The 54,987-nt window shown below is 71.9% G+C and carries 53 protein-coding genes, 1 pseudogene and 1 riboswitch (2 of these 55 running past the window's edge); of the genes and pseudogenes, 30 read left to right on the forward strand and 24 right to left on the reverse strand.

Annotated elements, in window-relative coordinates:
• The 3 genes from ACFWYW_RS06735 to ACFWYW_RS06745 all read left to right on the forward strand — a co-directional run.
• A protein-coding gene (locus ACFWYW_RS06735) for an ATP-binding protein (protein WP_379621453.1) crosses the window boundary here: on the forward strand, positions 1-1,384 show its 3' portion. Its footprint begins 65 nt before the window's first position; the window shows 1,384 of its 1,449 coding nt (coding positions 66-1,449); its start codon lies beyond the left edge, outside the window; the stop codon is at positions 1,382-1,384.
• A gap of 75 nt (positions 1,385-1,459) precedes the next feature.
• Positions 1,460-2,683, forward strand: coding sequence for a hypothetical protein (locus tag ACFWYW_RS06740; RefSeq protein ID WP_379621455.1), 1,224 nt, complete (start codon positions 1,460-1,462; stop codon positions 2,681-2,683).
• 171 nt (positions 2,684-2,854) lie between these two features.
• Positions 2,855-4,453 (forward strand): phospholipase D-like domain-containing protein, encoded by a 1,599-nt coding sequence (locus tag ACFWYW_RS06745; protein WP_379621457.1) that lies wholly within the window; start codon positions 2,855-2,857, stop codon positions 4,451-4,453.
• A gap of 3 nt (positions 4,454-4,456) precedes the next feature.
• Here ACFWYW_RS06745 and ACFWYW_RS06750 read toward each other — a convergent pair.
• Both ACFWYW_RS06750 and ACFWYW_RS06755 read right to left on the reverse strand, forming a co-directional pair.
• Positions 4,457-4,729 (reverse strand): annotated as a pseudogene (locus tag ACFWYW_RS06750) (ABC transporter permease); the annotation flags it as partial.
• A gap of 18 nt (positions 4,730-4,747) precedes the next feature.
• On the reverse strand, positions 4,748-5,143 hold the full coding sequence (locus tag ACFWYW_RS06755) for a hypothetical protein (RefSeq protein WP_379621459.1): 396 nt from the start codon (positions 5,141-5,143) through the stop codon (positions 4,748-4,750).
• Between the two features lie 385 nt (positions 5,144-5,528).
• Here ACFWYW_RS06755 and ACFWYW_RS06760 point away from each other — a divergent pair, with 385 nt between their 5' ends.
• A complete protein-coding gene (locus ACFWYW_RS06760) occupies positions 5,529-5,840 on the forward strand; it encodes a hypothetical protein (RefSeq protein ID WP_379621461.1) in 312 nt (103 codons plus the stop codon).
• A gap of 692 nt (positions 5,841-6,532) precedes the next feature.
• Here ACFWYW_RS06760 and ACFWYW_RS06765 read toward each other — a convergent pair.
• Positions 6,533-7,225, reverse strand: coding sequence for a L,D-transpeptidase family protein (locus ACFWYW_RS06765; RefSeq protein ID WP_379621463.1), 693 nt, complete (start codon positions 7,223-7,225; stop codon positions 6,533-6,535).
• A gap of 244 nt (positions 7,226-7,469) precedes the next feature.
• On the opposite strand from ACFWYW_RS06765, the gene ACFWYW_RS06770 reads away from it, so the two are divergent.
• The 3 genes from ACFWYW_RS06770 to ACFWYW_RS06780 all read left to right on the forward strand — a co-directional run bounded on the left by ACFWYW_RS06770 (position 7,470) and on the right by ACFWYW_RS06780 (position 9,764).
• Positions 7,470-7,946 carry a YbaK/EbsC family protein gene (locus ACFWYW_RS06770; protein WP_379621465.1) on the forward strand — a complete coding sequence of 159 codons (477 nt, stop codon included), beginning with the start codon at positions 7,470-7,472 and terminating at the stop codon, positions 7,944-7,946.
• Positions 7,947-7,956: 10 nt separating this feature from the next.
• Positions 7,957-8,562, forward strand: a complete 606-nt coding sequence (locus ACFWYW_RS06775) for a GNAT family N-acetyltransferase (protein ID WP_379621467.1) — start codon at positions 7,957-7,959, stop codon at positions 8,560-8,562.
• Between the two features lie 86 nt (positions 8,563-8,648).
• Positions 8,649-9,764 carry an aminotransferase class I/II-fold pyridoxal phosphate-dependent enzyme gene (locus tag ACFWYW_RS06780; protein WP_379621469.1) on the forward strand — a complete coding sequence of 372 codons (1,116 nt, stop codon included), beginning with the start codon at positions 8,649-8,651 and terminating at the stop codon, positions 9,762-9,764.
• A 21-nt stretch (positions 9,765-9,785) separates the two neighbouring features.
• Here ACFWYW_RS06780 and metF read toward each other — a convergent pair whose 3' ends face one another.
• A complete protein-coding gene (gene metF / locus ACFWYW_RS06785) occupies positions 9,786-10,706 on the reverse strand; it encodes a methylenetetrahydrofolate reductase [NAD(P)H] (RefSeq protein WP_379621471.1) in 921 nt (306 codons plus the stop codon).
• 70 nt (positions 10,707-10,776) lie between these two features.
• On the opposite strand from metF, the gene ACFWYW_RS06790 reads away from it, so the two are divergent.
• Positions 10,777-11,829, forward strand: coding sequence for a polyprenyl synthetase family protein (locus tag ACFWYW_RS06790; protein ID WP_379621472.1), 1,053 nt, complete (start codon positions 10,777-10,779; stop codon positions 11,827-11,829).
• Between the two features lie 59 nt (positions 11,830-11,888).
• Here the strand turns inward: ACFWYW_RS06790 and thiE are convergent, their stop codons facing one another.
• Genes thiE through ACFWYW_RS06805 form a run of 3 tightly spaced genes read right to left on the reverse strand, consistent with a single transcriptional unit; the run spans position 11,889 to position 14,061 of the window.
• Complete coding sequence (thiE, locus tag ACFWYW_RS06795; protein WP_379621474.1) at positions 11,889-12,524, reverse strand: thiamine phosphate synthase; 636 nt, start codon at positions 12,522-12,524, stop codon at positions 11,889-11,891.
• Complete coding sequence (locus tag ACFWYW_RS06800) at positions 12,502-12,876, reverse strand: Rv2175c family DNA-binding protein (protein ID WP_379621476.1); 375 nt, start codon at positions 12,874-12,876, stop codon at positions 12,502-12,504. The genes thiE and ACFWYW_RS06800 overlap by 23 nt, the downstream gene beginning before the upstream one ends.
• Positions 12,877-12,906: 30 nt before the next feature.
• Entirely contained in the window at positions 12,907-14,061 is a 1,155-nt protein-coding gene (locus ACFWYW_RS06805; protein ID WP_379621478.1) for an NAD(P)/FAD-dependent oxidoreductase, read from the reverse strand.
• 58 nt (positions 14,062-14,119) lie between these two features.
• A riboswitch (TPP riboswitch) is annotated at positions 14,120-14,236 on the forward strand.
• Here ACFWYW_RS06805 and thiO point away from each other — a divergent pair.
• The 5 genes from thiO (at position 14,226) to ACFWYW_RS06830 (ending at position 19,479) form a co-directional block, all read left to right on the forward strand.
• On the forward strand, positions 14,226-15,350 hold the full coding sequence (thiO, locus tag ACFWYW_RS06810; RefSeq protein WP_379621480.1) for a glycine oxidase ThiO: 1,125 nt from the start codon (positions 14,226-14,228) through the stop codon (positions 15,348-15,350). It overlaps the preceding riboswitch by 11 nt.
• A gap of 53 nt (positions 15,351-15,403) precedes the next feature.
• Positions 15,404-15,604, forward strand: a complete 201-nt coding sequence (thiS, locus tag ACFWYW_RS06815; protein WP_379621482.1) for a sulfur carrier protein ThiS — start codon at positions 15,404-15,406, stop codon at positions 15,602-15,604.
• Positions 15,597-16,352, forward strand: a complete 756-nt coding sequence (locus ACFWYW_RS06820) for a thiazole synthase (RefSeq protein WP_379621484.1) — start codon at positions 15,597-15,599, stop codon at positions 16,350-16,352. The genes thiS and ACFWYW_RS06820 overlap by 8 nt, the downstream gene beginning before the upstream one ends.
• Before the next feature lie 81 nt (positions 16,353-16,433).
• Positions 16,434-18,356 carry a Stk1 family PASTA domain-containing Ser/Thr kinase gene (gene pknB, locus ACFWYW_RS06825; protein ID WP_379621486.1) on the forward strand — a complete coding sequence of 641 codons (1,923 nt, stop codon included), beginning with the start codon at positions 16,434-16,436 and terminating at the stop codon, positions 18,354-18,356.
• Positions 18,357-18,387: 31 nt separating this feature from the next.
• Positions 18,388-19,479 carry a hypothetical protein gene (locus ACFWYW_RS06830; RefSeq protein ID WP_379621488.1) on the forward strand — a complete coding sequence of 364 codons (1,092 nt, stop codon included), beginning with the start codon at positions 18,388-18,390 and terminating at the stop codon, positions 19,477-19,479.
• Positions 19,480-19,490: 11 nt separating this feature from the next.
• Here the strand turns inward: ACFWYW_RS06830 and ACFWYW_RS06835 are convergent, their stop codons facing one another.
• On the reverse strand, positions 19,491-20,612 hold the full coding sequence (locus ACFWYW_RS06835; protein WP_379621490.1) for a serine hydrolase domain-containing protein: 1,122 nt from the start codon (positions 20,610-20,612) through the stop codon (positions 19,491-19,493).
• Positions 20,613-20,711: 99 nt separating this feature from the next.
• Positions 20,712-21,863 (reverse strand): winged helix DNA-binding domain-containing protein, encoded by a 1,152-nt coding sequence (locus ACFWYW_RS06840; RefSeq protein ID WP_379621492.1) that lies wholly within the window; start codon positions 21,861-21,863, stop codon positions 20,712-20,714.
• A 227-nt stretch (positions 21,864-22,090) separates the two neighbouring features.
• Between ACFWYW_RS06840 and ACFWYW_RS06845 the strand changes: the two genes are divergently transcribed.
• The 7 genes from ACFWYW_RS06845 (at position 22,091) to alc (ending at position 29,238) form a co-directional block, all read left to right on the forward strand.
• Positions 22,091-22,468 carry a gamma-glutamylcyclotransferase gene (locus ACFWYW_RS06845; protein WP_184960572.1) on the forward strand — a complete coding sequence of 126 codons (378 nt, stop codon included), beginning with the start codon at positions 22,091-22,093 and terminating at the stop codon, positions 22,466-22,468.
• On the forward strand, positions 22,465-23,220 hold the full coding sequence (locus ACFWYW_RS06850; protein WP_379621494.1) for a hydroxypyruvate isomerase family protein: 756 nt from the start codon (positions 22,465-22,467) through the stop codon (positions 23,218-23,220). The genes ACFWYW_RS06845 and ACFWYW_RS06850 overlap by 4 nt, the downstream gene beginning before the upstream one ends.
• Positions 23,220-24,050 (forward strand): NAD(P)-dependent oxidoreductase, encoded by an 831-nt coding sequence (locus ACFWYW_RS06855; protein ID WP_379621496.1) that lies wholly within the window; start codon positions 23,220-23,222, stop codon positions 24,048-24,050. Before ACFWYW_RS06850 ends, ACFWYW_RS06855 begins: the two co-directional genes overlap by 1 nt.
• Before the next feature lie 2 nt (positions 24,051-24,052).
• Complete coding sequence (gene gcl, locus ACFWYW_RS06860; protein ID WP_379621514.1) at positions 24,053-25,753, forward strand: glyoxylate carboligase; 1,701 nt, start codon at positions 24,053-24,055, stop codon at positions 25,751-25,753.
• Between the two features lie 85 nt (positions 25,754-25,838).
• The gene (locus ACFWYW_RS06865) at positions 25,839-26,975 is read left to right on the forward strand and encodes a glycerate kinase (protein WP_379621516.1); all 1,137 of its coding nucleotides are present in this window, start codon (positions 25,839-25,841) and stop codon (positions 26,973-26,975) included.
• A 1-nt stretch (position 26,976) separates the two neighbouring features.
• Complete coding sequence (allB, locus tag ACFWYW_RS06870; protein ID WP_379621498.1) at positions 26,977-28,290, forward strand: allantoinase AllB; 1,314 nt, start codon at positions 26,977-26,979, stop codon at positions 28,288-28,290.
• On the forward strand, positions 28,291-29,238 hold the full coding sequence (gene alc, locus ACFWYW_RS06875; protein ID WP_379621500.1) for an allantoicase: 948 nt from the start codon (positions 28,291-28,293) through the stop codon (positions 29,236-29,238).
• Positions 29,239-29,296: 58 nt separating this feature from the next.
• Here alc and ACFWYW_RS06880 read toward each other — a convergent pair whose 3' ends face one another.
• On the reverse strand, positions 29,297-30,490 hold the full coding sequence (locus ACFWYW_RS06880) for a hypothetical protein (RefSeq protein WP_379621502.1): 1,194 nt from the start codon (positions 30,488-30,490) through the stop codon (positions 29,297-29,299).
• A 45-nt stretch (positions 30,491-30,535) separates the two neighbouring features.
• Between ACFWYW_RS06880 and ACFWYW_RS06885 the strand changes: the two genes are divergently transcribed.
• A complete protein-coding gene (locus ACFWYW_RS06885; RefSeq protein WP_379621504.1) occupies positions 30,536-31,033 on the forward strand; it encodes a CGNR zinc finger domain-containing protein in 498 nt (165 codons plus the stop codon).
• Here ACFWYW_RS06885 and ACFWYW_RS06890 read toward each other — a convergent pair.
• The 9 genes from ACFWYW_RS06890 to uraD all read right to left on the reverse strand — a co-directional run bounded on the left by ACFWYW_RS06890 (position 31,030) and on the right by uraD (position 40,487).
• On the reverse strand, positions 31,030-32,220 hold the full coding sequence (locus ACFWYW_RS06890; protein ID WP_379621506.1) for an XdhC family protein: 1,191 nt from the start codon (positions 32,218-32,220) through the stop codon (positions 31,030-31,032). The genes ACFWYW_RS06885 and ACFWYW_RS06890 overlap by 4 nt on opposite strands.
• A gap of 61 nt (positions 32,221-32,281) precedes the next feature.
• Positions 32,282-33,688, reverse strand: a complete 1,407-nt coding sequence (locus ACFWYW_RS06895) for an NCS2 family permease (protein WP_379621508.1) — start codon at positions 33,686-33,688, stop codon at positions 32,282-32,284.
• 124 nt (positions 33,689-33,812) lie between these two features.
• Positions 33,813-36,110 carry a xanthine dehydrogenase subunit D gene (gene pucD, locus ACFWYW_RS06900; protein WP_379621510.1) on the reverse strand — a complete coding sequence of 766 codons (2,298 nt, stop codon included), beginning with the start codon at positions 36,108-36,110 and terminating at the stop codon, positions 33,813-33,815.
• Positions 36,107-37,486 carry an 8-oxoguanine deaminase gene (locus ACFWYW_RS06905; protein WP_379621512.1) on the reverse strand — a complete coding sequence of 460 codons (1,380 nt, stop codon included), beginning with the start codon at positions 37,484-37,486 and terminating at the stop codon, positions 36,107-36,109. Before ACFWYW_RS06905 ends, pucD begins: the two co-directional genes overlap by 4 nt.
• Complete coding sequence (locus ACFWYW_RS06910; protein ID WP_379631045.1) at positions 37,483-37,956, reverse strand: (2Fe-2S)-binding protein; 474 nt, start codon at positions 37,954-37,956, stop codon at positions 37,483-37,485. Before ACFWYW_RS06910 ends, ACFWYW_RS06905 begins: the two co-directional genes overlap by 4 nt.
• Complete coding sequence (locus ACFWYW_RS06915) at positions 37,956-38,816, reverse strand: FAD binding domain-containing protein (protein ID WP_379611730.1); 861 nt, start codon at positions 38,814-38,816, stop codon at positions 37,956-37,958. Before ACFWYW_RS06915 ends, ACFWYW_RS06910 begins: the two co-directional genes overlap by 1 nt.
• 7 nt (positions 38,817-38,823) lie before the next feature.
• Positions 38,824-39,699, reverse strand: a complete 876-nt coding sequence (gene pucL, locus ACFWYW_RS06920; protein ID WP_379611729.1) for a factor-independent urate hydroxylase — start codon at positions 39,697-39,699, stop codon at positions 38,824-38,826.
• On the reverse strand, positions 39,700-39,993 hold the full coding sequence (gene uraH, locus ACFWYW_RS06925; protein ID WP_379611728.1) for a hydroxyisourate hydrolase: 294 nt from the start codon (positions 39,991-39,993) through the stop codon (positions 39,700-39,702).
• Positions 39,990-40,487, reverse strand: coding sequence for a 2-oxo-4-hydroxy-4-carboxy-5-ureidoimidazoline decarboxylase (gene uraD, locus ACFWYW_RS06930; protein ID WP_379611727.1), 498 nt, complete (start codon positions 40,485-40,487; stop codon positions 39,990-39,992). Before uraD ends, uraH begins: the two co-directional genes overlap by 4 nt.
• Before the next feature lie 131 nt (positions 40,488-40,618).
• On the opposite strand from uraD, the gene ACFWYW_RS06935 reads away from it, so the two are divergent.
• Both ACFWYW_RS06935 and ACFWYW_RS06940 read left to right on the forward strand, forming a co-directional pair.
• Entirely contained in the window at positions 40,619-42,112 is a 1,494-nt protein-coding gene (locus ACFWYW_RS06935; RefSeq protein ID WP_379611726.1) for a PucR family transcriptional regulator, read from the forward strand.
• Between the two features lie 63 nt (positions 42,113-42,175).
• Complete coding sequence (locus tag ACFWYW_RS06940; RefSeq protein ID WP_379611725.1) at positions 42,176-43,021, forward strand: deoxyribonuclease IV; 846 nt, start codon at positions 42,176-42,178, stop codon at positions 43,019-43,021.
• On the opposite strand, the gene ACFWYW_RS06945 is transcribed toward ACFWYW_RS06940, so the two are convergent.
• Positions 43,018-44,067, reverse strand: a complete 1,050-nt coding sequence (locus tag ACFWYW_RS06945) for a LacI family DNA-binding transcriptional regulator (RefSeq protein WP_379611724.1) — start codon at positions 44,065-44,067, stop codon at positions 43,018-43,020. The two genes, ACFWYW_RS06940 and ACFWYW_RS06945, sit on opposite strands and share 4 nt — an antisense overlap.
• A 61-nt stretch (positions 44,068-44,128) precedes the next feature.
• Here ACFWYW_RS06945 and ACFWYW_RS06950 point away from each other — a divergent pair, with 61 nt between their 5' ends.
• Positions 44,129-44,317, forward strand: coding sequence for a hypothetical protein (locus ACFWYW_RS06950; protein ID WP_379611723.1), 189 nt, complete (start codon positions 44,129-44,131; stop codon positions 44,315-44,317).
• Position 44,318: 1 nt separating this feature from the next.
• On the opposite strand, the gene ACFWYW_RS06955 is transcribed toward ACFWYW_RS06950, so the two are convergent.
• Entirely contained in the window at positions 44,319-45,521 is a 1,203-nt protein-coding gene (locus tag ACFWYW_RS06955) for a PucR family transcriptional regulator (RefSeq protein ID WP_379611722.1), read from the reverse strand.
• 89 nt (positions 45,522-45,610) lie between these two features.
• Between ACFWYW_RS06955 and ureA the strand changes: the two genes are divergently transcribed.
• The 4 genes from ureA to ACFWYW_RS06975 are packed head-to-tail and all read left to right on the forward strand — an operon-like array spanning position 45,611 to position 50,773.
• The gene (gene ureA, locus ACFWYW_RS06960; RefSeq protein ID WP_379611721.1) at positions 45,611-46,174 is read left to right on the forward strand and encodes an urease subunit gamma; all 564 of its coding nucleotides are present in this window, start codon (positions 45,611-45,613) and stop codon (positions 46,172-46,174) included.
• Entirely contained in the window at positions 46,171-47,877 is a 1,707-nt protein-coding gene (locus tag ACFWYW_RS06965) for an urease subunit alpha (RefSeq protein ID WP_379611719.1), read from the forward strand. The genes ureA and ACFWYW_RS06965 overlap by 4 nt, the downstream gene beginning before the upstream one ends.
• 11 nt (positions 47,878-47,888) lie before the next feature.
• The gene (locus tag ACFWYW_RS06970; protein ID WP_379611718.1) at positions 47,889-49,166 is read left to right on the forward strand and encodes an MFS transporter; all 1,278 of its coding nucleotides are present in this window, start codon (positions 47,889-47,891) and stop codon (positions 49,164-49,166) included.
• A complete protein-coding gene (locus ACFWYW_RS06975; protein WP_379611717.1) occupies positions 49,166-50,773 on the forward strand; it encodes an amidohydrolase in 1,608 nt (535 codons plus the stop codon). Before ACFWYW_RS06970 ends, ACFWYW_RS06975 begins: the two co-directional genes overlap by 1 nt.
• Before the next feature lie 85 nt (positions 50,774-50,858).
• Here the strand turns inward: ACFWYW_RS06975 and ACFWYW_RS06980 are convergent, their stop codons facing one another.
• Positions 50,859-52,190, reverse strand: a complete 1,332-nt coding sequence (locus ACFWYW_RS06980) for an aminotransferase class I/II-fold pyridoxal phosphate-dependent enzyme (RefSeq protein WP_379611716.1) — start codon at positions 52,188-52,190, stop codon at positions 50,859-50,861.
• Positions 52,191-52,227: 37 nt separating this feature from the next.
• Here ACFWYW_RS06980 and ACFWYW_RS06985 point away from each other — a divergent pair, with 37 nt between their 5' ends.
• Entirely contained in the window at positions 52,228-52,854 is a 627-nt protein-coding gene (locus ACFWYW_RS06985) for an FMN-binding negative transcriptional regulator (RefSeq protein WP_379611715.1), read from the forward strand.
• Between the two features lie 40 nt (positions 52,855-52,894).
• Here the strand turns inward: ACFWYW_RS06985 and ACFWYW_RS06990 are convergent, their stop codons facing one another.
• Positions 52,895-53,410 (reverse strand): hypothetical protein, encoded by a 516-nt coding sequence (locus ACFWYW_RS06990; protein ID WP_379611713.1) that lies wholly within the window; start codon positions 53,408-53,410, stop codon positions 52,895-52,897.
• Positions 53,411-53,547: 137 nt separating this feature from the next.
• Here ACFWYW_RS06990 and ACFWYW_RS06995 point away from each other — a divergent pair, with 137 nt between their 5' ends.
• Positions 53,548-54,213: a sensor domain-containing protein gene (locus ACFWYW_RS06995; RefSeq protein ID WP_379611711.1), complete on the forward strand. Its 666-nt coding sequence runs from the start codon at positions 53,548-53,550 to the stop codon at positions 54,211-54,213.
• 149 nt (positions 54,214-54,362) lie between these two features.
• On the opposite strand, the gene ACFWYW_RS07000 is transcribed toward ACFWYW_RS06995, so the two are convergent.
• Positions 54,363-54,987, reverse strand: the 3' portion of a protein-coding gene (locus ACFWYW_RS07000; protein ID WP_379611710.1) for an AraC family transcriptional regulator. It continues 251 nt past the right edge of the window; 625 of the gene's 876 nt are visible here — the last part of the coding sequence; its start codon lies beyond the right edge, outside the window; its stop codon occupies positions 54,363-54,365.

The following is a 54,987-nucleotide window of genomic DNA, read 5'->3' on the forward strand; positions in this document are numbered from 1 at the left end:
GCAGACGGGTGCGGGGGTCGCCGTGACCCTGCGCGGCCGTCGGCAGGTGGGCAAGTCCAGGCTGGTCCAGGAGTTCTGCGACCGTGCGGGCGTGCCCTATCTGTTCACCACCGCGACCAAGGGGGCCTCTCCCGTGGAGGCCGTCGGGGCCTTCCTCGCGGATCTGCGGGAATCGGAGCTTCCTGAGGATCCCGCTCTGATTCCAACCGCGGTCGGGGGGAACTGGCCTGATGCCTTCCGTGCGCTGACCACGGCTCTGCCGTCGCGGCCCTGCGTGGTCGTCCTGGATGAGGTGCCGTGGCTGTCGGAGCAGGACGGGCTGTTCGAGGGCGCTCTGCAGACGGCATGGGACCGCCTGCTCGCCACCCGGCCCGTGCTGCTGCTTCTCCTCGGCAGCGATCTCCACATGATGGAGCGGCTGACCGCCTACGACCGGCCGTTCTTCGGGCGTGCGGACAACCTGGTCCTCGGTCCGCTCCATCCCGGTGACATCGCCGACGCCCTCGGCCTCGACGCCGACCATGCGATCGACGCCCACCTGATCACCGGAGGCCTGCCCGGGATCATCAGGACCTGGCCTCGTGGTCTGCCCGCGCTGGAGTTTCTGCGCCAGGAGGCCGAGGATCCCGGCGCGGCAGTCTTCAGCGTCCCCGAAGCGGTGCTGATGGCCGGGTTTCCGAATCCAGACGTCTCTCGCAGAGTGCTGGAGGCCATCGGCGCCGGGGACCGTACCCACGCCAACATCGCCGCGACGGCGGGCAGCCGCGACGGGGCGCTGCCGTCCGGTACCTTGTCGCCGCTGCTGCGGAAGCTGACGGCGGAGAAGCGTGTGCTCGCCTTGGACGAGCCGCTGTCGGCCAGGCCGGGGAAACCGGGCCTGTACCGGGTCGCCGACAGCAATCTGCGGCTCTATCTCGGCGTGCTCCGCGCGGTCCAGGAGCAGGCTCGCCGGGGGCGCCCCGAGGCGGGGTTCCGCCTGGTCGAGCGGCGTTGGACCGCCTGGCGGGGCCGGGCCGTCGAACCTCTCGTCAGGCAGTCGCTCGAACTCGCCGCGCTGTCAGGGCGCCTGCCCTGGCCCGAGGTGGAGGCGGTGGGCGGCTGGTGGAATCGCCGGTTCGATCCCGAGGTCGACCTGGTCGGAGCCGACCGCGCGCCCGTCGCCGGTCGTGTTCTCTTCGCCGGGTCGATCAAATGGCTGGCGTCCCCTTTCGACTCCCACGACCTCGCCACGGTACGCCGGTCCGTCGTCCAGGTTCCCGGCTACGACCCGGCGGCCACCACGCTCGTCGTCGCCTCGCTCGCGGGGGCGGCGCCGGATGTCGATCCCCATTCCGTGGACCTCGTGTGGACGCCACGCGACATCATTGATTCCTGGCCCCCCTGAATAGGAACCGCATAGTAGTTTTCTGGCATGCCTAGATCACCAGCATTCCTCCGGCGTAAGCCCGTTGTGTTAGCCGTGGTCGCGGGAGTTGTCGCGCTCGGTTCGCCGCCCGCGTACGCTGCGGATTCACCGCCGAATGCCATCATCGTCTGGGACAGGAACGCCGAAACGGCGATCTGGGAAATCGCCCGGCAGCAGCCGCAGGTCCAGGCCCGTAGTTTCGCCATGGTGCACGGCGCCGTTTACGACGCGGTCAACGCGATCGCCGGCCGGCCGTACCAGCCCTATCTTCGCGCGCCCCGCGCCGACGGAAGTGAATCGACGCAGGCCGCCGTCGCGACCGCGGCTTTCCACGTTCTGCGCTCGCTTTTCCCGGCGCAGCGGGAAAGGCTGCGGACGCAGTACGACGAGTCGCTCGCCACGATTGCCGACAGCACTTCGAAGCGGCGCGGTATCGCCGTCGGCGGGCAGGCGGCCGCCGCGATGATCGCCGCGCGGGAGAACGACGGCGCGTTCGGCGACCAGACCTGGCCCGTCGGCACCGAGCCGGGCCAGTGGCGGCCGACCCCGCCCGTGCCGAGCACGGACGGCGCCTGGGTCGCCTACCTGAAGCCGTTCATGCTGGCGAGGGCGTCGATGTTCCGCACCGCCGGCCCGCCGGCCCTGACCGGCAGCCGGTACGCCCGCGACTTCAACGAGGTCAAGACCGTCGGCTCGGCCACCAGCACGGTCAGGACCCCGGACCAGACCCAGGCCGCCATCTGGTGGCACGACCGGCACCTGGCCGAATGGGAGATCAAGCGCCAGCTCGCCGTCAAGCAGCGCCTGACCCCGCTGCAGACGTCCCGCATGTTCGCGATGGTCGACCTCGCGGAGGCCGACGCCACGACCGCCTGTTACAACGAGAAGGCCGCCTGGAACTTCTGGCGTCCCATCACCGCCATCCGCCTGGCCGGCACCGACGGCAACCCGAGGACCGCCGAGGATCCGGACTGGACCCCGCTCCTGGTCACCCCGCCGCATCCCGACTACACCTCCGGCCACACCTGCTTCACCGGGGCGAGCATGTCGGCGCTCGCGCACTTCTTCGGCCGCGACGACATCTCCTTCAGCGGCTACAGCAACGACTCGGGCACGACCCGCCACTTCCGCAGCTTCTCCCAGGCTCTGGAGGAGGTCACCAATGCCCGCATCTGGGGTGGAATCCACACCCGCACCGCCGACGTCGAAGGCGCCAAGATCGGCAAGCAGGTAACCGCCTATATGGTCAAGCATTACTTCAAACCCAGGAATCACTGACGCCACCCGGCGGCGGAGCTTTTATCGGCCGAATGCGGACACGCGGCAGGCGTAACGGCCACGAGGCCCGGGCTGTGAGCAGGGCGGAGTGGCCGGCGCGCCCTGAACACCCAGAATGGGGGTCCGGCCATGGGCCTGGGCGGTCCGCGAATCCGGTGCGACGATGCGGACATGGAATATCTGAACGCGGTCGAAGCTGAATTGAAGTCCGTCTCGCCCGGCATGGAAGGGAAGCTGTGGAGCCGCACGCCGGGCAACAAATTCGACACGATTGGCGATGACGCCGCTTCCTGGATATTGCAGGTTCCCGACTGCTGGGGATGGACCGCCTCCAAAGGCATCCCGGCAGGCGCCGAAAAACCCGGCATCAAGAAGCTCCTGAACCGGCTGCGGCACAATCTCGCCCAGGCGAGCAGAACCGTGGACATCACCGGTTTCGGGCCGCCGGACATGATAGGTTCCCCCGCCGGGCCATTTCCGGACGGCAATTTCCTCGACGCCATGTTCGACGGAATCAAGGAAGCCGTCGGACGCCGTGACGAAGGCGATGACCGGTTGATCGTGCGGTTCATGACCGGTGTGGTGGGCGTGGACCGCACGGCCGATCCGTGGGTGTTCCGCGAGGCGCTGATCAAGCGGCTCGGCACGCTGGCCCGCGAGGTCGACCTGCGGGTCTGCTCGATGACGACGCGCGGTGTGTCCTCCTACAACCACACCAAGTTCGTGATCGTGGACGGCCGGTCCGTCATTCACGGCGGCATCAACTGGATGACGAACTACTACATCGAGGAAGGCCCGTTGTTCAGCCGGGGATTCGGCGACACGGCGCCGGTGACCGACCTCGACATCGCCCTGCGCGGCCCGGCGGCCCTGTCGGCCGGCAAGTTCCTGGACATGTTGTGGGAGTGGGCCCGCACCCACGCGGGCTGGGTCAAGTCAGGCTGGATCAAGAACCGCAAGCAGTATCCGGCCTGGATCGCCGTGGAAAAGCCCAGTCCACCGGCCGAGGGATGGTCGTTGTACGACGAGGCCGACGAAGAGCCCTATGTCCCGGGCGACCTTCAGGTGATCTCCGTCGGCAGCCTCGGATACGGCATCCTGGACCGCGACAAGGACTCCGGCTACGAACGGCCGTACGCCGAACGAGAAGAGCAGGCCGCGAGCTACCTGAACAACGAGACCAACCTCGACAGCGCTTTCATGACGGTCAATCCCGACGCGAACGCCATCCGGGCTCTGGTCGCCCACGCGAAAACCAGCATCATCCTGTCCCAGCAGGACATCAACGGATTCACCGGCCTGCCGTTGATGCACGCGCTGTTCGACGTCAGGCTGCTGGACGTTCTCGCCAAGAAGATGATGGACGGCGTCAAGGTCCGGATCGTCATCAGCAATCCCGGGAGCCCGGACTACTCCAACATCAGCAGCGTGGACGTGGCCTACAAATCGTTGTACCAGCGGGTCAGGCTCAAGACCACGTATGACGCGGAGGCGCATCGGGTGCTGAGACACGGCCTGCAGCTGGCGCCGTTGCGCGTGTCGAACGAGCAGACCTGGCCGGGCGGCTACAAATACCGGCTGCACAGCAAAGTGGTCTGCGTGGACGACACGGCGTTCTATGTCGGCTCCAGGAACGTGTATCCCGACACGACCCAGGATCACGGATTCATCGTCCAGGACGAGGCCGCGGCCGCCCAGCTCGTGGAGCATTTCCTCGACAAACAATGGCTCTATTCCAGAAACGCCGCGATCTGCGACTGGCAATGGTGACCTTCAGCTCCGCCGGCCGAGCGCGCGGCGTTCGGCGAGCACGAAAAGCTCGTTGAAGGCGAATCCGAGCAGCCCGAGCAGGGCGATGCCGGCCCACATCCCGGGCAGGTCGAAGCGGGCGTACGACTCGGTCAGGTGGAGGCCGATGCCGTCGCGGGTGCCCGGCAGCAGTTCGGCGAAGACGGTGACGATCAGCGCGAGCGACAGGGCGAGCCGGAGCCCGGCGAAGACCTTCGGCAGCGCGGCGGGCAGGACCACCCGGGTCAGAAGCTCCGCTTTCGAGAGCTTGAACGTTCACTGCATGAGGGACGTGACGTCCAGCGGCTTGGACAACCACCCGGCCTGGCTCATCCAGTCGGCGACGCGTTGCAGCCGGACGGGTTCGTCCTCAACCGGGAAGAACGGCAGCGTGACCCGCTCCGCCGTGGCCCGGTCGACCTGCGTGAACTCGGGCAGCACCGAGGTCACGGACGTGCGGTCGGCCATGAGCCGCCCGGCCGCCTGGACGGCCCGCCGGAAGGCGGCCGAGGCGGCGGGGTTCCTGGCGAACCAGTCCCGCGTGGTGACGTAGCCGGAGATCGGGAACTCGGCGGCCGGGCCGGAGGCGGGGTCGAGGATCTTGCGGGCGCCCAGCTTGGCCGTGGAGACGTAGTTGGCGAAGATGATGTCGGCTTCGCCGTTGAGAAGCATGGGAACGCCCTGCGGGCCCGCCTGGATGGGGACCGGGGCTACCTTGAGCCCTTCCTTTTCGAACAGGCCGTTTTTCAGGGCCACATAAAGGGCGGCGTTGTCGATGATGGGGAGGGTCTACTTTCAGCCCGGTCTTTTCCGGGGGGCCGCTCGGGTTGGGAGCGGCACCGGGATCGCCGCCGCACGCGGTTACGCCGAGTGCCACGGATAAGGCCAGGGCGGTGAACAGGGTGCGGCACGGGAATCTCATGCTGCTGGCTCCCTCTCGTATTCGATCGGCGTGCCGTTCTCTCGATTGTGCGGCATCCATGCGCGAAGATCAGATCTCCTGTCCATCGCCATAACGAATTCGCGGGCTCGGTGCGGTGGGGTACATGCTGGAGTCATGACCGATGATCAGATGGCTGCCGTCCGTGCCTTGATCAAGGCTCATGACCCCGAAGGGTTGCTGGGCATGGGGGCTCCTGACGACGAATACGACCCCGAAGTGCGTGATCTCGTCGCTCTCATCCGCGGCGGAGAAGAGATCACCTCCGACGCTGTCGGCACCATCTGGAACAGGTGGTTCAACAATGTCTCCGACTGGTGCGTCCGGGAACCGGAGCAGGTAAGTGAGGTCGCGGCCGCACTGGAGAGACTTCGCGGCCTACCAGCCGATTCCGCGGAACCTGGCTGTGGCGTGGCCCCGGGCGAATAGAGCAGTTGCGTATTCCCGCATCGACCGGCCAACGATAGGCACGAGCAGAATCACCGGCGCCATTCCGCTCCGGCCCCAGCGGATACGTTTCGCGTTGCGCCCGTCGGAGTGACGAGCGTGGGTTTTGTGCCCGGCGCACGTGGCGGCCACGGGTTTGGAATCTGCAGGAGAGAATGCGCTCATGACCCTCTTCGCCCTGCTTGGTGGCGCCGCAGTCGGCATCCCCGCCGGCATGGCCTCAGTCACACTCATCGAGCGGCTCTCGATCGCTGCCGTGAAGCGATCGCGTGCGCGGCGACAGTCGGCAGCACGTGACGGCGGGTTTCGGCAACAAGACCCGTAACGGCGGCGTGAGGCCCAGCATCACGCCGCCCCCGTACAAGGGGCGGCGTGTCCGCCAGCAGCACCGAGAGGTCGAGCCCATGACTGGCAGCGGTCCGTTTCGGAGACAAGAGCCGGATGTCAGGGGCATGATCACTTGTTTCGACTACAACGCCCGCCACGCGGCGATTCGCCTGAGACGGGGCCGGAGGTACTAGAAATCCCCGGCAATCTGATCCGCGGTCAGGGCTTTTCCCACGGTGCCCGGGGTCGCGTCCGGGGGGGGGCCGGGGGGAGCTGGGCTCCCCCGTGAGGCCAGCCCTCCCCCAGACGCGCGAAGCGCGCCCATGGGGAGGACCGTGCCTTTGGGGTCAGCGCTTGAAGGCGCCGCGTACGTGGACCGGGACGCCCTTGCCGAGCATGCCGGGCAACGTCTGTGCCACGTTCATCGGCAGACGTACGCAGCCGTGCGATGCCGGGGACAGCGGGACCGACAGCGCTCCGTGGAAGGCGATGCCGCCGTTGAAGAAGATCGGGTTGTACAGCTGGCCCAGGTAGCTCTTGTGCCAGCCGCTCCTGCGCCACGTGGTCCGGAAGTTGCCGGTCGGGGTGCGGGCCGAGCCGCAGAAGCGCTGGCTCTTGCCCTGCCACGTCGTCGTCTCGCAGTAGGGGATGCCGCTGCCGGACGAGATGTGGGTGATCAGCTTGGGCTCGCCCTTCACGTACATGACCATGATCTGGGTGCTGAGGTTCACCTCGGCCCTGGTCGGCTTGCCGTTCTTGACGAGGACCTTGGGGAGTTTCGGGGTCTCCAGAGCGTTCCAGGTCCTGCTGCTGATCGTGCTGGTCGGCCTGATGCCGTTGACCTTCTGGAAGGCCCAGATGGCGGTCAGTGTCGAGCCGCCGTAGCGGCCGTCGGCCTTGCCGGGGCGGTAGCCCAGCTCCGCCAGCCGCTTCTGGAGCAGGACGACCGTCTTGCCCTTGGCTCCGAGTTTCAGCTTCTTCTTCGGGGCGGCGAACGTGCTCGCGCCTCCAGCGCTCGCGGCCGTGCCGCTCGTGCTCACCGCCGCCTGTGTGCGCGTGTCTGTTGCCATCTGGCTTGCGGCCGGTACGGCCTCAGCCCCGGCCGTACCCACTCCCGTGAACGCGACGGCCCCCACCGTCACCAGAGCGGCAAAGCCGAGCGCCCCGCGCCGACGAGGTCCCCCCACGTACATCACCCCTCATATCACTAACAATCGAATCAAGGGACCCTACACCACCACCATGTCGAGGTAATCCACGGGTCAATCTGTTTAGAGTGTCGGCATGCCGGAGAAGTTGCCTGCCAACGCCGTCCATGTGGCCGATGTCCTGCGCGGACTCGGAGCGACGGGTGAGATCGTGATATTGCCGGAGATAGCACCGACGGCCGCCACCGCCGCGGCCCAGCTCGGCTGCGAGGTCGGCGCCATCGCCAACAGCCTCATCTTCGACGCCGACGGCGCCCCGCTGCTGGTGCTGACGAGCGGCGCCCACCGGGTCGACGTGGAGCTGATCGCGAGCCTCGTGGGAGTCCGGAAGGTACGCCGGGCCTCGCCCGAGTTCGTCAGGGAGGCGACCGGCCAGCCCATCGGCGGCGTCGCCCCGGTCGGCCATCCTGCCCCGGTCCGTACGCTGGTCGACACCTGGCTCGGCAAGCACGAGGTGGTGTGGGCGGCCGGTGGCCATCCGCACACGGTCTTCCCCACCTCGTTCGACGAACTGGTCCGGATGACCGGCGGCACCCCCGCGGACGTGGAGTAGCGTGCACCGGGTGATCGAGTTTCGCGGCGCGGGACCGGCGGAGTTCGTCGAGCGGCTGGACACCGTGATCGACGTCTACACGGCCGCTATGCGCCCGCCGGTGGAGCAGGTCACCGGTCGCAAGGGCATCATGCACAACCACAGCACGTACCCGCTGTTCCAGTGCTATTTCGCCGAGCTCCGGCAGGTGCCCGCGGTCCGCGCGGGCGCCGTGGACCTCGGTCCGGCCGGTGCGGCGGCGGACGAGCACCAGGTGGTCGGCTTCGCCTACGGTTTCCACGGCGCGATCGGCCAGTGGTGGCACGACGTGGTCACCCGGGCGCTGGCCGAGAAGTCGGGCGGCGAGGCCGCCGACGCCTGGCTCGGCGACGCGTTCGAGCTGGCCGAGATCCACGTGCACCCGGACTTCCAGGGCAAGGGCATCGGCCGGGCGATGATCAACACGTTGTGCGCGGGCAGGAAGGAGCGTTCCGGCGTGCTGTCCACGCACGACCGCCCGACGGCCGCCCGCCACCTGTACGCGGCACTCGGCTTCACCGACCTGCTGACGCACTTCGTCTTCCCCGGCGGCTACGAGGAGTACGCGATCGTCGGCCGGCCCCTCCCCCTTTCTTGACCCTCGGCCGTGTTTGACCGCCGGCACTCCGGGCATCCATTCGATCACATAACGTAACCGTTGATTGACTCCCTGAAGGGGTTGCCATGCCCAGCGCCCCGGACCGCCTCGACGAGCGGCTCAACGCCTTCCACCTGGCGCGGATCTCGGGCACCTGGGCCGGGCCGCTCGTGCTCGCCAGCCGGCCGCCGGACCCCGACGCGATCATCCTGACCGGCAGCGACTGCCTGGCGATCGCCCGGCATCCGCGCATCGTCTCGGCCATGGCGCGGGCGATGGAGGCGGCGGCCGTACCGGAGAAGCAGGATCGTCTGGAGGCGGAGTTCGCGGCCTTCCTCGGCGCGTCCGCGGCGGTGCTGTGCCCGTCGGGGTGGGCGGCGAACACCGGGCTGATCCAGCTGATCGCCGACCCGCACCTGCCCGTCTACCTGGACGAGCGCGCGCATCGCTCGCTGCGGGAGGGCGCGCACGCGGCCCGCGCGCCGGTGGTGTGGTTCCGCCACAACGATCCCGACCACCTGCGCGGCCGCCTGCGCAGGAACGGCTCGGGGGTGATCGCCGTGGACGCGGTCTACGGCGTCGACGGCGCGGTCTGCCCGCTGGCGGAGATGGCCGCGACGGCGCGGGAGTACGAGAGCCTGCTGGTGGTGGACGAGTCGCACGCGCTCGGCACGCACGGGCCGCACGGCGAGGGGCTGGCCGCGCGGGTGGGCGCCGACTTCAGGACGGCCAGCCTGGCCAAGGCGATCCCGGGGCGGGCGGGACTGATCGTCTGCGACCGCCCGGAGTTCGTGCCGTACTTCCGGGCCGAGGCCTTTCCCGCGGTGTTCAGCTCGCCGCTGCAACCGCACGACATCGCGGGCCTGGCCGCGGCGCTGGCGCTGGTGCGCGAGGAGGACTGGCGGCGTACCCGGCTGCGCGAGATCACCCGCCGCCTGCGCCAGGAGATCACCACGCTCGGCTATGCCCCGGAGCCCGGCCACGCCCACATCCTCGCGCTGGGCGCGCGCAGCAGGACCGACGTCCTGCTCGCCCGCGACCTGCTGGAACAGCGCGGCGTCTACGGCTCGGTCTGCTTCCCGCCGTCCGGCTCGCACGAGCGCGGCCTGGTGCGCCTGGCCCTGCACGCGGCCCTGTCCGACCAGGACGTGGACCGCGTGGTGGGCGCCTGCCGCGACATCCGCACGCTGTGCGGATTCTGAGCGGGTACGGCGGGCCTCAGCTCAGACCGCCACCGCCGAGTGGTTGAGCCGCGCGAAGACCTCCGCGGAGGCGCTGGAGCGGTTGAACGTGATGAAGTGGATGCCCGGCGCGCCCTCGTCGAGCAGCCGCTGGCACAGCTCGGCGCCGTGGTCGATGCCCAGCCGCCGCACCGCCGCCGGATCGTCGGCCACGGCCTCGAAGCGCGCGGCCACGTCCGGCGGGAACGGCGCCCCGGACAACTGCTCGGAACGGGCGATCGTGCTCATCTGGGTGACGGGCATGATGCACGGGATGATCGGGGTGGCGCAGCCCTTGGCCGCCACCCGGTCGCGCAGCCGCAGGTAGTCCTCGGCCTGGAAGAACATCTGGGTGATCGCGTAGTCGGCCCCCGCGCGGCACTTCTGTACGAAGTAGTCGGTGTCCGATTCGATCGACGGCGAGCGGGGGTGCTTGTAGGGGAAGGCGGCCACGCCCACGCAGAAGTCGCCGGCCTGGCGGATCAGCCGGACCAGTTCCTCGGCGTAGAGGACGCCTTCCGGGTGCTGGACCCACTCGGCGCCCGGGTCGCCGGGAGGGTCGCCGCGCACGGCCAGGATGTTGCGTACGCCGGCGTCGGCGAAGCGGCCCACCAGGTGACGAAGTTCACGGATGGAGTGGTTGACGGCGGTGAAGTGCGCCACCGGGGTGAGCGTGGTCTCGTGGGCGACGCGTTCGACGATGTCGACGGTGCGGTCGCGGGTGGTGCCGCCCGCGCCGTACGTCACAGAGACGAAGGTGGGGCGGAGCGACTCCAGCTCGCGGATGGCTCGCCACAGCTGCCGCTCGCCTTCGTCGGTCTTCGGCGGGAAGAACTCGAAGGAGAACGACCGTCCACCGGAGGCGAGCAGCTCGCGCACGGTGGGAACACGATCGGGCAGGATGGAGGGTCGACCAAGCGCCATGCACCAAGGTTACCGCCCGCGGATCGAGCGGAGATCGTAGCCTGGTCCACCGCCCGTTAGTCTCATGAGCATGACCACTGACGCCCTGCGCCAGCAGGTGGACCGTTCGCTCAGGCAGTTCGTCGGGCGGCAGGAGCCTGCCCTCGGCGATCCCGACCTGGAGCCGCTGCTGGCGGCGGCGAACGACCTGCTGTCGGGTGGCAAGCGGCTGCGCCCGGCGTTCTGCTACTGGGGCTGGCGCGGCGCGGGCGGCGAGGACGGGCCCGGCATCTTCGCCGCGGCGGCCTCGCTGGAGCTGCTGCAGGCCAGCGCTCTTGTACACGACGACGTCATGGACAAGAGCGATCTGCGCCGCGGCATGCCGTCCGCGCACCGCCGTTTCCAGGCGCTGCACGAAAAGGCCGGCTGGCACGGCGCGGCCGAGCAGTTCGGCGAGGGCGCCGCGATCCTGCTGGGCAACCTGCTGCTCATCTGGTCGGGCGAGATGTGGCGCACCAGCGCGCTGCCGCCGGAGTCGCTGGCGGCCGCGCAGCCGTTGCACGACCACATGCGCACCGAGCTGATGTGCGGCCAGTATCTTGACCTGCTGGAGCAGGCCCACGGCGAGAACTCCTTCGACTCGGCGCTGCGCGTGGCGCTGTACAAGAGCGGCAAGTACTCGGTGGAGCAGCCGCTGCGGCTCGGGCTCGTGCTCGCGGCCCGCAGCGCGGAGCCGTGGATCGACGAGCTCTGCGTGGAGTACGGCCGGCGCGTCGGCATCGCCTTCCAGCTACGCGACGACATCCTGGGCGTGTTCGGCGACCCGGCGCAGACGGGCAAGCCGGCCGGGGACGACCTGCGCGAGGGCAAGCGGACGATGCTGGTGGCCAAGACGCTGGCGGCCGCCTCCTCCGACGACGCCCAGATCGTGCGCCGCCTGCTGGGCGATCCGGCGCTCGACGAGCAGGGGGTGGCGACGCTGCGCGGCATCATCGCCGACACCGGGGCGCTGCAGGAGTGCGAGGACCTGATCGCGTCCTACCTGGACGAGGCGCTCGCGGCGCTGGCCAGGGCGCCGATCACGGAGGAGGCGCGGGCGGCGCTGGACGGCCTGGCCGTCGCCGCCACGTCCCGCAAGTCCTGACCCGGCCGAGCGGCGGGGCCGCACGTCTGACCGACGCACGGCCCCGGACGCCTACCGCATCAGGAGGACAGGCGCTTGGCGAACTCGGCCGCCGCGGCGCCGGGGTCGGCCGCCTCGGTGATGGCACGGACGACCACGGCGCGGCGCACTCCGTAGGAGAGCACCTCGTCGAGGTTGTCCAGGTCGATGCCGCCGATGCCGAACCACGGCCGGTCCGTGCCGAGCGCCGCCGCGTGCCTCAGCAGCGCGGGTCCGGGCGCGTGGCGTCCGGGCTTGGTCGGCGTCGGCCAGATCGGGCCGCAGCAGTAGTAGTCGACGCCCGGCTCCACCGCGGCGGCGGAAGCCTCCGCGGCGGAGTGGGTGGACCGTCCGATGACGATGTCGTCGCCGAGGATCTCTCGTGCGACCGTCACTGGAAGGTCGTCCTGCCCCAGGTGGAGCACGTCTGGGCGGGCCGCGTAGGCGATGTCGGCCCGGTCGTTGACGGCGAGCAGTTTGCCGTGCCGGTCGCAGGCGTCGCGGAAGACCTCGAGCAGCGCGAGCTCTTCGCGCGCCTCGAGTCCCTTCTCCCGCAACTGGACGATGTCCACGCCGTTGGCCAGCACGGCGTCGAGGAAGTCGGCCAGGTCGCCGCGTCCTCGCCGCCCGTCGGTGCAGAGGTAGAGGCGGGCCTCAGAAACCGAGGGCCTGGGCACGCCGCTTGACCTCTGTGTGCCGACCGGCCTTGATCGCGTCAACGGGCGATCCTGGCAGTGAGTCATCTGGGGTGAAGAGCCAGCGCAGGGCTTCGGCTTCGTCGTAGCCGGCGTCCTGCAGCACGGTGAGCGTGCCTGGCAGGCCCTTCATCACTTCCTTTCCGTCGAGGAAGACCGCGGGCACTTGGGGCCCGCCGCTGCCTCGCCGTACGCCGAGGAGCTTGTGGTCTTTGAGGAGTTGCTTGGCCCGCCCGATCGTGAGATCCAGGCGCGCGGCCACTTCGGGGAGAGTGAGCCACTCGCTGACGAGCTGGTCGGTCTCCCGGTCGATCTGTGCAACAGAAAGCGTCACGAAACCACAACTACCACATGGAGTGCTTGCTCAAACAACACAATCTCGTAGGGTCACATCCGGATCTACCAGGCGTTCCACATCAAGACGGGCGCCAGCCTCGATGAGACGGCGGCCCTGGACGAGGTCGCGGGGCCGGTCGGCGGCCAGCACGGCGGTGATCCGATCTTCCGCGGTCAGCCACACCGCCGACCACTTCTCCCCCTCGCGGTACACGACCCGGCCGCCCGCGGGGTGATATCCGGCGTATTGCAGCATGTGACCGAACTGCTCCGACCAGAAGTACGGCACCGGGTCGTAGACCGCCTTCTCGCCCAGCAGCGTGGCGGCGGCCACGTCGGGAGAGTTGAGCGCGGTGTCCCAGTGTTCGACGCGCATCCGGGTCTGGAACCGGCGCGACCACCAGCTGGCGCAGTCGCCGACGGCCACCACGCCGGGCAGGGAGGTACGCAGGTGCTCGTCGGTGACGACGCCGTTGTGCAGGTCGATGTCGGCGTCGGCGAGCCATTCGAGCACCGGGCGGGCGCCGATGCCGGAGACCACGACGTGCGCGGGCACGAACTCGCCGCCGACCAGCTCCACGCCGCCTTCGACGACCTCGCTGACCATCGTGTCGAGCCGCAGGTCGACGCCCTCGTACCAGGGCAGCGTGCGCGCGCCCATCTCGCCGATCGCGTGCGACAGCGGCGTGCCGGCCGCCTCGATCACGGTGACCACGCAGCCCGCCTTGCGCGCCGCGGTCGCCACCTCGGCGCCGATCCAGCCCGCGCCCACCACGGCCACCCGCGCGCCGGGCACCAGGGCGGCCCGCAGCACGTGGGCGTCGTCGAGCGTACGCAGCACCAGCTGGGGGCCCTCGCCCGGCAGCCGGATCGGCTCGGAACCCGTCGCGATCACCAGGCCGTCGTAGGGCAGCTCGCCCTCGGTGGTCTCCACCACGCCCTCACGCAGGCTCTTCGCGGCCACGCCCGGCCGGAAGTCGGTTCGCAGGGCGGCCAGGTCGGTGTCGACGAAGCTGTCGTCGCTCGTGCCCAGCAGCACCGCCTTCGACAGGGGTGGACGGTCGTAGGGCCGGTGCCGCTCCTCGCCGAGGAGAGTGATCCTTCCTTCGAACCCGCGCCCGCGCAGCGATTCGACGCTGCGTACTCCGGCCAGGCCGGCTCCCACCACCACCACGTGATCCACGGTTCCGACCATACCGGGGTCATTCGTGGGAGTGCCTGCCGAGGCCGTAGGCTGGGACCGTAAGACGCGCGGGAGTCCGGCCTTAACCGGACTGAGAGGAAGGCTTCATCGGGCCTTCGACCGCAAGACACCTGATCCGGATCATGCCGGCGTAGGGAGCGGACATGCACGTGATCGTGGGCGGCGGCGTCGTCGGGCTCAGCGTGGCCTGGCGCCTGGCCCGCTCAGGACGGCCCGTCACCGTCGTCGACCCCGCGCCCGCCTCGGGCGCCACCCACGCCGCGGCGGGGATGCTCGCGCCGGTGAGCGAGGTCACGTTCACCGAGGAGCCGTTGCTGCGCCTGGGCGCGGCCTCGCTGGCGCGCTGGCCCGCCTTCGCCGCCGAACTGATCGCCGACGCGGGCCTCGGCCCCGGGGCGCTCGACTACCGCGCCGACGGCACGCTCGACGTGGCCTTCGGCGCCGACGACCTGGCCGTCCTGGAGGAGACTGCGGGCTTCATGGAGAAGCTGGGCCTGCGGGTCGAACGGCTCAGCGGGCGCGAGTGCCGCCGCCTGGAGCCCATGCTCGCGCCGTCGGTGCGCGGCGGCCTCCTGGCGCCCGGCGACGCCTGGGTGGACCCGCGCAGGGTCGCCGGCGCGCTGCTGGCCGCCTTGGAGCGCCTCGGGGTCCCGATCGTGCGGGCGCGGGTGCGCGAGCTGCTGCGCGGCGATGAGGGCGTCCAGGGTGTACGGCTGAGCCCGGGTGACTCCGGCGGCGAGCCGTACCCAGAGCCGGATCGGGAGGAGCTGCGCGCCGAGCGGGTGGTGCTGGCGGCGGGGGCGTGGAGCGGCGCGCTGGCCCCGGTGCCGGTGCGGCCGGTGAAGGGGCAGATCCTGCGCCTGCGCTCGCAGCGGCCGCTCCTGGGCAGGTGCGTGCGGGGCACGGTGCACGGGCTGCCCGTCTACCTGGTGCCGCGCGGCGACGGCGAGCTGGTCGTGGGGGCCACGCAGGAGGAGCTGGGGTTCGACACCCGGGTGACCGCGGGCGGGGTGTACGAGCTGCTGCGCGACGCCCGCGAGCTGGTGCCGGGGGTGAGCGAGCTGGAGCTGGCGGAGGTGGTGGCGGGGCTGCGGCCCGGCACGCCGGACAACCTGCCGCTCATCGGGCCGGGTGCTGAGCCGGGGCTGCTGGTGGCCACCGGGCATCACCGGGGCGGGGTGCTGCTGGCCCCGCTCACGGCCGCCGTCCTCATGGGCGAGGAGCGCGAGCTGTCGTCCTTGTGCTCGCCCGCCCGGTTCACGCCCTAGGTCGCACCGCCTCCAGAAACAACCCGAATTTTCATCCCGAAGGGGGATATTTCATGAATGTGACGATCAATGGGGCCGCGCATGAGGTGCCCCGCGGGACGACGGTGGCGCAGGCCGTACGGACGCTGACCGAAGCCACCAAGGGCGTCGCGGTGGCCGTGAACGACGAGGTGGTCACGCGCAGCTCGTGGGAGACCACGGCGCTGGCCGACCGCGACCGGGTCGAGGTGCTGACGGCGGTGCAGGGTGGATGAGCTGATCATCGGCGGGGAGAAGTTCGCCTCCCGCCTCATCATGGGCACCGGCGGCGCCCCCTCGCTGGAGGTGCTCGACCAGGCGCTGGCCGCCTCGGGCACCGAGCTGACCACGGTGGCGATGCGGCGGCTCGACCCGTCGGCGCCCGGCTCCGTGCTCGACGTGCTGCGCGAGCGCGGCATCAAGGTGCTGCCCAACACCGCGGGGTGCTTCACCGCGGGCGAGGCGGTCCTGACCGCCCGGCTGGCCCGCGAGGCGCTCGGCACCAACTGGGTCAAGCTCGAAGTCATCGCCGACGAGCGCACGCTGCTGCCCGACCCGATCGAGACGTTCGACGCGGCGGAGCGGCTGGTGGCCGACGGGTTCGTGGTGCTGCCCTACATCGGCGACGACCCCGCGCTGGCCCGCCGCCTGGAGCAGGCCGGGTGCGCGGCGGTCATGCCGCTCGGCGCGCCCATCGGCTCCGGGCTCGGCATCCGCAACCCGCACAACATCGAGCTCATCGTCGAGGCCGCCTCCGTGCCGGTCATCCTGGACGCCGGGATCGGCACCGCCAGCGACGCCGCGCTCGCCATGGAGCTGGGCTGTGACGCGGTGCTCCTGGCCACCGCGGTGACCAGGGCGCAGCGGCCCGAGCTCATGGCCGCGGCGATGAAGCAGGCCGTTCAGGCCGGCCTGATGGCGCGCCGGGCCGGGCGCATCCCCCGCCGCCGCTATGCTGAAGCGTCCTCGCCCATGCACCCTTAGTGACGACGGAGTGCCACGTAATGGCATCGGTTTCGGATGGTCAGGCCCCTCCAGTGGCAAAACGACCGTAAACTCGGCCACGTGGACACGACGACCGCGGACCCTCTCGTCGGGCGACTGCTCGACGGGCGCTATCGCATCGAGTCCCGGATCGCCCGGGGCGGGATGGCGACCGTCTACCTCGCGCTCGACGTCAGGCTCGACCGCACGGTAGCGCTGAAGGTCATGCACCGCTCGCTGGCCGAGGACCCCGCGTTCGTACGCCGGTTCATCGGCGAGGCCAAGTCCGTGGCCAGCCTCTCCCATCCCAACGTCGTGCACGTCTTCGACCAGGGCACCGACGGCGACATCGTCTACCTGTCGATGGAGTACGTGCCGGGCAAGACGCTGCGCGACATCCTGCGCGAGCGGGTCAGGCTGCCCGCCCGCGAGGCCCTGGAGATCATGATCCCGGTGCTCGCCGCGCTCGGCGCCGCCCACCAGAGCGGGATGGTCCACCGCGACGTCAAGCCGGAGAACGTCCTGCTGACCGACGACGGCCGGGTCAAGGTCGTGGACTTCGGCCTGGCCCGCGCCATCGAGGCCACGAACCAGACTCGCACCGGCGTGATGATCGGCACGATCGGCTACATGTCGCCCGAGCAGGTGACGACCGGCGGCGCCGACGTGCGCAGCGACGTCTACGCCGCGGGGATCATGCTGTTCGAGCTGGTCACCGGGCAGCAGCCCTACGACGGCGAGACGCCCATGTCGGTGGCCTACCGGCACGTGCACGACAGCGTGCCGCCGCCGTCGTCGCTGGTGCATGAGACGCCGCCGCTCATCGACACGCTCGTCACCCACGCCACCGCCCGCGACCCGCAGGACCGGCCGGCCGACGCCACCGCGATGCTGGTCGCCGCCGTCGACGCCCACCGGATGCTGCCGAGGCAGAGCACCCCGCCGCACACCTCGCCCCACAGCGGGGCGCACGCCCGCATGTCGGGCCCGCAGCACGTGCCGCCGCCCAGCCACACGCTCATCCAGCCGCGCGCCGACCTCCACACCGCCCCGCCGGCGCCGCCGCGCCGGTCGCGTGGCAGTGGCAAGGGGTTCAAGCCCAGCTGGTTCCTCATCGGGCTGGCCACCGTGATGGTCGCCGCGATCGCGATGACCGGCGCGTACTTCGCGCAGACCCGCTACGTCAAGGTGCCCACCCTGATCGGGGAGAACGTCGACGTCGCCATAAAGAACGCCCAGGGGATGGGCTTCGTCGTCAAGCCCGCCGAGGGCCGCCACGACGAGAAGTACGGCAAGGGGCTCGTGCTCAGCACCGATCCCGTCGCCGGGTCCGAGCTGGCGGAGGGCTCGACGCTGACGATCGTGCCGTCGCTGGGGCCGAAGCGCGTGGCCGTACCCAAGACCCAGGGCATGTCGGAGGCCGACGCGCGCGCCGCGATCGCCGCGGCGGGGCTGCAGGTCGGCAACGTGCGGCGGATCGAGAACCTCCAGGTGCCCCGCAGCACCGTCATCCGCTCCTCGCCCGACGTGGGCGAGCAGGTCAAGGAGGGCTCGAAGATCGGGCTGTTCGTCAGCGCCGGGCTGATCATGCCGGACGTCGGCGGCATGCCCAAGGACGAGGCCGCCGCCTACCTGGGCGAGCGCGGGCTCGGGGTGCAGGTCAACGAGGTCGACGACGACGCCGAGCCGTGCACGGTCATCGCCCAGAGCCCCAAGGCCAAGTCCGAGGTGGACAAGGGCACGCCCGCGCAGCTCACGATCTCGCGCTGCCGCGACTTCTTCGACTGGTTCCGGGGCGACGACGACGAGGCCCGTGACGACGCCGAGTTCCGGATCGTGCCGCAGGTGATCGGCAAGACCGTCAACGACGCCAGGAGCGAGTTGTCGGCGCAGGGGTTCAAGGTCAGGGTGCGCAGCCTGTTGGGCGGGGATGTGGTGCGCTACCAGCGGCCCACGCCGAACAGCGAGCGTCCGCCGGGCGCGCTGGTGTACCTCTGGCGGTGAACCTTTCGCCGTCTCGCGCGGTATGAGGTTCATGAGAGTCGCTGTGGTACTGGCCGCTGTGGCGGTCGTGGCCGGGTGCACGTCATCGGGTACGGCCGCGCCTCCTCCCACCGCTTTCGCCCGGGGCGATCGGCCCATGACGCCGCTGGCCGGCGAGCCGCTGACCGGCAGCGGGCTGCGGCTGCTGGTGACCGGGGCTCATGCGTACCTGCTGGAGGTGGACTCCGGGCGGCGGACGGCCATCGAGGGGCTGCCGCCCGGCAGGGAGTACTGGGGGTTCTCGGCGGGGCGGACCGTGGTGGCCGCGGTCAGGCCCGGCCGGCGCGATCCCGGGCGGGTCTACGTGCTCGACGGCGTGCGGGCACGGGCGCTGGCGGACGGGGTGTGGGCGTTCGCCTCGCGCGACGGGCGCGGGGTATGGGTGACGCGGCCCGCCGGGTCCCGGTGCGAGCTGCGCGAGTTCTCCTTCACCGGTACGGCTTCGCGGCCCGGGTTCCCGGTCGATTGTGACGAGGCGCCCTTCGCCGACTCCGTGCTCGGCCTGCTGGCCAACCGGAACGACGGGACCATGGCCGTGCTCTCTCGCGACAGCGGGCGGCCGTTGAGCGTGTCCAGGGGTGAGCCCGGGTGGCACGTGCTGGGGACCACGCGGCGGCAGGCGCGGGCGCTGGTGCGCTCGCTCGGGGCTTCCGGGAGTGAGTCGCTCGGGCTGCTGGATCCCGCCACCCGCCGGGTCACCCCGGTGCCGTTTCCGGCCACAGAAGGGCGTGCCGCGGAGGCGGTGCCCGGCCCGGACGGGCGGCTGCTGGCCGTCCGGTTCGTGGATCCGGCGTTTCCCGGGCCCCGGCAGTACCTGGACGTGTGGGTGCTGGACATCGGGACGCTCCGGTGGACCCGGCTGCCGTCGATGCCGGTGCCCGCCTCGATCAAGACCACGTCCATGGCGTGGACCCCGGACGGGCGGCTGGTGCTGACGGGGGACTACGTGATGACGGACAAGGTGTATCCGGCCGAGCCGGACTACGCGTCGATGGTGGTGGACTGGCGGCCGGGCGAGGGTGCGGTGCGGGTGAAGCGGCTGCCGGTCGCGCGGGGCGAAGTCGCCGTCCTCGCCCCGCGCTGACCGCTTCCCCGCTATCCCTGGCTCCCCCCGCTCTGCGGGCTGCCCGGGGTGTTCGGGCAGAGGACCGACTCCGCCGCCTTGGAGATGGCCCTGACCACGTTCAGGCTTGGCTCGGCGTCCAGCGTGGTGGAGATCGCGAAGTGCTTGCGTCCGTCGCGGGTGCTGACGGTCGCCGAGGTGAAGCCGGGGGCGCCGCCGTTGGTCTGCACGATCTGCCCGCCGCACGGCGGTGGCGGCAGCGGAGGCCCGCCCTCCGGCGGGTCGGTGATCACTCGCTGGAGGTCGGCCGGCAGGAGCCTGCCCTGGAGGAAGGCCCGCCGGTAGGTGCTCATGTCGCGGGCCGTGGAGATGACGCCGCCGGCGCCGTGTCCCCAGCTGGCGTTCAGGCGGTCCATGTCGTGGAGCCTGCCGTCGGGGCCGGGCGCGTAGCCGTGGCCGTGCGGGCCCTTGATGGCCTGCGGGGGCCGGATCGGCAGGTAGGTCCCGCTCATCCCCAGCGGCCGGAAGAACCGCCGCTCGAACTCGGTCGCCAGGCTCCTGCCCGTGATCCGCTCGATGATCATGGTGAGCAGCGTGTAGTTGGCGCTGGAGTAGGAGTACTTCTCCCCCGGCTCGCCGGTACGCGCCTGCGCCCGCGAAACCCTGAGCAGGTCGGCCGGGCGGTAGTAGGTGGTGAAGTCGAAGACGTCGACGAGGTCCGGCCTGAACCACTCCGGTACGCCGGAGGTGTGCCTGATCAGCTGCCGCACGGTGATCTCGGCGGCCCGTTCGACCAGGTCCTTCTCGGCCACGACCGGCAGCACGTCGGCGAGCTTGTCGTCGAGGCCGAGCCTGCCCTCCTTGACGAGCTGGAGGATCACGGTGGCGGTCATCCCCTTGGTCTGGGAGCCGATCCGGTAGCGCGCGTCCGTCGGGATCTTCCCGCCCTTCCCGCCGAGCAGCCGCGACCCGGCGCTGCTGCGGCCCACGCGCCTGCCGTCCACGTACAGCTCGCCGATCGCCCCCAGCACGCCGTTCGCGTCGGCCAGTCCGGCGATGGCCCGCCGTACGTCGTCCGTGCCGGGGTCCACCCGGGCGGTGGCGGGCTGGGCCAGGCCCAGCGCGAGTACGGCACCGGCCAGTCCCGCGGTCATACGTTTCCCCACAATGGTCCCTTCAACGTCCGGCGGCACGAGGAGGTGTCCCTCACGCCGAGGATCTTTGTAGGGCCAGTGGTGCTAAGTCCCGATAAATCAGGCGGTCAGCGCGCGTTCCAAAGGGGTGCGGAAGCGGGGGGTGACCTTGGCTCCGGCCAGCCAGGTGGCCAGGCCGGCCGCCTCCACCTCGATGGCGGAGCGGGCCTCGGAACCCACGTCGGACAGCAGGCGCCAGACGATCTCGCCGTCCGCCCGGGTGGCCCAGCCGCCCACCACCTGGCCGTTCCACCAGACGGTCGGGCCCACGTTGCCGCTGCGGTCGAACAGGTCGGCGCGGTACTCCCGGGGGAGGTACCAGTCGCGCCCCTGCCAGCCCATCGGGGTCGGGTCCAGCGCGGGCAGCAGGGCCGCCCACGGCTCAGGCTCCGGGGGTTCGGGGTCGCCGGGGAGGACGTAGCCGGTGCCCTCGTCCAGCTCGACCTCTGTCGCGTCCAGCGCCTTCAGCGCACGGCGGGTGTCGCCCAGCGTCCAGCCGGTCCACCACTTGATGTCGGCCTCGGTCCCCGGGCCGAAGGCGCGCAGCCACCGCTCCACGAGCGCGGACTGGGCCTGCTCCACCGGCAGACCGGGCATCGGCCCGGCCAGGGCCCACTTGTGCTGGCCGCTGATCCACGAGCCCGCCGGGCGGCCGCGGCGCACCACCGTGCCGTCCATGGCCATCAACGTCAGCAGGCGCGTGGCCACGCCCTGGCGGGTCTCCTGGCGGGTGCCGGGGGCGTACACGATCTGCCGGCGTAGTTCGGGCACGACGGCGCCGAGTTCGGTGGCGGCGGCCTCGCCGAGCTCGCCCAGCGCCGTGACCACCGCGGCCTCCGCGGCGGCGATCCACTCCTCGTCGTACGGCCCGCCCTCGGCGAAGTGCTTGACCAGCACCCGGCGTTCCCTGGCGGCGATGGCCACGGTCGAGGAGTGGTGCACGACGGGGACGAGCGCCTCGGGCACGACGAAGACGGTGCGCCGCATGCCGGTCATCCGCACGAGGGTCCGGTCGGCGTAGAGCGCCTTCTCCACCGCCGAGACCGTGGGCAGGGCGAGGCGGGCGCCCGCCGACAGGAACACCGTCGCGGGATCGGTCGCGTGCAGTGCCACGACCGACTCCACGGCCTGCTCGACGCCGGCCGCCTTGCGCGCCAGCGCGTGCCGTACGCCCAGGCGGGCGCGCCGCTGCCGCGCGGTGATCCGCTCCACGAGTGCCTCCATCCTTTTGGCCGAGGCCACCATCGCACACAACGCGCTCTTCAGCCGCACCGGCTTGGCACAACGCACAAGCTGATCGCGTACGGCACCCGCCAGCTTCGGACGTCTGGCGGCTAGACCGGCCACGAGGCCGCTGGGTGTACTGAAACGGCACTCAGGCACCGCGCTGCCCGCCACCGGGCAGACCTACGGGCCCCGTCCACAGCGAAGGAGCCTGCATGACCCTGATGTTCCTGAACGGCGGCGCCATGCGGGGCGGACCGCTGCACCACCTGCTCGGCGACGCGCCACTCGTGGCCGAGACCCGTACGGCGGCCAAGTACCGCTTCTACTCCGTCGGCGGCCGCTGCCCCGCGCTGTACCCGGTCTCGCACGGCGGCGCCGAGATCGACGGCGAGCTGTACGACCTGGACCTGGACCGGCTGCGTGACCAGGTCCTGCCGGCCGAGCCGCCGGAGCTGGAGCTGGGGGTGATCGAGCTGGCCGACGGCAGGTCGGCGCTGGCCATGCTGCTGCGCCGGCCGAACACCTCGCACGCCGAGCTGGCCGACATCACCGACTTCGGTTCCTGGACGACCTACAAGGAGAGAGCGTGAGGTTCGACGTCAACTGCTCCATCCTGTTCACCGGCCTCCCCCTGCTGGAGAGGCCGGCCGCGGCCAAGGCCGCCGGGTTCGAGGGGGTGGAGTTCTGGTGGCCGTTCGCGGCCGCCGTACCGGATGACCATGAGGTGGACGCGTTCGTCGCCGCGGTCGAGGACGCGGGGGTGCGGCTGGTCGGGCTGAACTTCGCCGACGACATCGCCGAGGGCGGGCGCGGGCTGTTCTCGCGGCCCGCCGACCGGGCGCGGCTGCGCGACAACCTCGACGTCGCGGTCGGCATCGCGCAGCGGCTGGGATGCACGGCGCTCAACGCCCTGTACGGCAACCGCGTCGCCGGCCAGGAGCGGCAGCAGGACGTGCTGGCGCTGGAGAACCTGGCGCTGGCCGCGCGCAAGGCGGCGGCGATCGGCGCGGTGGTGCTGGTCGAGGCGCTCAATAGCTACGAGTCGCCGTCCTACCCGCTGGTGTCGGTGAAGGGCGCGATCGACGTGATCGAGAACGTCGGGGAGCCGAACGTGCGCTTCCTGTGCGACCTGTACCACCTGGCCCGCATGGGCGAGGACCTGACCGCGGCTCTCGCACATCCGCTGGTCGGCCACGTCCAGATCGCCGACGCGCCGGGCCGCGGCCGTCCGGGGACCGGGGAGATCCCGCTCAAGCGCCTCCTGGACGGCTACGACGGCTGGGTGGGGCTGGAGTACAAGGACCCCGGCCTCGACTTCGACTGGATCAAGGAGTTCAGCTAGTGAAGATCGGTTTCATCGGGCTCGGGATCATGGGCAGGCCCATGGCCGGGCATCTGGTCAAGGCGGGACACGAGGTGACCGGCTACGACCTGAACCCCGTGGAGTTCGGGGGCGCCCTCGCGGGCGGCGTGGCCGAGGCGGTGAGCGGGGCGGACGTGGTGATCACCATGCTGCCCGCCGACCCGCAGGTCGAGGCCGTTTTCCCGGAGATCTCGGCGAACGCCCGGCCGGACGCCCTGTACATCGACTTCTCCACCATCACCCCGCAGACCTCGCTGAAGGTCGCCCAGCAGTGGAAGCGCAGCCTCGACGCCCCGGTCTCCGGCGGGGAGAAGGGCGCGGTCGACGCGGTCCTGTCGATCATGGTGGGCGGCTCGGCGGACGACTTCGAGGCCGCGAAGCCGGTCTTCGAGGCCGTCGGCACGACGTACAAGCTGGTCGGCGGCCCGGGGGCCGGCCAGTACGTGAAGGCCGCCAACCAGCTCGTCGTCGGCGGCACCTACGCGCTCGTCGCCGAGGCGATCGTGCTGATGGAGGCGGCGGGGGTGGACGCCGCCGCGGGCCTGGACGTGCTCGCCGGCGGCCTGGCCGGCAGCCGCATCCTGGAGCTCAAGCGCGCCTCGATGCTGGCCCGCGACTTCCGGCCGGGCTTCCGCATCGACCTGCACCACAAGGACATGGGCATCATCCTCGACGCCGCCCGCGGCGCCGAGGTGGCCATCCCGATGGGCGCGCTGACCGCGCAGCTCGTCGCCGCCGCGCGGGCACAGGGGCACGGCGGCCTCGACCACTCCGCCCTGCTCAAGGTCGTCGAAGGGCTCAGCCGATGAAGATGCCAGCGATGGAGGCCGTCGTCCACGTCCTGCGGTCGGAGGGCGTCGACGTCGCCTTCGGCTGCCCGGGCGCGGCCATCCTGCCCCTGTACAAGGCCATGGAACGGCTCGGCGGCATCGAGCACCTCATCGTCAGGCACGAAGAGGGCGCCACCCACATGGCCGACGGCTGGGCGCGCACCAACGGCCGGGTCGGCGTCGCCATCGGCACCTCGGGCCCGGCCGGCACCAACATGATCACCGGTCTGTACACCGCGATCGCCGACTCGATCCCGATGATCTGCATCACCGGCCAGGCCGCCTCGACGAAGCTGCACCAGGAGGCGTTCCAGGCGGTCGACATCGTGGAGATCGCCAAGCCCGTCACCAAGTGGGCCGTGCAGATCAAGGAGGCCGCCCAGGCCCCCTGGATCTTCCGCGAGGCCTTCCGCATCGCGCGATCGGGCCGCCCGGGGCCGGTCCTGATCGACATCCCGGTGGACATCGCCAAGCAGGAGATCGAGTACGACCCGGTCATCGACGCGCCGCTGCCCGTCACCCAGGCGCACCCGCACCCGCCGCGGGTCGAGCGCGCTCTGGACATGCTGCTGGCCGCCGAGCGGCCGATCATCCTGTCCGGCGGCGGCGTCATCCTCGCCGACGCCTCGCGGGAACTGGCCGAGCTGGCCGAGCTGCTGCAGATCCCGGTGCAGGCCACGCTCATGGGCAAGGGCTCCATCGACGAGGACCACCCGCTGTACTGCGGCATGACCGGCATCCAGACCTCCCAGCGGTACGGCAACGCCTCCTTCCTGGAGTCGGACCTGGTGCTCGCGCTCGGCGCCCGGTTCGGCGACCGGCACACCGGCACGCTCGACGTCTACCGGGGCTCGCGCAAGTTCATCCACGTGGACATCGAGCCGACGCAGCTCGGCCGGGTCTTCGGTCCTGACCTGGGCATCGTCTCCGACACCCGGCTGTTCCTGCGGGCGGTCATCGCGCTGGCGCGTGAGCGCGGCGTGAGCCGTACGCCGGGGGCGTGGGTGGCGCGCGTGCGGGAGCTCAAGCGCACGCTCACCCGCCGCGAGGACTTCGACGACGTGCCGATCAAGGCGCCGCGGGTCTACAAGGAGATCAACGAGTACTTCGACGACGAGACGTACTTCGTCACCGCGATCGGCCTCTACCAGATCTGGGGCGGCCAGCACCAGAAGGCCGGCAAGCCGCGCCGCTACCAGGTGTGCGGGCAGGCCGGGCCGCTCGGCTGGGAGATCCCGGCGGCCATCGGCGTGAAGAAGGCCAGGCCGGAGGCCACCGTCGTGGGAGTCGTGGGCGACTACGGTTTCCAGTTCCTGGTCGAGGAACTGGCGGTGGCGGCGCAGTACAACGTGCCGTTCGTGCTGGTGATGCTCAACAACGAGTACCTGGGGCTGATCCGGCAGGCCTCGATCGGCTACGACATGAACTACGAGGTGAACATCCACTACGACGAGTTCGGCTCGGACAACGTCAAGATCATGGAGGCGTACGGCTGCGCCGGCACGCGCGTCTTCGACCCGGCCGAGATCCGTTCCTCGCTGGAATGGGCCACGAAGGAGGCCGGGCGGACCTCGCGGCCCGTGCTGGTCGAGATCATGATCGAGCGTGAGGCCAACACCCCGCACAGCCTGTCGTCCATCGACGCGGTGCGGGAGTTCGAACCCCTTCCGGAGCAGGTGTGATGATAGGCACGCCTTCCTGCCCGCTCGCACCGGGCAGGAAGGCGCGTCCGGCCATTCTGTAACAGCTCGCGAGGAGTTCGTAGTGGTGGAGCACGTGCTTGTTGCCCCCGACAAGTTCAAGGGGTCGCTCACGGCGGCCGAAGTGGCCTCCCGGGTCAGCGCCGGCCTGGGTGTCGCGACGGTCGAGCTGCCCGTGGCCGACGGTGGCGACGGAACCGTCGATGCCGCCGTGGCCTGCGGTTTCGAGCGCGTGCCCCTGACCGTCACCGGTCCCACCGGCGAGCCCGTCGAGGCCGCGTACGCCTGGCGGGCGCCGGTCGCCGTCGTCGAGATGGCCGAGGCTTCCGGGCTGCGCAGGCTGCCCGGCGCGCCGGACGCGCTCGGCGCCACCAGCTACGGCACCGGCGAGCTGATCGCGGACGCGGTCAAGCGGGGCGCCACGCGCATCGTGCTGGGCATCGGCGGCAGCGCCTCCACCGACGGAGGCGCCGGGATGGCGCGGGCGCTGGGCGCCCGGTTCCTGGACGAGACGGGTGCGGAGCTGCCCGAGGGCGGGGCCGCGCTGCGGAACCTGGCGAAGATCGACATGTCCGCCTTTATCGACCTTTCCGGGGTCGAGGTGGTGGTCGCCAGCGATGTCGACAACCCGCTGCTCGGCCCGCACGGTGCCGCCGCCGTCTACGGGCCCCAGAAGGGCGCCTCGGCCGAGGACGTCCAGGTGCTTGAGACCGGGCTGGCCCGGCTGGCCGCCAGGGCCGCCGCCACTCATGGCCTGGTCGGCGCGGTGGAGCACGACGGCACGCCCCGGCCCATGGGCGTCGCGGGCGCGCCCGGCGCGGGCGCGGCGGGCGGGGTCGGGTTCGCCGCCCTCGCCTTCCTGAAGGCCGAGATCCAGCCGGGCATCGAGTACCTGCTCGACCTGCTCGGCTTCGGCGAGCAGGTACGCGGCGCCCGCCTCGTCGTCACCGGCGAGGGCTCGCTCGACGAGCAGTCGCTGCGCGGCAAGGCCCCCGTGGGCGTCGCCAGGGCCGCGGCCAGGGCGGGCGTACCCGTCGTGGCCGTCTGCGGGCGGCGCACGCTCACCGACGAGCAGCTCAATGCCGCCGGGATCCGCGCCGCCTACGCGCTCAGCGACATCGAGCCCGACCTGGACCGCTGCATGGCCGAAGCCGGCCCGCTGCTCGAACGGCTGGCGGCGCGCATCGCCGCCGAATGGAGGTGAGATGGACGACCTGGTGATCCGGTCGCGGCGCGTGGTGACCCCGGAGGGGGTGCGCGCGGCGGCGGTGGCCGTACGGGAGGGGAAGATCGCGGCGGTGCGCCCGCACGAGGCGCGCACGCCCGCGGCCGCCGAGCTCGACCTCGGCGAGGTGGCGCTGCTGCCCGGCCTGGTCGACACCCACGTGCACGTCAACGAGCCGGGCCGCACGCACTGGGAGGGGTTCGCCTCCGCGACGCGCGCGGCGGCGGCGGGCGGCGTCACCACGATCGTGGACATGCCGCTCAATTCGCTGCCGCCGACCGTGACGCCCGCCGCGCTCGCCGCCAAGCGGGCCGCCGCCGCCGGGCAGTGCTTCGTGGACGTCGGGTTCTGGGGCGGGGCGGTGCCCGGCAACGTCAAGGAGCTGCGGCCGCTGCACGAACGGGGCGTGTTCGGCTTCAAGTGCTTCCTGTCGCCGTCGGGCGTGGAGGAGTTCCCGCCGCTGTCACTCGACGAGGTACGCCGCGCGCTGGCCGAGATCGCCGCCTTCGACGGCCTGATGATCGTGCACGCCGAGGACCCCGCGCTGCTGACCGATCCGGCCGGCCCGGGCTACCCCGAGTTCCTCGGCTCGCGCCCCGGCTCGGCCGAGCGCAGCGCCGTCGAGCAGGTGATCAGGCTGACCCGGGAGACCGGCGCCCGCACGCACGTCCTGCACGTCTCCAGCGCCGACTGCCTGGAGCCGCTGCGCGCCGCGCGGGCCGAGGGCCTGCCGATCAGCGCCGAGACCTGCCCGCACTACCTGACCATCGCCGCAGAGCAGGTGCCCGAGGGCGCGACCGCGTTCAAGTGCTGCCCGCCCATCCGCTCGGCCGCCAACCGCGACCTGCTCTGGCAGGGACTCGCCGACGGCGTGCTGACCTGCGTCGTCTCCGACCACTCGCCGTCACCCGCCGACCTGAAGGTGCCCGACTTCGCCGCCGCCTGGGGCGGCATCGCCTCGCTGCAGCTCGGGCTGAGCGCCGTCTGGACCGAAGGATCGCGACGCGGGTACGGCCTGGCCGACGTCACCCGCTGGATGTCGGAGAACCCGGCCCGCCTGGCCCGCGTGGCCGGCAAGGGCGCCATCCGCCCCGGGTACGACGCCGACCTGGTCGCCTTCGACCCCGAGGCCGGTCACCGGGTCGACGCCCAGGCACTCCACCACAAGAACCCCGTCACCCCTTACCACGGGCGCGCCCTGCGGGGCGTCGTCCGCACCACCTGGCTCCGCGGCCGGCGCGTCGACGTGACGGCGGCGCCGTACGGAACCTTTCTGCAGTTGGGAGCACACTGAATGCCCGCCTTCACCAGACTTCCCGACCTCGCCCTGCGCGGGTACGGCGGCGCCGTCATCGCCGCGAGCGATGAGTCGTTCGCCGAGAAGGAGGCGCTCGTCCGGCCGGGCAGACCGGCCTTCCAGGCGGAGACGTTCGGCAACAAGGGACAGGTGTACGACGGCTGGGAGACCCGCCGTCGCCGCACGCCCGGCCACGACTGGGCGATCATCCGGCTGGGGCTGCCCGGCACGGTGCGCGGCGTGGTGATCGACACGGCGTGGTTCAAGGGGAACTTCCCGCCGCACGCCTCGGTGGAGGCGTGCGAGGTGGCCGGAACCCCGTCGCCGGAGGAGCTGGCGACGGCCGCGTGGGTGGAGATCGTGCCGCGCGCCGACCTCAAGGGCGATGCCGAGCATCACTTCGAGGTGCGCGACGAGCGGCGCTACACCCATGTGCGGCTGAACATGTACCCCGACGGGGGGATCGCCCGGCTGCGCGTGCACGGCGAGGTACGCCCGGACCTGTCGCTGTATGACGGGCTGAGCCTCGACCTGGCGGCGCTGGCCAACGGCGCGGTGGTGACCGGGTGCTCGGACGAGTTCTACTCCGCGCCCCACAACGCCATCGCCCCCGGCCTGGGCAGGCACCAGGCGGAGGGCTGGGAGACGGCGCGGCGGCGCGACGACGGCAACGACTGGATCGTGGTGCGCCTGGCCGGGCGGGGCGTCGTCAGGCTGGCCGAGATCGACACGACGAACCTGCTGTTCAACGCGCCGGGCGCGATCCGGCTGCGGGGCAGGGACGGCGAGGGCGACTGGTTCGACCTGCTCCCCCGGACCGGCCTGCAGCCCGACACCCCGCACCGCTTCCGGGTCGAGGAGGCCCGGCCCGTCACCCACGTGCGGGCCGACATCTACCCGGACGGCGGCCTGGCCAGGATCCGCCTGCACGGCAACCTGGCGTGAGCCACCCGCCCGGCAACCTGGTGTGAGCCGCCTGCACGGCAACCCGGCGTGAGCGGCCTCAGGCCATCGCCGCGTCCGTGACGAGCTGGCGGCGTTCGGCGACGGAGGAGCCCAGGGCGACCAGCGTGCTCAGGGCCACGCACAGGCCGATGGCGGGCTGGGCGCCGACGCGCTCCACGAGCCAGGCCACGGTCATGCCGGCGGCGCCGTAGCCGAGTCCGCCGGCGGCGTACATGCCGGAGAAGCCCACGGCCCACTGCGACTCCGGCAGCCGGTCCTGCAGGGACACCGCGCGGGCGGTCAGGGCGGGCGTCTGCAGAAGGCCGGCGACCGCGAACAGGGCCACGACCAGGCCGAGCACCGGGACCAGCGCGGCCGCGCCCAGCGCGAGACCGATGCCGGCCGACAGCAGTGCCGCCTGGGCCAGCGGGGTGCCCGGCCAGGCGCGGGAGCCGTACAGGAGGCCGCCGCCGATGCCGGCCAGCGTGTACGCGGTCAGGACCGGGCCGGCCAGGGCGGCGCCGGCGTCGTGCGTGGCCAGGAGGACCGGCAGGGCCAGGCTGACGGCGCCGAAGGCGAACATCATCGCCCCGTCGTACGCCATCGCGGGCCAGCTGATCCGCCACAGGCGGGCGCGGTGGGCGGTGGTGGTCCTGGGCGGGTCGAGGAGGCGGCGTCCGGCCAGCGCTCCGGCCGCCGCCACTGCGGCCATGAGGAGGATCGGGAGGCGGGCGTCCACGACGGCCAGGAGCGCCACCACCGCGGGGGCGACGGTCCAGACGGTCGTGCTTGCCGCGGATTCGAGGCTGAGCGCGGGCACGCGTCGCTCGGGTGGCGCCAGCCGTACCAGGAGGGCGCGCAGGCCGCCGTGGGCGCCCGCGGAGATCGCGCCGCCGAGCCCGGCCAGGGCGAGCATTCCCGCGGGCGTCCACCACTCGGCGCGGGGCGAAGCGGTGGCGAGCAGGGCCAGCAGGGCGAAGGCCGCGGCCTCCACGCCCAGGACCAGGGCGGTCTCTGAGGGGGCGGGGCGGCGGTCGAAGCGCCTGCCCAGGGGGCCCGCCGCGACCGCCTCGGCGAGCGCGTGGCCGCCGCCCAGGAGGGCGCCGACGGCGTAGGAGCCGGTGACGGCGTGCCCGAGGAAGACCAGCGCGAGCGGCGCGGCGGCCACCGGGAACCGCTGGCAGACCAGGACGGCGAACCAGACCCCGACCCCCGGCGAACGCAGTACTGTCACATACTGTTTACCGGTCATACTTATAGACGGTAACAGTTACCGGCTATCGTGTAAACTGGTTACATGACGGAGAGTGTGGCGCCGGGCGCGCTTGAGCAGGTGCGGACGTTCCTCAACACGTGGTGGGTGCCCAACGACACGCGGGTGGCCGAGGACAGGCTGCCAGAGACGCTGGCCGATCCGGCCGACCTCGGCGAGATGTCGGAGCTCAGGACGGCGTTGCGGGCGGCTCTGGGGGTCGAGCGGCCGGCCGTACTGGCGTCATGGCTGGAGCAGCACCCGCTGCGGGCCGAGCTCTCGTCCGACCCCGGGAGCCCGCCGCTCGTGCTGACCCCCGAGGACGGCACGGCGGCGGGCCGGGTTCTGGCGGTGGTGGCGGAGGCGGTGCGGGCCGGTCAGTGGGCGCGGCTCAAGGCCTGTCCCGACTGCTCGTGGGTCTTCTACGACCACAGCCGCAACGGCAGCCGCCGGTGGTGCGTGATGAGCCCGGGTGGATCGGATTCACGGGGGTGCGGGAGCATCGCGAAGGTCCGCGCCTACCGGGAGCGCAGGCGTGCCTAGCGGGTGAGGGCGTGGACGGGGCCGGAGGTGGTGGTCAGCGGCCGGCAGGTGCCGCCGCGGCGGGTGGCCACGAGTTCGGCGGCGATGGAGACGGCGACCTCCTCCGGGGTGCGGGCGCCGAGGTCGAGGCCGATCGGGGAGCGCAGGCGCGACAGTTCCGCCTCGGACAGGCCCGCCTCGCGCAGACGGCGCGCCCTCTCGTCGTGGGTACGGCGCGAACCCATCGCGCCCACGTAACCGGCATCGGTGCGCAGGGCGCGTTCCAGCAGGGGGATGTCGAACTTCGGGTCGTGGGTCAGCACGGCGATGGCGGTGCGGGCGTCCACGGGGGTGCGCTCCAGGTAGCGGTGCGGCCAGTCGACGACCACCTCGTGGGCGTCGGGGAAACGTTTGCGGGTGGCGAAGACCGGGCGGGCGTCGCAGACGGTGACGTGGTAGCCGAGGAAGCGGCCGGCCCGGGTGAGGGCGGCGGCGAAGTCGACGGCGCCGAAGACCAGCAGCCGGGGCGGGGGCGCGTAGGTCTCCACGAACATCCGCAGGCCGTCGCATCCCACCTCCCTGACGCCGGTCAGGCCGGTGTCCAGCATGGCCGCCGCCTCCGCCGCCACCAGGCGGTCGACGACCGGGTCGCCGGCCGTGCCGGTGGTTCCCCCATTGGCCTCAAACGTCAGAGAAGCCCCAAGCGTCAGGAATGGCTCAGAGGTCAGGGAGGCCTCAAGGGCCGGGGATGCACCAAGGGTCGGGAAAGCCGCAAGGGCCGGGGAGGCCTCAAGGGTCGGGGTGGAGGGGCCGCCGCCGGCCGGAGGCAGGATCCGGGCCAGGGCGGCCGGCTCACCGGCGGCCAGCGCCCGCAGGTAGGCGCGGAAGGCGGGCTCCGCGGTGTTCGGCCAGACGAGGATCTCGATGATGCCGCCGCAGGTCAGCCCGACCGCGAACGCCTCGTCGTCGCTGTAGCCGAACGTCTGCAGCACGGGCCGGTTCTCTTCGAGGGAGCGCAGGCACAGCTCGTACACCGCGCCTTCGACGCAACCGCCGGAGACGCTGCCGACGGCGGTGCCGTCCTCTGCCACGGCCAGCGCGGCTCCCGGCTCGCGGGGCGCGCTGCCGCTGACCCCGACGACGGAGGCGACCGCGAACCGCCGGCCCTCCCCGGTCCAGGCCAGGAGGTCGTCGACGAGATCACGCATGGTGTCTCCTTGAGCTGTAGGCGGGGGAACGCCACCGGGCGTTCCCCCGGGCAGAAGGGGCCTAGCCGAACAGCCCCTCGATGAACGAGATCCCGAAATAGGCCACGAAAATGGCCGTGATCAGCCACAGCAGCCAGTGGATCTCGGAGAACCTGCCGCGCGCCGCCTTGATCACGGTGTAGGCGACGATCCCCGCCCCGACCCCATTGGTGATCGAGTAGGTGAACGGCATCAGGGAGATCGTGAGGAAGGCCGGAACGGCCAGCTCCAGGTCGTCCCAGGAGATCTTGCGGGCGGCCGTCATCATGAGTGCCCCCACCAGCACCAGCGCGGGCGCCGCCGCCTGGGCGGGCACGACCGCGGCCAGCGGGGTGAGGAACATGGCCCCCGCGAACAACCCGCCGGTGACGAGGCTGGCGAGGCCGGTGCGAGCGCCCTCCCCGACTCCCGCCGCCGACTCCACGACGACCGTGTTGGCCGAGGCTCCGGTGCCGCCGCCGATGATGGCGCCGAAGCCGTCGATGGTGAGGATCTTGCCGATGCCCTTGATCTGCCCCTTGTCATCGGACAGCCCGGCTTCCTCGCCGACGCCGATGATGGTGCCCATCGCGTCGAAGAAGCCCGACAGCACCAGCGTGAACAGCACCACGGTGGCGGTCAGGATTCCGGCCTGGCCGAAGCCGCCGAACAGGTCGACGGAGCCGAGCAGCCCGAAGTCGGGGGTGGCGACGATGTCCTTGGGCATGGCCGGGGTGACGACGCCCCACTTCAGCCCGTCGACGGCGGCGTTGATGACGATGGCCAGCGCGGTCGCGGCGACGATGCTGATGAGGATGGCTCCGGGCACGCGGCGCACGTACAGGCCGAGCATGAGCAGCAACCCGGCGCAGAAGACGACCACGGGCCAGCCCTGCAGATGGCCGCCGGTGCCGAGGGTGATGGGCGTGCCCTCGCCCCTGCCGACGAATCCGGCGTCCACGAGGCCGATGAGCGCGATGAACATGCCGATGCCGACCCCGATGGCGTGTTTCAGGCCGGTGGGGATGGCGTCCATGATGAGCTGCCTGATGCCGGTGAGGGCGAAGACGACGATCACGACGCCTTCGAGCACGACCAGGCCCATGGCCTGGTCCCAGGTCATGAACGGCGCCGCCTGGAAGGCCACCACCGGCGCCACGCCGAGCCCGGAGGCCAGCGCGAACGGGGCGTTGCCCACCAGGCCCATCAGGATGGTGGTGAGCGCGGCCGACAGCGCGACGGCGGTGGTCAGCTGCGGGATGGTGAGCTGGGCTCCGGTGACGTCCTTGGCGCCGCTGAGGATGATCGGGATGAGCAGGATGATGTAGGCGACGGCCACGAACGTGGTGATGCCGCCGCGCACCTCCCTGCCCACGGTGCTCCCCCGGCCCGACAGGTCGAAGAACCGGTCCAGCGCTCCGGTTGGGGGTTTTGTCTGGAGTTGGGTCATGGTCGGGGCCCTCCTCGGGCGTGGTCGACCTGCGGCTGCGCTGCCGCTGGGTGCGGTTGTGGAGTCTGTCCCGCTGACATGGGGGGTGCGGGCTGCCCCTGTTGATCAACTCACCCGGAGTGGTTCATCCCGTGATGTGCTCCGGACGCACAGGCACTCGGTGGAGTGCGAGCCCCGTGGCGTCGCGGATGGCCGCGACGATGGCCGGGGTGGAGGAGAGCGTGGGTGGCTCTCCGGCGCCACGCAGCCCGTATGGGGCACGCGGGTCGGCGTTCTCGAGGATTTCCAGCCGCATGGGCGGCATGTCGAGGATGGTGGGGATGAGGTAGTCGGTGAAGGACGGGTTGCGTACCTTGCCGTCGCTGACCACGATCTCCTCCATCACGGCGAGGCCGAGGCCCTGGGCGGTGCCGCCGTGGATCTGGCCTTCCAGGGAGAGGCGGTTGAGGATCTTGCCGACGTCCTGGACGGCGGCCAGTTCGACCACTTTCACCAGGCCGAGCTCGACGTCGACGTCGACGACGGCCCGGTGCACGCAGAGCGCGACCTGGGTGTGGGTGTCGCCCTGTCCGGTGACCGGGTCCATGCCGGTGGTGGGGTGGTGGTGGTACTCGCGGGTCTCCTCGATGACCTGGTCACCCAGCACGTCCTCGATGGTCGCGATCACTCCCCGCGAGGCTGAGATGATTTTTCCCCCGACGAGCGACAAATCGTCATAAAACCCGTCTACCAGGGCGAGCAGGCGATCGCGTACGGCCCAGCAGGCCGCCTGAACCGAGCCGCCCGTCATGTACGACTGCCGCGACGCCGACGACGACCCCGCGCTGCCCACCTGGTTGTCGGCCGGATGGATGACCACGTTCTCGATTCCCAGCTCGGTGCGAGCGATCTGGGCCTCGATGGTCACCAGCCCCTGACCGACCTCCGCGGCGGCCGTGTGCACCAGCGCGGTCGCGGCCCCGCCGATGACCTCCAGGCGCACCCGGGCGGTGGAGTAGTCGTCGAAGCCCTCGGAGAAGCAGATGTTCTTGAGGCCGACGCCGTAGCCGACGCCGCGCCGTACCCCTTCTCCGTGGGTGGTCTGGGAGGCGCCGCCGGGCAGGTTGCGGATGTCGGAGCTGTCGAGCGGAGGGGGCATGGGCAGGTCACGGGCCTGGGCGAGCATGTCCTTCATGGGCAGCGGCGCGTGGATGATCTGCCCGGTGGCCAGCGCGGACCCCTGGGAGGCGGCGTTTGTTCGCCTGATGGTCACCGGGTCGATCCCGCAGGCTTCACCCAGCTTGTCCATCATGGACTCGTAGGCGAAACACGCCTGAACCGCGCCGAACCCCCGCATCGCCCCGCAGGGCGGGTTGTTGGTGTAGACGCCATAAGCGTCGATCTTGACGTTCGGGATCTCGTAGGGGCCGACGCCGAGCGAAGCGGCGTTGCCCACGACGTTGAGCGTGGCAGAGGTGTACGCGCCGCCGTCCAGGACGATCTCCACGTCGGCGTAGAGGATCTTGCCGTCCCTGGAAGCGCCGTACTCGTAGCGCATCTGGGCCGGATGCCGGTGCACGTGCCCGAAGAACGACTCGTGCCGGTTGTACATCATCTTGACCGGCGCGCCGGTGTGCAGGGCGAGCATGGCGGCGTGGATCTGCATGGACAGGTCCTCGCGCCCGCCGAACGCGCCGCCGACCCCGGACAGCGTCATCCGGATGCGCTCCTCGGGCAGGCCGAGGCAGGGGCCGATCTGCTTGAGGTCGTTGTGCATCCACTGGGTGGCGACGTACAGCTCGACGCCGCCGTCCTCCGCGGGCACCGCGAGGCCGGATTCGGGGCCGAGGAAGGCCTGGTCCTGGATGCCGACCTCGTAGGTGCCGGTGACCACGACCTCGGCGGCGGCGCGCACGGCCTCGACGTCGCCGACCCTGACCGGCTGGTGGCGGGCCGGGTTCGGCCGGTCCTGCACCTGCGGGTAGGAAGGGTCGAAGGCGGCCCGCCTGGCGTCGGTCAGCGGCTCCAGGATCTCCCACTCGATCGCGATCTTGTCGAGCGCGCGGCGGGCGGTCTCGGGGTGGTCGGCCGCGACGAGCGCGATCGCCTCGCCCTGGTGGCGTACCTCGCCGATGGCCAGCACGGGCTGGTCCCAGGTGAGGTCGAGCCCGTAGTGCTTGCGGCCGGGCACGTCCTCATGCGTGAGTACGGCGCGCACCCCCGGATGGGCGAGGGCGGCGGCGACGTCGATCGAGACGATGCGGGCGCGCGGATGGGGACTGCGGAGCGTCGCGCCCCACAGCATCCCCTCCGCCCACAGGTCCGAGGCGTAGGCGAACTCGCCCTTGACCTTGAGCGTCCCGTCGGGCCGCAACGTGCTCTCGCCCACTCCCCCGATGCCGGGGGCGGCGATCTCGTGCGGCGCGCGCAGCGGGAGTGTCACGTGTGTACCTCCTTGGCGACGGAGAATCCCTGCTCCCGCGCCAGCCGCATCAGGCGGCGGTGCGCCTCGGCGCCCGCGCGTCCCGACGCGTCCTGGTCGACGGTCTTCAGCTCGTCGTTCTCGACGACGCTCTCGCCGCCGACGAGCAGGCGGGCCAGCGGCGGCTGCCGGGTGGCGAACACGAGCTGGCAGACGGGGTCCTGGACGGCGCCGGCGAAGGCGCCGTCGACGCGCCACAGCGCGATGTCGGCGAGCTTGCCCGCCTCCAGCGAGCCCAGCTCGCCGGCGCGGCCGAGGTTGCGCGCGCCGCCCATGGTGGCCATCTCCAGCGCCTGGCGGGCGGTGAGCGCGGTGGGCCCGTGCGCGGCGCGCTGGAACAGCAGCGCCTGGCGCATCTCGCCGGACAGCGTGGTCAGCTCGGAGGAGGCGTTGCCGTCGACGCCGAGCCCGACGTTGGCCCCGCGCCGCAACATCTCGGAGACGCGGGCGATCCCGGCGCCGAGGCGGCCGTTGGAAGAGGGGCAGTGGGCGGCGCCGGTGCCGGTGGCGGCGAACTTGTCGATGTCGGCGTCGCTCAGGTGCACGGTGTGGGCGAACCACACGTCGGGGCCGAGCCAGCCGAGCTTCTCCATGTAGTCGACCGGCCGCACGCCGAACGCCTCGACGCAGTGCTCGTCCTCGTCGAGCGTCTCGGCCAGGTGGGTGTGCAGGCGTACCCCCTTGGCCCTGGCCAGCTCGGCGGCGTCGGTCATCAGCTCGGCGGTGACCGAGAACGGCGAGCAGGGCGCGACCGCGACGCGCAGCTTCGAGGAGAACGACGGGTCGTGGTAGGCGTCGATGGCCTCGGAGGTGGCGGCCAGGACGGTGTCGCGGTCCTCGACCACCACGTCCGGCGGCAGGCCGCCCTGCGACTGACCGCGGTCCATGGAGCCGCGGGCGGGGTGGAAGCGGATGCCGAGCTCCCGTGCGGCCTCGATCTCGGCGGCGAACAGGTCGCCGCGGCCCTTCGGGAAGACGTAGTGGTGGTCGCTGGAGAGCGTGCAGCCCGACAGCGCCAGGTAGCCGAGCCCGGCGGCGGCGGCGCCCTTGACGACCTCGGCGTCCATGGCGGCCCACACCTGGTAGCTGGCGACCAGCCACTCGAACAGGGTGGCGTCCTGGGCCAGGCCCTGCGAGGCCCACTGGTAGAGGTGGTGGTGGGTGTTGACCAGGCCGGGCGTGGCCAGGCAGCCGGTGCCGTCGATGCGGGTCTCGCCCGGGTTCGCCTGGACGGCGCCGGAGCCGACCTCCGTGATCCGGTCTCCCTCGATCCTGATGTATCCGGACGGGATCTCCGGGCCGGTGACCGGCGCGATGTAGACGTTCTCGATGATCATGGGGTGGCGGCCTTTCGGGACGCGGCCAGCCGTACCGCGTCGAGGATCTTCTCGTAGCCCGTGCAGCGGCACAGGTTGCCCGCGAGCGCCTCGCGGATCTCCGCGTCGGACGGATCGGGCACTCTGCCGATGAGGTCGTGCGCCTGCACGATCAGCCCTGGTGTGCAGAATCCGCACTGGACGGCGCCGCACTCGACGAACGCCTCCTGCACGGGGTCGAGGCGGTCGCCGTCGGCCAGGCCCTCGACCGTGCGGACCTGGCGGCCCTCGGCCTGTCCCGCGGCGACCAGGCAGGCGCAGACCGGCGTGCCGTCCAGGTAGACGGTGCAGGAGCCGCATTCGCCCTGCTCGCAGGCGTTCTTGGAGCCGGGCAGCCCCACCCGCTCGCGCAGCACGTACAGCAGGCTCTCTCCGGCCCACACGTCGTCGACGGACTCTTCGCGGCCGTTGACGGTGAAGGAGACCCTCATCAGGCGGCCCTCACTTTCCGGTAGTCGTTCCACGCCCAGGTGAGCGTGCGGCGGGCCATCACGGCGATGGCGTGCCTGCGGTAGTCGGCGGTGCCGCGCACGTCGTCGATCGGCGAGGCGGCACGGGAGCACAGCTCGCCGAAGCGTCTGAGCAGCGCGGTGTCGAGGCGGGTGTCCCAGTCGAGTTCGTTCGCCAGGAACTCCTCGGCCTCAAGGGCGCGGCGCGGGGTGGGGGCGGCCGAGCCGATCCCGGTCCCGACCCGGCGCTCGCCGGGGTGCAGCGCGACCGAGAACGAGCAGACCGCGATGACCATGGCGTTGCGGGTGCCGACCTTGGAGAAGTACTGCGGACCGCCCGCGGCCTCGACCCGCACCGCCCTGATCAGCTCGTCCGGCTCCAGCGCGCTGCGCTTGACGCCCAGGTAGAACTCGTGCGCCGGGATCATCCGCACGCCGCGCGCCCGCGACTCCACCTCGACGACCGCCCCGGCCGCCAGCAGCGGCGGATGGCTGTCGCCCGCGGGCGAGGCCGCCCCGAGGTTGCCGCCGACGGTGCCGCGGTTGCGGATCTGCGGCGAGCCGACCGTCCGCGAGGCCTGCGCGAGCCCGGGCAGCACCCCGCCGAGCTCCTCAATGATCTTCACGTACGGCAGGCCCGCCCCGACCCGGTAGGTGTCGCCCTCCCGCGACCAGGTGGCCAGCTCGCCCACCTGGTTGAGGTCGAGCAGCGCCGGCGGCCTGTGCACGTCGAAGTTGATCTCCACCATCACGTCGGTGCCGCCCTGGATGGGCACGGCCTCCGGCTGGTCCGCCTTGGCGGCCAGCGCCTCCGCCCACGTGGTGGGCCGCAAGAACTCCATCAGTCAGTCACTCCCAGGCGAAGGCGGCCTCGGGGGCGTCGTCCCGCAGGACGGCGCCCTCGATCAGCCCGTAGGGCCGGTCGGCCGCGTAGTAGACCTCGTTGTCGTTGTCGAGCCCGAACGGCGCCAGGTCCACGAGGAAGTGGTGCTTGTTCGGCATCGCGAACCTGATCTCGCAGACCTCCTCGCGGGCGTCGAGCACCCGCCTGCCCATGGCGTAGAGGGTCTGCTGGAGGGAGAGGCTGTGGGTCTCGGCGAAGGCTTCGAGCAGGCAGCGCCGTACCTCGTCGTAGGACTTGCCGTAGGAGGAGGTCTCGCCGGTGTGGCGCCACTGGGCGGAGACCGCGGTCGCGAGGATGCGGTCGGTGGTGGGTTGCAGCGTCGTGTACCCGTCCTCGATGTAGCCGTGGAACTCCGAGCCGGTCGAGTTGAGAACCACGAGGTCCTTCAGGCCGGACACGACGGTGGTGCGGCCGTCCCTGTCGTGGTGGACCACGCAGGTGCGCACCTCCTGGCCGTCGCGGACGAAGGAGTGCCGGTGTTCGCCGGAGACCGGGATGCGGCTCCAGGCGTACTCCTCGATCTCCACGCGGGCGTGGCCGATCGTGGGCTGGCTGCCGACGTAGTGCCTGGCCAGCAGGAGAGCGAAGTCCTCGATCTGGTCGACGCCGTGCTTCCTGGCGAAGGCGAACGCGGTGTTCTTCTGCGTGTCAGTGGGGAGAACGGCCGCGTTGCTGCCGGTCAGGTGGACATCGGCCATGTCGCCGGACAGGGCCGAGCTGACGTTGATGTCCTTGATGTGATGGACACCGCCGTCGCGCACGACCCGGACGACCCTGGTCTCCGCCTTTCCGTAGCGGTTGGGCCCGAGAATGACAGGCATCTAGCTCCCTCGATAGGTGGAGTACGCGAACGGGCTGAGCAGCAGCGGCACGTGGTAGTGCTGATCCGGGTCCTCGACGGCGAACGTGATGACCACCTCGGGGTAGAAGGAGGTCAGCGCGCCGGTGTCGAAGACGACGCGGTGCACGCCCCGGCCGGGGTTCCAGCCCTTGATCCGGCCGTCGTCGTCGGTGCGGCCCTCGGCCACGACCTCGCCGTCCCGCTCCAGCCGTACGGGGACTCCCGCGGCGGGGCGGCCCGTCGCGGCGTTCAGGATGTGGGTGGAGAAGCTCATGCCACGCCCACCAGCTTCGCCATGCGCAGCCGGGTGATCTTGGCGAGCTCGTCGCGGACCACGCGGCGCTCGGTCTCCTCGTCGTTGAGCAGGCGCTCGTTGAGGCGGTCCAGCATCTGGCGGCCGCTCAGACCGGTCGCGCAGATCAGGTACACGTGGCCGAACCTGTCCTCGTAGTCCCGGTTGCCCCGCGCGAGCTCGGCCAGCACGTCGTCACCGACTCCGGCCTGCTCCTGACGGGACCACGCCTCCGTGGTGCGCTCCCCGATCCTCGGGTGGGCGCCGAGCGCCTCCAGGATCTCGGGCCACTCCAGCGCGCGCACCGCGGTGTCGGCGGTGGCGGTGAGCTGGGCCAGGTCCCGGTGGGGCCGCAGCGCGGCCACAGTCCTGGCGAAGGCGGGCGAGGCGCAGCAGGCCATCAGCTCGCGCTCGGCGTCGGCCGGGCCGAGGGCGTTGAAGTCGGCCAGCCCGGACACGGTCTGCAGGTTCGGCATGTCAGAAGTACACACAGGGCTCTCGTGCCCGGTCCATCCGCAAGAACTCCGAACTGCTCCAGGGGTTGGTCAGGACTTTTCGTGTCATGCTCCAAGTTCTTGGAGCCCGCACCCGCGGGTACTGTCCGTGCATGCGACTCAACGCGCTGCTGGAGATGCCGGAGCTGGGTCTGTCGACCGTGGTCGGACACGACGAACTCGACCGGCCGCTGCGCTGGGTCGTCACCACCGACCTGCTCCACCCCGGCCGCTACCTGAGCGGCGGCGAACTCGTCCTGACCGGCCTCATCTGGCGCAACTCCCCCGCCGACAGCGAGACGTTCGTGGCCGCGCTGGCCGCCGCCGGCGTCTCGGGGCTGGGCGCCTGCGAGGCGGCCTCCGGCGACCTGCCCGCCGACCTGGTGGCCGCGTGCGAGAGGCACCGGGTGCCGTTGTTCCACGTGCCGCAGGCGCTGGGGTTCGCCGAGGTGACCGAGCACATCGTGCGCCGGCTGTCGGGCGCGCGGGCCTCCGACGTCAAGGCCGTGCTCGACCGGCACCGCCAGCTCGTCTCCGGCGCCGGGCTCGACCCCGTGATGGAGATGATCGGGCGCGACCTCGGCATGCGCGGCTGGGTGCTGACCGCCTCCGGCCGTACCGTGGCCGGCGCCGAGCCGCCATCCGACACGGCCATGCTGGCCAGGGCGTTCCTGACGGCCAAGCGGCTGCCGTGCGTACGCGGCGGCTACACGATCTTCCCCGTGGACGAGCAGACCACCTCGCGGGTGGCCGACTGGTTCGTGGCCTTCGAGGGTTCCATGGACGACTGGCCGGAGGAACGGCTCGCGCTGGCCGCGGAGCTGGCGGCCGTCGCCGCGCTGGAGCGCATGCGGCTGGACGACCGGCTCAGCCCCGAGGGCCGCATCGGCCAGGAGCTGGTCCGGCTCGTGCTGACCGACGGACGGCCCAGCGACATCCTGCCGCGCCTGCAGGTGACCGGCCTGGCCGACGCGGCCGGTTACGTCGCCGTCGCCGCCGCGGCAGGGGGCAGTCTGCGCCCCGGCGAGCTGCGGGCGGTCGTCAAGGAGATCCTGTACGGCCTGCGCCCCGTCATCGGCGTCGTCGAGGACGAGACGATCGCCCTCGTGCCGGCGACCGGCGAGGACGTCACCGGCCGGGTACGCGACGCCGTACACGCGCTGGCACCGGGGCTGGGCGGCAGCAGGCTCAAGGTCGGGGTGAGCGGCCAGGCGCAGGTGGAGGGCCTGCGCGGCGCGGTCGAGGAGGCCCGTTACGCGCGCCGGATGGCCGAGGGCAGGGCCGAGCCCGACGCGGTCGTGGGCCACGACGAGCTGGCCACGCACGTGCTGCTGCTGGCGTCGGTGCCCGACGACGTGCGGCACATGTTCCGGGTGCGGCTGCTGGACCCGCTGCGCTCCTACGATCAGGTGCACCGGGCCGACCTGGTGCGCACGCTGGAGGCGTTCCTGCTGTGCTCGGGGTCGTGGACCAAGTGCGCCGAGCTGCTCCACGTGCACGTCAACACGCTGCGCTACCGCATCCAGCGCATCCAGGACCTCACCGGGCGCGACCTGTCGCGGCTGGAGGACCGGGTGGACTTCTTCCTGGCGCTGCGGCTGGGCTAGGCGGGTAAAGAGAGGTCATGGCGACGGAGACGGACGGAGCGCGGCGATAGACTGGACGCCATCATGACTCCCACTTCACTCATCGGCGGGCACGTCTCCGTCGCGGGCGGCCTGGCCACCGGCGGCCTGAAGTTCATGGCCGACATCGGCGCCGAGATGATGCAGGTCTTCGTCACCAACCCGCGCTCGTGGGCGCTGACCGAGCGCAAGCCCGACGAGGACGCCAAGCTCGCCGAGTCGGGAGTGGAGAGCTTCATCCACATCCCCTACCTGGTCAACTTCGGCTCGCCCAACCCCGACACGCTCGCCAACTCCGTCGAGCTGACCCGCTACACGCTGCGGCGCGGGGTCGAGACGGGCGCCAAGGGCGTGGTCGTGCACACCGGCTCGGCGGTCACGCAGCCGCGCGAGGCCGCGATGGCGCAGTTGCACGAGCACCTGCTGCCGCTCCTGGAGGAGATCCCCGACGGCGGCCCCGACCTGCTGCTGGAGCCGATGGCCGGGCAGGGCGCGATGTTGTGCGCGACGGTCCAGGACCTGGAGCCCTACCTCGCGGCGCTCGACTGGCATCCGAAGGCGGGCATCTGCTTCGACACCTGCCACGCCTTCGCCGCCGGGCACGACCTGGCCAAGGAGGGCGGCGTCACCGAGACCCTCGACGCGCTGCACAAGATCGCGCCGGGCAGGTTGAAGCTGGTCCACGCCAACGACTCCAAGGACGTCTGCGGCTCCAAGAAGGACCGCCACGAGAAGATCGGCCAGGGCGAGATCGGGCTGGCCGCCTTCGGCGAGCTTTTCCGGCACGACATCGTGGCCGGGGTCCCGGTCTGCATCGAGACGCCGGGCAAGCCGCCGGAGTACCGCATCGACATCCAGGCGCTCAAGGACCTGCGCGACGCCCCGAGCTAGGACGGGGCCGCGGCGGTGCTGTTCCTGACGTGCAGCTCGTGCGGGAGCAGCAGCCGCTCGGGCCGCGGGTCGCCCGACAGCAGCAACCGGCCCGCGGTCTGGCCGGCGAGCTGGCTGTGCTGCCTGACCGACGTGAGGTCCGCCTCCTCCGCGGCGCTGTCGGAGAAGCCGACCACCGACAGCTCGCCGGGCACCTTCACGCCCGCCTCCGCCGCCGCGTCCAGCACGCCGAGCGCCAGCACGTCGGTGTTGCACAGCACCGCCGTGGGCCGGGGTGAGCGGGCCAGCAGCGCCCGGCCGGCCTCGCGGCCCGCCTCGCGCTCGTTGCCCACCACCTCGTAGACCGGCACGTCGGCCCAGTCGACTCCCCCGGCCTCGAAGGCGGCGCGGTAGCCGAGGACCCGGTTGCGCATGGCCTGGAAGACCGCGCTCTCCTGCCGCTCGATGTCGGCCCAGCCGTGGCGGCCGTCCTGGTGGAGCCCGACGACGGCCAGCCCGACCCGCCGGTGCCCGAGGTCGAGCAGATGCCGCGCGGCGGATCCGGCCGCCGCGAGTTCGTCGATTCCCACGAACGGCACGCCCTCCACGAACGGCTCGTCCACCATCACCGTCGGCAGCCGCCTGGCCAGCACGGCGTCGAGCGCCGCGTGCCCGTCGGGCAGCGAGAACACGCAGAAGGCGTCCACCACGGCGTCGCGCACCAGCTCGGTACGTTCGACGCCGCGCGGCTGCTGCAGGATGAGCAGCCCGACCGCGGCCTCCTCGGCCGCGACCGCCAGCCCCTGCAGGAAGCCGATCGCGTACGGGTCGGCGAAGGCGTAGGGCAGCGTCTCGGTGAAGATCAGGCCCAGCGCCCCCGCCCTGCCGAGTCTCAGGGATCGCGCGGTCGGGTTGGGGCCGGCGTACCCGAGCTCGTCGGCCACCCGCAGGATGCGCTCGCGCAACTCGGCGCTGAGCTGGTCCGGGCGGGAGAAGGCGTACGAGACCGTGGCGCGCGAGACGCCCACGCGGTCCGCGATCGTCTGCAGGGTCACTCGCTCGGTCATCCACACACCCTAGCGAACGGCTTCTTAATCAGTTAAGCTCTTAATGGATTAAGGAGGCAACATGGATGCCATGCAAGTGCTCGCCCACCAGACGGCGATGGGGTATGAGGACGGCCTTCGCACCGCGCTGCCCGACGCCCCGCGACAGCCCGGCCGAGACGTCGAACGCGTCAGGGCCCGGCTGGCCCGCACCCTGCGCCGCACCGCCGACCACCTGGACCCGGCCCCGGCCAGGACGGTCACCGAGTAGGTCAGAACGTGGCCGCGCGCAGGGCCAGCGCGATCACCGCGGCGTCCTCGGGGGCGCGGACGTCGCGGCCGGTCAGGTCCTTGAAGCGGGCGAAACGGTGCTGGATGGTGTTGCGGTGGCAGTACAGGGCGGCGGCGGTGGCGGCGATCGCCCCGTCGCCGGCCAGGTGCACGCGGACAGTCTCCAGGAGCCGTTCCCGCTCGGCCGCGCCCACCGTGTAGAGAGGGCCGAGGACCCGGGCGGCCAGTTCGGCCGACAGCTCGGGGTTGTGGGCGGTGAAGACCTCCAGCCAGCTGTCCTCCAGGCGGACCGGGCCGCCCTCCGGCGCCGAGGCGCGGGCGGTCGCGGCGGCCAGCCGTACGGCGTGGGGGATTCTCGCCAGGCCAGCCACCTCGGGCGAGACGCCGCAGGGGACGCCCGCCAGCGCGTCGAGCACCACGCGTTCCGCCCCGCCCGCGCGGGCCGGAAGCTGGACGACGAGGATGTCGCCGGTCGGCGCGTCGTGGCGGTGCAGGCGCAGGCCGAGCGAGCTCAGCGTGGAGACCGCCGCCCGGAGCGAGGCGCCCGCGGCGGGGTCGGCGAGCGATGACGACGGCGCGGAGCCGGAGCGGAGCGGGCCCGTGCTGCCGTCGGTGACGACGGCGACGAACGCGGCCGAGGTGTCGAAGCCGAGGACCCGTCCGGCGTCGCGCACCACGTCGGGGTTGCGGCCGTCGTTGTCCAGCAGCCGGGCGAACCACGTGCGCCGCTGGTCCTCGCGCTGGCGGCCCATCTCCAGCACCGCCCGCTGGTAGCCGGTCATGAGGCCGGTGTTGTGCTGCTCGACCGCCTCCCACACCAGGTTCGCCGAGATCAGCAGGCCGGGCAGGTCGTCCGGTTCGGCCTGGGCGATGAGGCCGTGCCACAGCACCTTCGCGTCCAGCCGCGCCGCGGCCAGCAGCGACTCCAGGGGCACACCCTGCCCCGCCCGGCGCTCGCCCATGCCCTCCGAATGCGGCGCGAGCTCCTCCGGCGTACGCCCGTCGGCCAGCACGCGCAGGATCAGCGCGAACCCCACCCGCGCCCCCGCCCGCACCTCCTCGGGCGGCACGAGCCCGCGCGCGTAGGGCTCGATGGCCATCACCTCGGGCAGCCAGGCGTCGATGAGGTCGTCGTAGCCGCTCAGGCATCGCGTGGCCAGCCGCGAGACGACATCGTTGGTCATATGCACAATCTAACGCGTTGTTTACGCGCCGTATCACCGTTGGCCACCTCCGTGACCTGGGCTTACGGTGGCCGCAAGGGAGGAAGCACGTGCATCTGACGCCTCGTGAGCAGGAGCGGCTCACCATCTTCACGCTCGCGGAGCTCGCCCGCCGCCGCCGTGCCCGCGGCCGCCCGCTCAACGCGCCCGAGTCCATCGCCCTCATCTGCGACGAGATCCTGGAGCTCGCCTGGGACGGCCTGTCCCTGGAGGAGGTCATCGCGGGGGCGAAGGCCGTACTGGACGAGAGCGACGTCATGGACGGTGTGGCCGCGCTCGTCACGCACGTCCAGGTCGAGGCGCTCTTCCCGAACGGCACCGCGCTGGTCGCCGTCGACGCCCCCATCGGCCCGGCCCGCGAGGGCGGACCCGGCGCGGTGCGGACCGCCGCCGAGCCCGTCGCGATCAACCCCGGCCGCCCGCGCGCCAGGCTGCGGGTGACCAACGAGGGCGCGCGCACGGTCTTCGTCTCGTCGCACTTCCCGCTCGGGGAGGTCAACGCGGCGCTGACCTTCGACCGCGACCCATCCGGCCTGCGCCTGGACATCCCAGCCGGTACGGCTACCGCGTTCCGCCCCGGCGAGAGCGTCGACGTGGAGGTGATCGAGTCATGACCACACCCGGAATCGACCGCGAGACCTACAACGCGATCTACGGCCCCACCACCGGCGACCGGATCCGCCTGGGCGACACGAGCCTGTGGGCCGAGGTCGAGCACGACGACGTGCCGCACGGCGACGAACTGCTCGGCGGCTGCGGCAAGACGCTGCGCGACGGCCTGCTGGCCCGCCCGCGCGGCGACCGGGAGTCGGCGCTGGACCTGGTCGTGGCCGGGGTGGTGCTGATCGACCCGGTGCTCGGGGTGCGCAAGACGCACATCGGGGTCAAGGACGGGCGGGTCGTGCCGTTCCAGGGCGCGATCATCGACTCGCACACCGCGATCGTGCCGGGCGAGGGCCTGATCGCGACGCCGGGCATCGTGGACTCGCACGTGCACCTGTCCTCTCCCCAGATCGCCCCGGCGGCGCTGGCCTCGGGCGTCACGACCGTGGTCGGCATGGGGCTCGGCGGGGTGTGGGACGTCGGCGTGAACCCGGCGCGCAACCTGCACATGCTCATGTCCGCCTGGCGCGGGACCGCGCTGAACGTCGCCTTCCTGGCCCGCGGCTCCTCCAGCTCGCGGCAGCTTCTGGAGGAGGCGGTGCTGGCGGGCGCCGGAGGCTTCAAGATCCACGAGGACTTCGGGGCGACGCCGCGCATCATCGACACCTGTCTCGGGGTGGCCGAGGACGCCGACCTGCCGGTGGCGCTGCACTCCGACTCGATGAACGAGTCGGGGTACCTGGCCGACACGATCTCGGCGACGCGCGGGCGGACCGTGCACGCGTACCACGTGGAGGGGGGTGGCGGGCATCCCGACCTGCTGGAGATCCTCAGCGAGCCGCACGTGCTGCCGTCCTCGACGACGCCGACGATCCCGTACACGACGAACACGGTCGGCGAGCTGTTCCCGATGACGATGACCGTGCACCGGCAGAACCACCACATCGGCAGCGACGTCGAGGTGACCAGGAGCCGGGTGCGCGCGCACGGCATCGCGGCCGAGAACGTCCTGCACGACCTGGGCGCGATCAGCATCGTGAACTCCGACTCGATGGGCATGGGCCGCGTGGCCGAGACGGTGCGCCGTACCTGGCAGCTCGCCCACCTGCACGAACTGCGCGAGCTCGCGGCGATCGGCGCTGCCGGGCCCGGCGGTGGGCCGGTGGGCGGGCGCGGCGGGGGGTCGCGGAGTGCCAATGAGCGGATTTTGCGGTATCTGGCCAAGCTGACGGTGAATCCGGCGCTGGCCCACGGGATGGCGCACGAGGTGGGCACGCTGCTGCCGGGGCGGCTGGCCGACATTGTGCTGTGGCATCCGGCCTGGTTCGGGGCGAAGCCGGAGCTGGTCATCAAGTCCGGATTTGTCGCCCATGGGGTGTCCGGCAGCGGGTCCGGCTCCACGCGGCTGACCCAGCCCCGCGTGTACCGCGACTACTTCGGCGGCCTCGGCGACGCGCCCGCGCAACTGTCGCGGATCTTCGTCGCCCACGACGCCCTCGACGCCGCCGACACCAGGGACGCGCTCCCCCGCGGGCTCCGGTACGCGGCGATCAAGAACGCGCGCGGCCTCACCCGCGCCGACATGTACCGAAATATCGCGACGCCGTCGGTGGTGGTGCCCCGCGAGCCCGGACCCGTCCTCGTGGACGGCGCCGAGGTGAGCATGGACCCCGCCACCCAGGTGCCGCTGGCCCAACTCCACCACTTCGCCTAGGAACCCCCCTCATGAGCAATCCCCGTGGCGCCGGAATCGCGTCCTTCGTCGGAACCTCCATCGAGTGGTACGACTTCTACATCTACGGCACCGCCGCCGCGCTGGTCTTCGGCAGGCTGTTCTTCCCCGAGGCCAGCCCGACCGCGGGAGTGATGGCGTCCTTCGCCACGTTCTGGGTGGGTTTCCTGGCCAGGCCGCTGGGCGGCGTGATCTTCGGCCACCTCGGCGACCGGATCGGCCGCAAGGGCACGCTCGTCGCGACGCTGCTGCTCATGGGCGGTGCCACCACGCTGGTCGGCGTGCTGCCCACCTACGCCTCCATCGGCATCCTGGCCCCGATCCTGCTGGCCACGCTCCGCTTCGTGCAGGGCATCGCCGTCGGCGGCGAGTGGGGCGGCGCCGTCCTCATCGCCGCCGAGCACGCCGGTCCGAAGCGCATCTTCTACGCCGCCTTCGCCCAGCAGGGCTCCCCCGCCGGATCCATCCTGGCCACCGGCGTGTTCGCCCTGGTCAGCCTCATGCCGGAGGACGCCTTCCTGTCCTACGGCTGGCGTATCCCGTTCCTGATGTCGGCCGTCCTGGTCATCGTCGGCCTGGTCATCCGGCTGCGGGTGGAGGAGTCGCCGGAGTTCGTGCGGATGCGCGAGAAGCGCGAGGTCGTGAAGCTCCCCGTCGCCGAGGTCTTCCGGACGTCGTGGCCGCTCGTCCTGCTCGGCATCGGCGCCAGCGGCGTCGGCATCGCCTCCGCCTACTTCACCAACACCTTCATCCTGTCCTGGGCCACCACCGACCTGGGCATCACCAAGAGCACCATGCTCAACGTGCTGCTGATCGTCTCGGTCACCCAGTTCGTCACCCAGCCGATCGGCGCGGTACTCGGCCAGCGGATGGGCGCGGCCAAGTACATGCTGATCGCGTTCACCGCGCTGATCGTGTGCACGCCGGTCACGTTCCTGATGGTCGGCACCGGCTCGCCGGCGTGGGCCACGATCGGCCTCGCGCTCAGCGTCGTCTTCAGCGGTTCCTCCTACGCCGCGCTGGCCGGCTTCCTGGCCGACGCCTTCCCCGCCCGGGTCCGCTACACCGGCATCTCGCTGGCCTACCAGCTGTGCGGGGCGCTGATCGGCGGCACCACGCCCATGATCGCCCAGGCGCTGCTCAGCTCGACCGGGACGATCTGGGCGGTCGTCGGCCAGTACCTGGTCGTCATCCTGCTCACCATGGCCTGCGTGCTGGCCCTGAGCCGCCGCTCGGCCGGCCGCCCGGCTCCTTCTCCTGTGGAGGTGTGATGCGCCTCGACGCGCTCTACGTCAACGGCCGGTTCACCACGCTGGATCCCGACCGGCCGTCGGCCTCCCGGCTCGGCGTGTTCGGCGGCCGGATCGCCGGGCTGGACGAGGAGCTCGACGGGCTCACCGCCGAGCGGGTGGTGGACCTGGGCGGGCGGCCCGCCGTACCCGGGTTCAACGACGCCCACCACCACCTCAGCATGCGCGGCCAGCGGCTGCGCGAGCTGGACCTGCGGGTCGGCACGCTCGACGAGCTCTACGCGCTCGTGGCCGCGCGCGCGGCCGAGCTGCCGCGGGAGGCGTGGGTACGCGGCGCGGGCTACGACCAGAACAAGCTCGGCGCGCACCCGGAGCGCGAGGCCCTCGACCGCGCGGCCGGCGGGCGGCCCGTCTGGCTGCAGCACAACTCCGGCCACATGGGCGTGGCCAGCACCGCCGCGTTCGCGCTGATGGGCTTTCCCGGCCTGGACGTTCCGGACGTGCCCGGCGGTTCGGTCGGCCGCGGCCCGGACGGCCGGCCCGACGGGCTGCTGACCGAGCAGGCGCAGGACCTGGCGCACCGGGTGCTGCGGCCGGTGGCGCAGGAGGAGTTCGTGGAGGGCATCGGCCTGGCCTCGCGGGCCGCGGCGGCGGAGGGGCTGACCAGCTTCGCCGAGCCCGGCGTCGGCCGGGGACTGGCCGGGAACGGCCCGCTCGACGTGGCCGCGTTCCAGGAGGCGCGGCGCCGCGGGCTGCTGCTCCAGCGCGCCGTCCTGATGCCGGGCTCGCCCAACCTGCACGAGGTCGGCGACGGTTTCGGCCTCGATCTCGGGATCGGTCCCGGGCTGGGTGACGAGCGGCTGCGCCTGGGGCCGGTGAAGGTCTTCTCCGACGGCTCGCTGATCGGGCGTACCGCCGCCATGTGCTGCGACTACGCCGGCGAGCCGGGCAACCGCGGCTTCCTGCAGGAGGAGGCCGAGGCGCTGCACGCGTTCATCCTGCGCGCCCACCGGGCCGGGTGGCAGGTGGCCGCGCACGCCATCGGCGACCGCGCCGTCGACGTGGTCCTGGACGCCTACGCCGAGGCCCAGTCGCGCTGGCCCAGGGCCGACGCCCGCCACCGCATCGAGCACTGCGCCGTCACCAGCCCCGCGCAGGTGGCCAGGATCGCCGCGCTCGGCGTCATCCCGGTGCCGCAGGGGCGGTTCATCTCGGAGATCGGCGACGGCATGCTCGCCGCCCTGGGACCTGAGCGGTCGGCCGGGTGCTACCGGCAGCGTTCGTTCCTGGAGGCCGGGATCGTGCTGCCGGGCAGCTCCGACTGCCCCGTGGTCGAGGGGGCGCCGCTGCTGGGCATCCACGACCTGGTCAACCAGCGGACCTCGGGCGGGCGGCCGTTCAACCCGGGCGAGGCGCTGACCACGGAGCAGGCCCTGCGCGCCTACACCTCGGGCTCGGCGTACGCGGTCTTCGACGAGCACCTCAAGGGGACCCTGACGCGGGGCAAGCTGGCCGACTTCGCGGTCCTGTCCGACGACCTGCTGGCGGTGGCGCCGCAGACCATCAGGGACATCGCGGTACTGGCCACCGTGATCGGCGGCGAACCGGTCCACGACCTGCTCGGCTGAGCCGGGGCGTCAGGCGTAACGGCCCTGCGTGGCGGGTAGGACGGCTCAGCCATAAGGCCCCCCTGCGTGGCCGGGGGAGGGCAGCTCAGCCGTAACGGCCCTGTATGGTGGGTTGGACGGCGGCGGCGAGGGCGGACGCCACGGTGGGGATCTCCTCCGGCGCCAGCGAGGCCACCGTGACGCGGATCGCGGGCGGGGTGGCGAGGCGGTTGCGGGCCCCGGGGGCGGCGGCCCAGCCGCGGGCGAGCAGGCCGGTGATGGCGGTGGTCTCGTCGGCGACGGGGATCCAGACGTTGAGGCCGCTGCGGCCGTGTGCGGGGATGCCGTACCCGGCCAGGGCGGTGATGAGGGCCTGGCGGCGCGCGGTGTAGGCGGCCGCGACCCTCGGGGTGGAGACGGCGCCGGTCTGCCAGAGGTGGGCGACGGTGCGCTGCAGGAGGTGGCTGACCCAGCCCGCGGCCAGCCGCTGGCGGCCGCGCAGGCGGTCGACCGTCTGGGCGTCGCCGGTGACGACGGCCAGGCGCAGGTCGGGGCCGTGGGACTTGGCGGTGGAGCGGGTCAGGATCCAGTGGGCGGTGGTCCCGGTCAGCGTGTGGATGGGCAGGTTCGCCAGTCCCGCGGCGTGGTCGTCCTCGATGAGCAGGACCTGCGGGTACGCCGCCAGGAGGGGGCGCAGGGCGGCGGCGCGCCCGGCCGATATGGCGGCTCCGGTGGGGTTCTGGGCGCGGGCGGTGACGATGACCGCCCGTACGCCCGCGGCCAGGGCGCGCTCCAGCCCGGCGGCGCCGGGGCCGTCGTCGTCGACCGGCACCGGGACCGGGCGCAGGCCCAGGGCGGTGACGAGGTCGAGGGCGGGCGACCAGCCGGGGTCCTCCACGGCCACGGCGTCGCCCGGCCGCAGGCGCATGGTCAGCACGCGCTCCACCGCGTCCAGCGTGCCCGAGGTGACGGCCGGGCGGGCGGCGTCGCGGATGCCGTCGGCTTCGAAGGCCGCGGCGGCGTGGGCCACGAGGTCGGGGAGGTCGGCGGTGCCGTACAGGGCGGGGCCGGCGGCGTGGGCGCGGGCGGCGGCGGCCAGGGCCTCGGTGAGGTCGGGCAGCAGCGCGGGGTCGGGGTTGCCGCGCGACAGGTCGCGGACGCCGGGCGGGACGTGGATGCGGATGTCCTCGCGGGCGGTGCTGGCCGGGCGGGGCCGGACGCGCGAGCCGCGGCGGCCGGCGGTCTCCACGATGCCGCGCTCGCGCAGGAGGCGGTAGGCGGCGGCGGCGGTGTTGGCGTTGACGCCGGTCCTGGCGGCGAGCTCACGCACCGTCGGGAGGGCCGCGCCGGGCGCGAGCGCGCCCTCGGCCACGGCCGCCTCGATGCCGGCGGCGATCTCGCTGGCCGTCCCGCCGGCAAACGTGTAGCTTACTAGCACAAAGTCTATTTTGTATTAGTACAAAGGGATTTTCAAGATGCTGATCCATCCTTGGGACGCCGCCCGCGGCGAGGACGAGTGGCACGAGTGGCTGCGCGGGCGCGACTTCGGCCTGCTGGCGGCCAACGGGGTGGACGGCGGGCCGCCGGTGGTCGTCCCCTCGCACTTCCTGTTCGACGGCGGGCGGGAGGTACGCCTGCACCTGGCCAGGCCGAACCCGATCTGGGCGGCGCTGGAGGCCGACCCGCAGGTGACGCTGACCGTCGCCGACGACTACGCCTACATCCCCTCCACCTGGCGCGCCCCCGTGGACGGCGTGCCGACCAGCTACTACGCCGCCGTCCAGCTCATCTGCCGGGCCGAGATCCTGGACGGGCGGGAGGACAAGGCCGAGATCCTGCGCCGCCAGCTCGCCCACCACCAGCCCGGCGGCGGCCACGGCACGATGTCGGCGACCGAGGGGCCGTACCACAAGATGCTCTCGGCCATCCGCGGCCTGCGGCTGGAGGTCGTCGAGGCGCGGGCGAAGTTCAAGTACGACAGCCACAAGCCGGCCGAGCTCCGGGAGCGGGTGGCCGGCCACCTCGCCGCCCGTGACCAGGTCCGCGACGCCGGGGCACGGGCCCAGGTGCTACGCCGCCTCGCCGCCGGGGCGGGCGGCTGAGCCGTACCTCAGCTGGTGGGGCCGGCGGCTGAGCCGTACCTCATCCGGCGACGGGACGGCGGCGCGCGACGGGCAGGAGCGTGCGGTCGGCACCCCTGGTCGCCCAGAGGGCGACCGCGATGAACAGCACCTGCTCGGGCGTGCGGAACCACAGCGGCGTGGCCTCGTCACCGGCGAACGAGACCCCCGCCAGCGCCGCGTGGACGTTGGCCGGGAACATCGCCACGAACAGCGCCGCGAGCGCGAACCCGGCCGCCCAGCGGGTACGGGCGAGCACGAGCCCGGCGGCCCCGAGCAGTTCCAGCACCCCGGTCAGGTAGACGACGGCGCTCGGGAACGGGACGAACGGCGGCACCATCGCCACCATGTCGGCGTGTCCGGGCATCGGCAGCGGCGAACCCGCGGGCACGAAGTGCGCACTCGCGGTGACCACGAGCAGCACGGCCATCCCGTGCGCCGCGCTGACCGGCCACGACGCGAACCTGCCCACTCCGAGCGCCCCCAGCAGGCGGAATCCCAGCACGGCGACCACGAGCACGATGACGGTGAGAAACATGACCCCTCCACGTGGATAGCGATTCATTAGATAGTACAGCTATCTAATGAACTTTGCCAAGGGTAGGGACAGCCCTACCCCCACGACGCCGGTACGCAGGGTCGTCGCGCCCCCGCCCGCTCCGTAGCGTCTTTGCCATGAGAACCCTCCAGCACCGCATCACCACCGACACCCGCTATGTCCTGACCGGCTTCCCGGTCACCGTCATCGCCTTCGTCCTGGTCGTCGTGGGTGTGGCGGCAGGTCTGGGCGGCGCCGTGGCCTTCGTCGGCCTCCCGGTGCTCGCCGCGACCGCGTTCCTGGCCAGGAAGTTCGCCGACGCCGAGCGGGCCGCCCTGCCCGGCGTCGTCGGCCGGCCGTTGGCTCGGCCCGAGTACCCGGCCGCCCCGGCGGGCGCGGGCTGGTTCCGCCGCACGATGACCCCGATCGCGAACGGCCAGGCCTTCCTCGACCTGCTGCACGCGATCGTGGCGCTGCCGTTCGCGATCGTCTCCTTCGTCCTGACGGCCGTGTGGTGGACCGGCGCGATCGCCGGGCTGACCTTCCCGATCTACGGCTGGGCGCTGGCCAAGATCCCCGGGCTCGACGGCGGCCTGCCGGCGCTGCTCGGGCTGGGTGACGGCGACGGCGTCTTCGTCGCCTTCAACACCGCGGCCGGCCTGCTGTTCGCGCTGACGCTCCCGGCGGCCGTGCGGATCGCGGCGATGATCAAGGCGAACCTGGCCGAGGCCCTGCTCACCCGTCCGGCCCCGCAGCCGCAGGCGGTCCGCCGCTCCTACGAGGAGAGCGTGCTCGCCGCGTGAGCGCTCTTCCCGGCCGTCGCCGCATCACGCGGCGGCGGCCCTTGTCCTTGCCGCCGGTTCCTCAACACTCGGCATCGCCGGGGTGTCAGAGGGGGCGGCCCGTGGGGGGTGCGAGCCGAGGCGTGGGTCCATGCGGCATCGGCGTACCGTCAGGCGGGCCGGGGGCGGGCGTCCTCCGGCGGGGACTGCTCACGGAAGGCCTGCTCGCGGAAGGCCGTCGGTGACATTCCCGCCCGCTGGGTGAACACGCGGGTGAAGTAGGCGTGGCCGGCGTACCCGACCCTGCGGGCGATGGCGCCCACGGGCAGGTCGGTGTCGGCGAGCATCACCTTCGCACGGTCCAGGCGGTGCCGGGTGAGGTAGCCGATCGGGGTGTCCCCGGTGACGGCGCGGACCGCCGCGATCAGCGTGTCACGCGAAACGGCCAGTTCCCGGGCCACCTCGCCGATCCGCACCGGGCGCTCCAGATCGGCGGTGAGCAGCGCGATCGCCCGGTGGCCCAGCGGCGAGGCGGGCGCCCGGTCCGCCGGGAGCCCGCGTCCCGGGCCGACGGCGTGGATCACCGTGTGGAGCGCCGCGCCGAGTTCGACGTGGTCGGGCAGGGTGGTGGCCCGTCCGGCCAGCTCGACCAGCCGGGCCATCGCCGCCTCCACCGCGGCGGGGTCGGCCACCTCCACGGCCGCCACTCCCCCGCCGAGGTAGCCGAGGTTCTCGTAGCCGCCGGCGCCCGGTCCTTCGAACAGCACCCAGTGCTCGTCCCAGGTCCCGCCCGAG

Source organism: Nonomuraea sp. NPDC059023 (assembly GCF_042740095.1).
Lineage (GTDB): Bacteria > Actinomycetota > Actinomycetes > Streptosporangiales > Streptosporangiaceae > Nonomuraea.

Coding starts and splice junctions, on each gene's coding strand:
- ACFWYW_RS06745 (WP_379621457.1), top strand. CDS start 2,855: ATGGAATATCTGAACGCGGTCGAAGCTGAATTGAAGTCCGTCTCGCCC.
- ACFWYW_RS06755 (WP_379621459.1), bottom strand. CDS start 5,143: ATGCTTCTCAACGGCGAAGCCGACATCATCTTCGCCAACTACGTCTCC.
- ACFWYW_RS06760 (WP_379621461.1), top strand. CDS start 5,529: ATGACCGATGATCAGATGGCTGCCGTCCGTGCCTTGATCAAGGCTCAT.
- ACFWYW_RS06770 (WP_379621465.1), top strand. CDS start 7,470: ATGCCGGAGAAGTTGCCTGCCAACGCCGTCCATGTGGCCGATGTCCTG.
- ACFWYW_RS06780 (WP_379621469.1), top strand. CDS start 8,649: ATGCCCAGCGCCCCGGACCGCCTCGACGAGCGGCTCAACGCCTTCCAC.
- metF (WP_379621471.1), bottom strand. CDS start 10,706: ATGGCGCTTGGTCGACCCTCCATCCTGCCCGATCGTGTTCCCACCGTG.
- ACFWYW_RS06790 (WP_379621472.1), top strand. CDS start 10,777: ATGACCACTGACGCCCTGCGCCAGCAGGTGGACCGTTCGCTCAGGCAG.
- thiO (WP_379621480.1), top strand. CDS start 14,226: ATGCACGTGATCGTGGGCGGCGGCGTCGTCGGGCTCAGCGTGGCCTGG.
- thiS (WP_379621482.1), top strand. CDS start 15,404: ATGAATGTGACGATCAATGGGGCCGCGCATGAGGTGCCCCGCGGGACG.
- ACFWYW_RS06830 (WP_379621488.1), top strand. CDS start 18,388: ATGAGAGTCGCTGTGGTACTGGCCGCTGTGGCGGTCGTGGCCGGGTGC.
- ACFWYW_RS06835 (WP_379621490.1), bottom strand. CDS start 20,612: ATGACCGCGGGACTGGCCGGTGCCGTACTCGCGCTGGGCCTGGCCCAG.
- ACFWYW_RS06845 (WP_184960572.1), top strand. CDS start 22,091: ATGACCCTGATGTTCCTGAACGGCGGCGCCATGCGGGGCGGACCGCTG.
- gcl (WP_379621514.1), top strand. CDS start 24,053: ATGCCAGCGATGGAGGCCGTCGTCCACGTCCTGCGGTCGGAGGGCGTC.
- allB (WP_379621498.1), top strand. CDS start 26,977: ATGGACGACCTGGTGATCCGGTCGCGGCGCGTGGTGACCCCGGAGGGG.
- alc (WP_379621500.1), top strand. CDS start 28,291: ATGCCCGCCTTCACCAGACTTCCCGACCTCGCCCTGCGCGGGTACGGC.
- ACFWYW_RS06880 (WP_379621502.1), bottom strand. CDS start 30,490: ATGACCGGTAAACAGTATGTGACAGTACTGCGTTCGCCGGGGGTCGGG.
- ACFWYW_RS06885 (WP_379621504.1), top strand. CDS start 30,536: ATGACGGAGAGTGTGGCGCCGGGCGCGCTTGAGCAGGTGCGGACGTTC.
- ACFWYW_RS06890 (WP_379621506.1), bottom strand. CDS start 32,220: ATGCGTGATCTCGTCGACGACCTCCTGGCCTGGACCGGGGAGGGCCGG.
- ACFWYW_RS06895 (WP_379621508.1), bottom strand. CDS start 33,688: ATGACCCAACTCCAGACAAAACCCCCAACCGGAGCGCTGGACCGGTTC.
- ACFWYW_RS06905 (WP_379621512.1), bottom strand. CDS start 37,486: ATGATCATCGAGAACGTCTACATCGCGCCGGTCACCGGCCCGGAGATC.
- ACFWYW_RS06910 (WP_379631045.1), bottom strand. CDS start 37,956: ATGAGGGTCTCCTTCACCGTCAACGGCCGCGAAGAGTCCGTCGACGAC.
- ACFWYW_RS06915 (WP_379611730.1), bottom strand. CDS start 38,816: ATGGAGTTCTTGCGGCCCACCACGTGGGCGGAGGCGCTGGCCGCCAAG.
- pucL (WP_379611729.1), bottom strand. CDS start 39,699: ATGCCTGTCATTCTCGGGCCCAACCGCTACGGAAAGGCGGAGACCAGG.
- uraH (WP_379611728.1), bottom strand. CDS start 39,993: ATGAGCTTCTCCACCCACATCCTGAACGCCGCGACGGGCCGCCCCGCC.
- uraD (WP_379611727.1), bottom strand. CDS start 40,487: ATGCCGAACCTGCAGACCGTGTCCGGGCTGGCCGACTTCAACGCCCTC.
- ACFWYW_RS06935 (WP_379611726.1), top strand. CDS start 40,619: ATGCGACTCAACGCGCTGCTGGAGATGCCGGAGCTGGGTCTGTCGACC.
- ACFWYW_RS06940 (WP_379611725.1), top strand. CDS start 42,176: ATGACTCCCACTTCACTCATCGGCGGGCACGTCTCCGTCGCGGGCGGC.
- ACFWYW_RS06945 (WP_379611724.1), bottom strand. CDS start 44,067: ATGACCGAGCGAGTGACCCTGCAGACGATCGCGGACCGCGTGGGCGTC.
- ACFWYW_RS06950 (WP_379611723.1), top strand. CDS start 44,129: ATGGATGCCATGCAAGTGCTCGCCCACCAGACGGCGATGGGGTATGAG.
- ACFWYW_RS06955 (WP_379611722.1), bottom strand. CDS start 45,521: ATGACCAACGATGTCGTCTCGCGGCTGGCCACGCGATGCCTGAGCGGC.
- ACFWYW_RS06965 (WP_379611719.1), top strand. CDS start 46,171: ATGACCACACCCGGAATCGACCGCGAGACCTACAACGCGATCTACGGC.
- ACFWYW_RS06970 (WP_379611718.1), top strand. CDS start 47,889: ATGAGCAATCCCCGTGGCGCCGGAATCGCGTCCTTCGTCGGAACCTCC.
- ACFWYW_RS06975 (WP_379611717.1), top strand. CDS start 49,166: ATGCGCCTCGACGCGCTCTACGTCAACGGCCGGTTCACCACGCTGGAT.
- ACFWYW_RS06985 (WP_379611715.1), top strand. CDS start 52,228: ATGCTGATCCATCCTTGGGACGCCGCCCGCGGCGAGGACGAGTGGCAC.
- ACFWYW_RS06990 (WP_379611713.1), bottom strand. CDS start 53,410: ATGTTTCTCACCGTCATCGTGCTCGTGGTCGCCGTGCTGGGATTCCGC.
- ACFWYW_RS06995 (WP_379611711.1), top strand. CDS start 53,548: ATGAGAACCCTCCAGCACCGCATCACCACCGACACCCGCTATGTCCTG.